The following is a 57,671-nucleotide window of genomic DNA, read 5'->3' on the forward strand; positions in this document are numbered from 1 at the left end:
CAGTTCGGTCCCGTCGTACGTCGTGAAGGTCGGCATGGCACCGATCGTGCGCGCCGGTGGATGATCTTCGCAAGCGATTTCGCCCACGGCGCGATACGGACCGAAGGCGCGATACGGTGGGATGACTCCCACCCGCGAAGGAACGACTTTCCCATGCCCGAGACCCTCCGAGGCGACTGCGCGAACTGCTTCGGGCTGTGCTGCGTCGCCCTCCCGTTCGCCAAGTCCGCGGACTTCGCGGTGAACAAGTCGTCCGGGGAGCCGTGCCGGAACCTCCAGGAGGACTTCCGCTGCGGCATCCACACCCGGCTGCGGCCGAGCGGGTACTCCGGCTGCACGGTGTACGACTGCTTCGGCGCGGGCCAAAAGGTCTCCCAGGTCACCTTCGGCGGGGTCTCCTGGCGCGAGGCGCCGGAGAGCGCGCGGCAGATGTACGAGGTGTTCCCGGTGATGCGCCAGCTCCACGAGCTGCTGCGCTACCTCACCGAGGCCCTCGCCCGGCCCGCCGCGCGCCCGGTCCACGCGGAGCTGCGGAACGCCCTCGCGCGCGTGGAGGGGCTGACCGAGGGGTCGGCGGACGCGCTGGAGAAGCTGGACGTCGGCGCCGTACGGGGCGAGGTCAACCCGCTGCTCCTGAAGACCAGCACCCTGGTGCGGGCGGCGGCCGGCGCGAAGACCAAGAGCCGGCGCGGGGCCGACCTGATCGGGGCCCGGCTGCGCGGGGCCAAGCTGCGGGGCGCGGACCTGCGCGGGGCCCTGCTGATCGCCGCCGACCTGAAGGGCGCGGACCTCTCCCTGACCGACCTGATCGGCGCCGACCTGCGCGACGCCGACCTGTCCGGCGCGGACCTCACGGACGCCCTCTTCCTCACCCAGCCGCAGCTGAACGCGGCGCGCGGCGACGCGACGACCCGCCTCCCGGCGGCCTTCGAGCGCCCCGCCCACTGGGCCTAGGGCCCTAGGCCTCCGCCGTCCTGGCGCACAGGTAGGGGCGGGCGAGGAGCAGGCCGACGGCGGTCAGGAGGATGCCGATGTACACGGGCGCGAGGTGGAGGAAGTCCGTGTAGTGGATCGCGCCGTGCACGACGACGGCGGGCAGGAAGCCGAAGGCCGCCGCCGTGGCCAGGGACCAGAACACCCAGGCCTCGCCCCGCCCCCAGCCCCACGCGCTGAGCAGCGTGATGGCCACGGCCGCGGCCATCAGGGCGCCGCCGAAGCCCGCGCGGTCGTGGGCGACGAACGGGACGAGCCGAGGGTTCACGGCTCCCAGGGCCTGCGTGTCGGCGCCCAGGAAGACCAGGTCGCTCGGCACGAAGACGCCGGTCAGGCCGACCACCGAGATCACCGTGCCGCCCGCGAACAGGCCCGCTCCCGTGACGATGAGCAGGAGTTGTCCCACCAGGGCCCGGCGCCGCTCGCGCTCCGGGCCCTCGGGCATCCGGCGCCAGCGCGGGGTGTGCGGGGCCCGGCGGACCGCGGCCACGAACATCGGGAAGAGCACGAGCGTGGTGGCCGTGTGGAGGGGCTCCACGAAGCCGGTCACCAAGAAGTAGAAGAGGGTCGGGAAGCCGATGGCGCCCGAGATCAGGTACGCCTCGCGGGCCCAGGCCCTGCCGCGTCTGATCCCGCCGACTGCGAGGCCGGTGTAGAGGGCGCCGATCGACACCATCGTGCCGGCCATGGTGATCCGGTCGTGCTGGAGGAAGTGGACAAGGTGGTGGTTGGCAGCGTGCAGCTCGTCGAGCGTCATGCCGAGGTAGTCGCGGTCGTACCAGAGCAGGACCGGCCCGAGGGTGATCGCCGCCGCCCCGAGTCCGGCGCCGATCATGCCGAGTCCGACGAGCAGTCCCCACACCCAGGCGGGCCAGCGGCGGGGATCGCGGCCCACGTCCCGTAGCCCCGGAGCGGGCGCGGTGGGGGTGGCGGCCTCGGTGACCCGTGCGAACCAGCCGGGTCCTGCCTCGACGAGCACACCCGGCCGGGCGAGGACGACGGCGTTCGGGTCGTCGAGCGTGGCGGCAGCGGCGGTGACCGACGGGTCCGACACCCGGACGACGTGGGGTTCGTCGTCGCGCGTGAAGCCGTCGACGTACGGGGCGAGGGCGGCCTCGGCCTCCGGGTCGGCGGTACGGACGACCAGCGGGATCGAGCGGCCGGCGGCGGCCGCGCGGACGGTCTCGACATCGGCCGCCGCGACCGGCGCCACCTCGACGACACCGGCCCCGAGCGGGGCCATGGCGCGGACGGTCTCGTGGGCGAGCGCGGGCGGCACGGATATCCCGAGTCGCACGGCCACGGGCACGCCGGCCAGCTCGCCGGCGAGCCGCTCCGGTGGATGGCGGTGTCCGAAGCCCCGGGCGATCAGCCGCGCGCCGACGGGGCGGGAGCCGACCGCGGCGAGCAGCCGCAGCGCGGTGCGCTGCGAGCGGCGCGTGCCGACGACGGCGGCGGCAGCGCCGCGCAGGGGGTGATAGGTCCAGTCCGGCATCGTTACGTCTCGTTCTCCGTCGCGGGCACGGTCGCGGTGGGACCGGGCGGGGTCCAGCCGAGCACCGGTGTCATGGAACGCAGGGTCGCCCGCTCCGGCGTGAGCCGGGCGGCGACGTCGCGCAGGAACACGGCCGGCGGCCACGCCAGCTGGCCGATCGCGCCGAGGCGGGCGGAGCGGCGCGCGACGGCCTGGGTACGGGGGCGGCGCAGCCGGTCGTACGAGCGGAGTGCGGCGGTCACGTCCGGGGTGCCGTCGAGGCAGGCGGCGAGGGTGACCGCGTCCTCCAGGGCCTGGCAGGCGCCCTGGCCCAGGTTGGGGGTCATGGCGTGCGCGGCGTCGCCGAGGAGGGCGACCCGGCCTCGTACGAAGGAGGGCAGCGGGGGCAGTTCGTACAGGTCGTGGCGGAGCACCGCGTCGGCGGGGACGGCGGCCAGGAGGGCCGGGATCGGGTCGGGCCAGGATCCGAACCGGCGCAGCAGTTCGGCGTGCTCGGTGGAGCCGGCGGCGGTTCCGGTACCTGGCGGGAGCGACGCGGTCGCGAAGCAGTACATCCGGCCGCCGGGCAGGGCCGTGTAGCCGAACCGCTCGCCGCGTCCCCAGGTCGCCGCGCCCTCGGCGGGCGGTTCGGCGAGGGGCTCGGTGACCATGCGCCAGGCGGTGTAGCCGGCGTACCGGGGCGCGGGCGCGTCGGGCCACAGCGCCTCGCGGACCGCGCTGCGCAGCCCGTCGGCGCCGATGACGAGGTCGGCCCGGGACTCGCCCCCACCGTGCTGGACGACGAGGCCGTCGCCGTCCTCGCGGACGGCGGTCACCTCGCTGCCGGGTCGAAGGCACTCCGGGGGCAGCGCCTCGGTGAGCGCCCGCAGCAGCTCGGCGCGGTGCAGGACCACGAGGGGATGGCCGAAGCGGCGTACGAGTTCGGCCGTGTCCGTACGGGAGAGCCAGCGGCCGCGGCGGTCGCGTACGCCGCCCGAGGCCTCGACGGCGCCGAGGGCCCGCACGGTGTCGGCGAGACCGAGCACGTCGAGCGCGCGGAGCGCGTTGGGCCAGAGGGAGATCCCGGCGCCGATCTCGGTGAACCGCGGGGCCCGTTCCAGGACTTCGACGCGCCAGCCGCTCCGGTGCAGGGCGATGGCGGCCGCGAGGCCGCCGATCCCGCCGCCGACGACGGTCGCGGCGCGCTGCGGCATGGGTTCCTCGCTCGGATTCTCGGGCTCCGCCGCAGGGGCACGGGCGGCGGGTGGGGACGGGACGCGGCGCAGGTGGGAGGGCTGAGCGGCGCCCCATAGCAACATGTCGCCCCACGCGTGTCAACGTGCGCCGGGCGGCTACGACACCGCGGGCTGCCGGCGCGCCTGGGCGACCTGGGGCGCCTGGGGGACGTACACGTACGGCGTGGTCGTTGTCAGCGCGGTGAAGCCGAGGCGCTGGAGGATCGGGCGGCTGGTGTCGGCCGCGTCGACCTGGACGTAACGGTGGCCGCGCTCGACGGCGATCCGGGTGCGGAAGGCGACCAGGGCGCGGTAGAGGCCCCTGCCCCGCCAGTCCTCGACCGTGCCCCCGCCCCACAGGCCCGCGAAGTCGGTGCCGGGGTACAGCTCCAGGCGCGCCGCGCTGACGGGTTCGTCGCCGGCCATGGCGAGTACGGCGGCGACGGTGTCGGGCGCCGCCGCGAGCCGGTCGAGGAGTTGGCGGCCGATGTGGGAGCTGTCGCCGCCGAAGGCCCGGTCGTGGACCCGGGTGACGAGTTCCACTCCGGCGGCGTCGGTGACGGGGACCAGCTCGACGCCCTCGGGGAGGTCCACGGAGGTGGGCAGCGTGGCGGCCTCCGCGACCATGAGGGTCTCCGCGTCCTCGGCGGTGAACCCGGCGGCGAGGAGCCGGTCCGCGAGGTCGGCCGGGCCGTCGTGTCCGTACACCTTCCACTCGAAGGGCAGCCCGAGCGCGGTGAAGTGACGAATCTGCTCGGCGACGGCCTCGTCGGCGTCGCGCTCCTCGAGCCCGGACCAGAGGACGCCGTTCCAGGCGTGGGCCGGGCCCGACTGCCGTACGACCGGCCCGGACCGCTCCACGCGGGTGCCGGGCCCGTCGGGGCGGGCGCCGAGGCGCAGCTGGCGGTCGTACTGGGCGAGCAGGGCGCGGATCGCTTCGTCGTTCATGGGCAGACTCCAGCACCAGCCACCGGGGCGCGGCAATCCGTTTTCGGCGCGCACGCACCCCGGCGGCCCGGCCGGGCAGTCGGCGGGCGCGCACCCCGGCGGCCCGGCCGGGCGCGCCCCGGTCTCAGCCGGGCGCGTGGCGGAGCGGCGTGAGCTGTTCGATGTCGTAGCGGCGGCGGAGCGCCTCGATCGCCGCGTGGTCGACCTCTCCCCCGGAGCCGAGGATCTCCATGAGCTCCTCGAAGTACCGCTCGTGGTCGGGCGGCGGGGAGGCCTGGAACAGCATCCGGGCGGGCTCCCCGGTCGGGTTGGCGAAGGCGTGCGGGCAGCCGGGCGGCACGAGGATCAGGGTGCCCGGGGTGGCCCGAACGACCCGCTCGCCCGAGGCGGACTCCCAGTCCCGCCACCGGTCGGGGGTGCGGACGAGGGGCTCGAAGGCGAGGACGTCCAGCTCCCCTTCGAGCAGGTAGAAGAGCTCCTCGCTGTGGCCGTGGGTGTGCGCGCCCACGTCGAACCCCGGCGGGACCTCGACCTCGAAGGTGGAGGCGGTCGGGGTGTGCGCGCCGGTGACCTTGAACGTCACCCGCTGCGCCGCGGTCGTCAGGGTCTTGCCGTGCCCGGGTGGCACGACGAGTCCGCCTTTTGCCGGGTGGATCGCTGTCATGGCGCTGTACGCCCTCTCACCGTACGTCCTCCCACCACGCGGCCTCTCACCAGGTGACCGGCAGGGTCTCGGGGCCGCGGATCAGCGCGCCCCGCTGCCACTCGATCTCCTCCTCGGGCACGGCGAGCCGCAGTCCGGGGAACCGCTTCCAGAGGGTGTCGAGGAGGATCTCCGACTCGATGCGGGCGAGTTGGGAGCCGGGGCAGTAGTGCGGTCCGTGGCCGAAGGCGACGTGCGGGTTGTAGCCGCGGTCGAAGTCGAGGCGCTCGGGGTCGGGGAAGACATCGGGGTCGCGGTTGGCCGTCAGGTACGAGACGTAGACGGGGGCGCCTGCCGGGATGAGGACGCCGCCGACCTCGACGTCCTCCAGGGCGATCCGGGAGAGGCCGACCGCGTTGCGGTGCGGGATGTAGCGGAGCAGCTCGTCGACGGCCTGGGGCAGCAGCTCCGGTTCGGCGCGGAGCCGGGCGAGGTGCTCCGGGTGGGTGAGCAGGGCGTAGACCATGTTGGCGCTGTTGTTGCGCACCGCATGCGCGCCCCCGATCTGGATGAGCACGGCGAGGCCGACGGCCTCGTGCTCCTCCAGGGTCCCGTCGTCGACGGCGTCGGCGAGGACGGCGGCGAGGGTCTCGCGGCCGGTGCCGTGGTTGCGCCCGATGAGGTCGGTGAAGTACTGGGCCATCTCGGCCTTGGCCTGCTCGCTGGCCTCGCGGCCCGCGCCGGCGGAGATGATCGTGTCGGACCAGTGCGCCATCAGCCCCTGGTCGCCCTCCGGTACGCCCATCAGCTCGCTGACCATGGCGAGCGGGAACGGCCGGTTGACCATGGCCATCAGATCGGCGGGGGCGCCCTGTTCCTCCAGGGCGTCGAGGAGCCGGTCCATGGTGGCCTGGGCGTGGTCGCGCAGGGCGGCGAGCGCGCGGGCGGAGAAGGCCCGGGCGACGACGCGGCGCATCCGGGTGTGGTCGGGCGGATCGGCGAAGCCGACGGCGCCGTCCATCGGGATGAAGTGCGGGGCGAGCCGGGTGATCTGGCGGCCGTGGACGGCCTGGCGGCTGAAGCGGGGGTCGACGGAGACGAACTTGACGTCCTCGTAGCGGGTCACCAGCCAGGCGTGGCCTTCGCCGTGCGGCAGCCGGACCCGGGAGACGGGGTCCTCGTGGAGCAGCTTCGCGAGAAGGGGGTCGAACTCGAGGCCGGTGAGGTCGGGCACGGCCCAGAAGTGGACACGTGGGCTGAGGGAGTTCTGGGCGGTGGTGGTCATGAGGCGACTTTCGCGGGAGCGGGGCTGCTGTTCGGCGACGCGAGCGGGCGGGAGGGAGCGGGGCGCGCGGCGAGGGCAGTGGGTACGGGGGTGGGGGGCACGGGGGCCGGAGAGACATCCGCGGAGGCGGGGGCCATCGGCGCCGGAGCGCGGCGGGGTTCGAGCACCGACACCGGCGGGGTCGTGGTCGTCGTGGTGCGAGCAGGCGGGTCCAGGTGGACGGACTCGCGGCGGATCTCGTCCCCCGGAAGGCCGCCGGTCCAGCTGCCGAGCGAGATCTCCGCCGTGATGCCGGGGCCGAAGCCCGCGATCAGGCCGGGCGATCCCGGCGGCGGGCCGCCCTCCTCGAAGAGCCGGCGCAGGGCGTCCAGGACGACGGCGCTCGCGATGTTGCCGTACTCCGTCAGCGTGGCGCGGCTGAAGCGGAAGGCCTCCGGAGCGACCTTGAGGTGGCGGCCGAGGTCGTCGAGGATGCGAGGTCCGCCGGCGTGAATGACGTAGAAGTCCTGGGCGCCCGCGTCCTGTCCGTGCCGGGCGGCGAGGTCGACGAGGGCGGGGGCGAGCTGCTCCATCGTGCCGGGGACGCGTTTGTCGAGCAGGAAGTGGAAGCCGGTCTCGCGCACCCTGTACGCGATCCAGTCCTCGCTGTCGGGCACCAGGTGCGAGCCGTTGCGTTCGAGCCGGACGCCGACGCCGCCCGTTCCGCGGATCACGGCGGCGGCGACCGCGTCGCCGAAGAGGCCGTTGGAGAGGAGGTTGCCGACCGTGAGGTCGGTCGGCTGGTAGCACAGCGAGCAGAACTCGCAGGCCACGACGAGGGCGTTGGCTCCGGGGTAGGCGGCGCAGAAGTCGTGGGCGCGGTTGATGGCGGCGCCGCCGGCCGCGCAGCCGAGCTGGGCGATCGGCATCTGGCGGGTGTCGCTGCGGAACCCCAGGTTGTTGATCATCCAGGCCGTCAGCGAGGGCATCATGAAGCCGGTGCAGGAGACGTAGACGATCAGGTCGATGTCGCGGGCGTCGAGGCCCGCGTGGGCGAGGGCCTCGTCGACGACGGCGGGCACGCGTGCCTTGGCCTGGGTTTCGTACACCGCGTTGCGTGCCTCGAAGCCGGGGTGGGCCAGCGTGTGCTCGATGGGCTGGACGAGGTGGCGCTTGGCGACTCCGGTGTTGCCGATGAGGCGGAGCACGAGCGGGAGTTGCGCGTGTCCGGCATGCAGCTTGCGGGCCAGGGCGAGGGTCTCGTCCTGGGTGATGGTGTGCTCGGGGACGGAGACGGCGGGACGGCACAGGACGGGCATGGGGGTCCTTTGCGACCTGAGGGGCGTACGAGGGTCCTTCCGGGCCGGGGACGAGCCGCCGGTCGGACCTCTGGCTCCCTCCGATATCCCCGGGCGCGGGCGGAATGATCAGAAAGAAGATCAAACACACTCAATTGTGTGATCTTGAGGTAACCGTGGTGGCGGAAGTTCAGATGAGTTGTCACCGTCGCGCCAGCCCCTCCCCGGCGGACGGCTCCCAGAACTGGGCCAGCGCGCCTTCCTTGTACGGCGCGGGGCTGACGCTCAGGTCGCCCGCGAAGGGCCGGTCGAGGACGACGACGAGCAGGAGGCTGAAGCCGATGAGCGCGGCGACCGCGCCGACGAAGAGGAGTTGCATGCGCCGGCTGCGCATCCCGTAGAGGAAGGTCAGCGGGATGATGACGAGGGCGCCGCCGACGGCAAGGAGCTGGAGGAGCAGGGGCAGTTGCTGGCCGGCCATGGTGATCCGGGCCCGGCGTTCGCCGGCCACGTCGTCGAGGGTCGCGGCGGCCTGGGCGTAGAAGGCCTTCTGCGACTCGGTGGTGGGCTCGTACGCCTGGAGCGCGTCGTACAGCCCGTCGAGCCGGGCGTTCGTGACGGAGTAGTCCGCGGCGCCCTCGCGCATGAGCGGCCACTGCACCTCGACGACGCCGTGGACGTAGCCGGAGGCGGCGGCGTCCACCCGGGCGCGCGCCTCGGGCGGGAAGGCGCGGGCGTCGCGCACGATGAGGGCGACGCCGGTGGCCTCGGCGGCGACCACGTTCTGGGTGTTCTCCATCTGCGTCCACAGGGTGACGATGACGAAGGCGAGGATGATCCCGTAGATCGCGCCGAACATCCCGAGGACGACACCCACCATGTCGTTGTGCTCCCCGTCGGCGAGCCCGGGGTGGCGGCGGCGCAGAAGAACACTCCCGGCGAGGGAGACGAGGACGGTCCCGCCGACGATCATGACGCCGAGGGCGAGGGTGCTGAGGTGGTTGAGGAGCCAGAGAGTCACGGCGACCGAGCGTAATCAGATGCTCACGGATCCAGAAATTCGGCGCCACCCTCTTGCCACGGACGGGGTCCGGGCCGATTTACTGACCTCGAAAGGATCTACCGAATGATCGGTAGTCCGATTGGTTACGAGTTCAGGGCGAATGAACGGGAGTGGGCGCGGCATGACGGATCTGCTGGACAGCGGCGAACGACTCGGACGCGAGGAGCTGGCGGCGCTCCAGCTGGAGCGGTTGCGGTCCACCCTGCGGCACGCGTACGAGAACGTGGGCTTCTACCGGCAGTCCTTCGACAAGGCCGGCCTGCACCCCGACGACTGCCGCTCGCTGGCCGACCTCGCCCGCTTCCCCTTCACGGTCAAGACCGATCTGCGCGACCAGTACCCCTTCGGGATGTTCGCCGTCGACCAGTCCGAGGTCCGGCGCATCCACGCCTCCAGCGGGACGACCGGCCGCCCGACGGTGGTCGGCTACACCGAGCGCGACCTGGACACGTGGGCCGACGTCGTGGCCCGCTCGATCCGCGCGGCCGGCGGCAGGCCGGGCCACAAGGTCCATGTGGCGTACGGATACGGCCTGTTCACCGGCGGGCTCGGGGCGCACTACGGCGCGGAGCGGCTCGGCTGTACGGTCATCCCGGCCTCGGGCGGCATGACGGCCCGCCAGGTCCAGCTGATCCAGGACTTCCGGCCCGAGATCATCATGGTGACGCCCTCGTACATGCTCACGCTGCTCGACGAGTTCGAGCGGCAGGGCGTGGATCCGCGGACGACCTCGCTGAAGGTGGGCATCTTCGGCGCGGAGCCGTGGACGGAGGCGATGCGACAGGAGATCGAGGAGCGGTTCGCCCTCGACGCGGTCGACATCTACGGGCTGTCCGAGGTGATGGGCCCGGGCGTCGCGCAGGAGTGCGTGGAGACCAAGGACGGCCTGCACATCTGGGAGGACCACTTCTACCCGGAGATCGTGGACCCGATCACGGGCGAGGTACTCCCGGACGGCGAGGAGGGTGAGCTGGTGTTCACCTCTCTCACCAAGGAGGCCATGCCCGTGATCCGGTACCGCACACGGGACCTGACGCGGCTGCTGCCGGGTACGGCACGGGTGTTCCGGCGCATGGAGAAGGTCACGGGCCGCAGCGACGACATGGTGATCCTGCGCGGGGTGAACCTCTTCCCCACCCAGGTCGAGGAGATCGTCCTCCGCACACCGGGCGTAGCCCCCCACTTCCAACTGAAACTCACCCGCGAGGGCCGCCTCGACGCCCTGACCATCCGCGCCGAAGCCCGCCCGGACGCCACCCCCGAAGAACGCACGGAGGCGGCCCGCTCGATCGCGACGTCCTGCAAGGACGGCATCGGCGTCTCCGTCGCGGTCGAGGTCGTCGACCCCGAGACGCTGGAGCGGTCCGTGGGCAAGATCAAGCGGATCGTGGACCTCAGGAACGACTAGCGACACCGGCCGGGCACGGGACTCATCGAGGCGAGGAGAGCTCCGCGTCGATCTCCTCCGCCGCACGCGTTCGCACGGCACGTTCGAACAGGTCCCGGACGTCCTGGTGCTGCCCGTACGGGTAGCGGATGTTCCAGTGCGTGGTCACGTACGCCAGCAGGTCGAAGCGGTCCGTGTGGGCGAGTGTCGAGGCGGCCAGCAGGCTCTGACGGACGTCGAGTTGAGATTCCGGCGAGTCGACGCGGTTGGGCTTGCGCACCGCCATCAAGGCCTGCATGGCCAGTACGGGCTCCGCAGAGGTGTAGAAGGAGGGGTTCCGGGTCCAGCCCGGCAGTTCCGAGCCGGAGTCGGGGGTCCAGTCGGCGAAGTCGGCGCGCAGCCCGGGGAGCACCGGCACGGGCCGCTCTCCCCCGCCGAAGGGCCGTCCCGCGAGCACAGCGCTCACGAGGGCGGCGTTCTCTCGGCTGTCCCAGGCGAACTCCTCCCGCACCAGCCGGGTGTTGAGCCACGGGTCGTCCTGGGCGAGCAGCGCCGGGATGAGGACCTCGCGGCGCAGGCGGCCGTACAGCGACGGGAACGGCGGGTCGGCGGGCACGTGCACCCGGGAGCGGTCGAGCAGTGTGTCCCACACGAGTCGGTCGCCGCTCCGGACCAGGGCGCGCACGGTGTCGGCGTGCCGGGCGGTCCGGACGAGGACGAGGCGGGTCGGCACGTCGAGACGGCTCACCACGACGTCGGCGAGACCGGCGGGGGCGAGCCCGAGGAGGGCGGCCGGCGCCCCGTGCAGGACGGGAGCGGGGCCCGGCTCGGCGGACGGCTCCGCCCGTGCGGCGTCGAGCAGTTCGGCCAGCGTTCCGTCGAAGCCGGAGGCGAGCAAGCGTACGGCGTGCGTCCAGGGGCCCGGTGTAACACCCAGCCGGCCGCGGACCAGGTCGGCGGCCTCCTCCCGCCCCGGGCCGACGAGGAGGTCGGCGGCGGGCACCACGTCGAGCGGCGTGCCGCCGTCGGCGAGCCGGGCGGCGGTACGCAGCAGTCGCGGCAGGGGGCCAGCGAAGTACGGCGTGAGGCGGCGCAGCGCGAGCCACAGCCGCGCCTCGGCCGACGGCGTGTCGATCCCCTCCCGCGCGAGGAACTCGGCGAGTGCGTGGGCGATCGTGTCCCCAGGGACGGACGCGACCAGGGCGTGAACGGGGTGCGCGTGGCGCAGGACGTCCGCTGGGGTCACCGCGGGCTCCCAGCCGGGCTGAGGGCGGGCGGCGCGCACGACTGTCCAGGCACAGTTCCAGGGAGACCCCGGCAACCCGATGTGTCCGCGGCTCAGCGCGGTGACGGCGGTGTCCCGGTCGGCGAACAGCCGCAACAGGTCGAGCCCCTTGAGTTCGGGGTGGGCGAGGGCGGCCACGACGTCCGGCGGGCAGTCGGCGTGGACCAGCAGGACCCCGTAACGTTCGCGTGCCCGCCGCCTGTGGTGCCGTACGTCGGGGTCGGCGAGGCGGCTGCGGACGAGGTCCCAGTCCACGCGGTACCAGCGGTCACCCGTGACGGCGCGGCTCACGGCGGCGAGCTCGGCCTGGGTGTAGCGGGCGAGTTCGGAGGAACCGACGGGCGCGGGCAGACGGAGGTTCCACACCCGGAGCGCCTCGTCCAGGTGATCGTCCGCGTCCTGCCGGAACGCCGACACGGCGTCGTACAGCGGCTGTACGGCATTGCCGGCGAGCGCCACGCGGAAGGCTTCGCGGACGCGTGCGTCGGTGACGCCGGGGGCGTCGGCGGCCCGTTCCAGGAGCGCGCGCAGCGTGTCGGAGCTGCCCGACCCCCACAGCCGTATCGCCGCGACCAGCTGCTGGTACGGGGTCAGCAACGGCTCGTCGCCGGCGCAGGAGGCGTGCAGAGCCGCGGCCGCGAGGCCGGGCTCGCGGGAGTCGTAGGAGATGCGCAGCAGTTCCGGCTCCAAGGGGGAGGACGGCGGGGCCGACGCGATCAGGGCGTGGACGGCCGGGGTGCGCGGCAGCGGGTCGGCCGCGTCGGCCCCGAACGGGCGACCTTCGAGGAGCGCCAGCCGGATGGCGGGGGCGAGCCGGTGGCCCCGATGCGGCAGCCCTCTGTCGACGCCGGTGAGCAGCCAAGCGTTGAGCTCGGGGTCGTCCCGCGTCAGGAGGAAGGGTTGGAGCTCCTCGTCCTTGTAGTCGCTGCGGTACTCCTTCCCGTAGGACGAGCCGAGCAGCCGCTGCCAGACCGTGTGATCGCCGGTGTCGACGAGGGCCTGCGCCATCGAGGACTCGGGCAAGCTGTCGAACACGAACGAGCGCAAGTGCGCTTCGGCCAGCCGGCGGAGCAGGCCCAGCCGCAGGCCGGCCGGCGCGATCCGGATCATCCAGTACACGGGTGTGCTCGGGTCGATGGGGCGATCCGCGGCGCGGCCGGTGGTCTCGTGACGCAAGGCGGCGTCGAGCAGGCTCGGCAGGTCGCCCTTGAAGCCGGTCGCGAGCAGTTCGAACGCGCTCTGCCAGGCCTGCTCGTCATCGCCCAGCCGGTCCTTGACCCGCCGCTGCACCTCGGGCAGCGGCTCAGCGTTCCAGGCGCCCTTCGCGAAGGCCCCTGCGCGCGGGGCGCCCCACTGCTCCTCGACTTCCTCGGCCGAGGCGTCGACGCTCTCGCCGTGTTCGGCCGCCCAGTCGCGCAGGCCCTGCGGGTACCAGCGCCGCCGCAGGATGCCCGCCCGCTGCTCAGGCGTGAGCGCCTCGGCCACCTGGGCCGCGGCGTCCGTTCCGGCGTGCGCGAAGAGGTGGAGGAACGTACTGTCGAGCTCTTCGGGTTCTGGCGTGCTCATATCACCGCACGCTACCCGTGGGGGTGCGGTGGGGATCAAGGAGGGCTGCACACGCCGGACTCGCTCGTCCCGGCCGTCCCCGCCGCGAAGCGGTCGCGGAGTTCGCGTTTCAGGATCTTGCCGCTGGCGTTGCGCGGGAGTTCGGGGACGAAGAGGATGCGTTTCGGGGCCTTGAAGGGGGCGAGTTTCTCGCGGGCGTGGGTGATCAGGGTGTGCTCGGTGACGTCTTCGCGGGGGACGACCACGGCGGTGATCGCCTCGATCCAGTGGTCGTCGGGGAGGCCGACGACGGCTACCTCGGCGACGGCCGGGTGGGTGTAGAGGGCGTCCTCGACCTGGCGGGAGGCGACCAGGACGCCGCCGGAGTTGATGACGTCCTTCACCCGGTCCACGATCGTGTAGTAGCCGTCGGTGTCGCGTACCGCGAGGTCGCCTGAGCGGAACCAGCCGCCGCGGAAGGCATCCTTGGTCTCCTCCGGCTTGTCCCAGTAGCCGTCGCACAGCTGCGGGGAGCGGTAGACGATCTCGCCCGGTGTGCCGTCGGGCACCTCCTCGCCGTGCTCGTCGACGACCTTCGCCTCGACGTGGCGGACGGGGCGCCCGCAGGAGTCCAGGCGGCCCTCGTGCTCGTCCGGGCCGAGGACCGTGGCGAGCGGGCCGATCTCGGACTGGCCGAAGCAGTTGTAGAAGCGGAGGTCGGGGAGGCGTGCGCGCAGTCGCTCCAGGACGGGGACCGGCATGATCGAGGCGCCGTAGTACGCCTTGCGGAGGCCGGAGAGGTCCCGGGTCGCGAACTCCGGGTGGTTCGAGAGGCCGATCCAGACCGTCGGCGGGGCGAAGAGGCTGTCCGCGCGGCCCGCCTCGATCAGGTCGAACAGGACCTTGGGGTCCGGGCCGTCCACGATGGTGTTCTCGGCGCCGATCGCGAGGTACGGCAGCAGGAAGACGTGCATCTGCGCGGAGTGGTAGAGCGGCAGCGAGTGGACCGGCCGGTCGTCGGCGCTCAGGTCGAGGGCCTCGATGGCGCTCGCGTACTCGTGGACCAGCGCCCGGTGCGTCATCCGCGCGCCCTTGGGCAGCGCCGTCGTCCCCGAGGTGTAGAGGAGCTGGACGTACGCGCGGGCGTCACGGTCGGTGTCGTACGTGGTGTCGGGTTCGGCGAGCGCAGTGAGGAAGGAGTCCCCCGTGTCTCGCAGGGCCCGTACCGGCAGGTCCGCGGGGACGCGGTCGGCGAGCGCGGGGTCGGCCAGGACGAGCGAACTCCCCGACTGGCGCAGGATGTAGTCGAGGTCCTCGCCGGTGAGGTGGTGGTTGACCGGGACGTGGATGAGGTCCGCGCGCGAGCAGGCCAGGAAGGCGATCAAGTACGCGTCGGAGTTGTGGCCGTACGTCGCGACCCCGGCGCGCTCCTCGAGTCCGTAGCGCTCCCGCAGGACGGCGGCCCCGGTGCTCACGGCCGCGTCCAGCTCGGCGTAGGTCCAGGAGCGGTCCGCGTACCGGACGGCGATCCGCTCGGGGGTGCGCTGGGCGGCCATGCGCAGGACGCCGTCGACGGTGCGGCTGAGGAGTCGTTCCATGGCGCGATCCTCGGCGGCCCGGGGAGGCGGGTCAAGTACGTGTGCCACCCCGGCGCTTCGGGGTCAGGGGCTGAACGAGAGGAAGACGAAGGCCGCGAAGATGGAGAGGTGGACGCCGCCCTGGAGGAGGGTGGCCCGGCCGGGCACCACGGTCAGGGCGCTGACGACGGCGGTGAGGACGAGCAGCACCATGTGGACCGCCCCGAGGCCGAGGACCAGCGGCCCCGAGAGCCAGATGGACGCGAGTGCGATCGAAGGGATCGTCAGACCGATGCTGGCGATGGCGGAGCCGTACGCCAGGTTGAGGCTGGTCTGCATCCGGTCCCGGCGCGCGGCCCGTACGGCGGCGAGAGTCTCGGGGAGCAGCACCATCAGGGCGATGACGACACCGACGACGGCCTTGGGCAGTCCGGCGGACTCGACGCCGTCCTCGATGGTGGGCGAGATGAGCTTGGCGAGGCCGACGACGGCGACGAGCGCGAGGACGAGGAGGCCGAGGCTCGCCCAGGTCTGCTGCTTGGTCGGCGGGTCGGCGTGGTCGTCCGCGGACTCCTGGCCCTCCCGCGGGACCGGCAGGAAGTAGTCGCGGTGCCGGACGGTCTGGACGGCGACGAAGACTCCGTACAGGCAGAGGGACGCCACGGCGGCGAAGGCCAGCTGCGCGCCGGAGAACTCGGGGCCCGCGTGGCTCGTCGTGAACGTCGGCAGGACCAGGGTCATGGTCGCGAGGGTGCAGACGGTGGCGAGGGCGCCGCCCGACCCTTCGGCGTTGAAGACGGCGATGCGGTTGCGCAGGGCGCCGACGAGCAGCGAGATGCCCACGATGCCGTTGCAGGTGATCATGACGGCGGCGAAGACGGTGTCCCGGGCGTACGTGGCGGTCTTCTCGCCGCCGCCCGCCATGAGGGTGACGATCAGTCCGACCTCGATGACGGTGACGGCCACGGCGAGGACGAGCGAGCCGTAGGGTTCGCCGACGCGATGGGCGACGACCTCCGCGTGGTGGACGGCGGCGAGCACGGCGGCCAGCAGACAGACGGCCGCGATCGCGACCCCGAAGCCGGCCAGATCACGTCCCCACGTGAGTGCGAGGTCGACGGCCGCCACGACCGGTCCCCATGTCGTCCACTGTCGTGCCAGGCCTGCCGTGCTCGAACTCATGATCTGCATCCTGCCACAAAGCGGCATTCGCCCGTTGTGCCCGGTCCGCCGTCAGGGTGCGTGAGGGCGGGTCAGAGAGGGCGGTCGTGGCCCTCCCAGTAGGGCTCCCTGAGCCTGCGCTTGTAGAGCTTGCCGTTGGGGTCGCGGGGCATCGTGGTGATGAAGTCCACGGACTTGGGGCGCTTGTAGCCGGCGAGGCGTTCCTCACAGTGCGCCAGGATCGCGGCGGCGAGCGCCTCCCCCGGCGCCTGCCCCTCGGCCGGTTCGACCACGGCCTTGACCTCCTCGCCCCAGTCGGCGTGCGGGATGCCGAAGGCGGCGGCGTCGGCGACGGCCGGGTGGGTGAGGAGCGCCGACTCGATCTCGGCGGGGTAGATGTTGACCCCGCCCGAGATGATCATGTCGATCTTGCGGTCGCGGAGGAAGAGGTAGCCGTCCTCGTCGAGCACGCCCAGGTCGCCGACGGTGAAGAAGTCGCCGATGCGGTTCTTCGCCGTCTTCTCCTTGTCCTTGTGGTACGCGAATCCGCCCGTGGACATCTTCATGTAGACGGTGCCGAGTTCACCGGCCGGGAGCCGGTTGCCGTCGTCGTCGAAGACCGCGAGCTCGCTGATCGGCCAGGCCTTGCCGACCGTGCCCGGCTTCTTCAGCCAGTCCTCCGCGGTGGCGAACGCGCCGCCGCCCTCGCTCGCCGCGTAGTACTCCTCCACGCAGCTCCCCCACCAGTCGATCATCGCCCGCTTGACGTGGTCCGGGCAGGGCGCGGCGCCGTGGATGGCGTGCCGCATCGACGAGACGTCGTAACGGCCGCGCACCTCCTCGGGGAGCGCGAGCAGCCGGTGGAACTGGGTCGGGACCATGTGGGTGTGGGTGCAGGCGTGCGCGTCGATGAGCCGCAGCATCTCCTCGGGCGTCCACTTGTCCATGAGGACGAGCGGATGTCCGATGTGCAGGGCGGCGCTCGCGAACTGCAGGACGGCCGTGTGGTAGAGCGGCGAGCAGACGAGGTGCACGTTGCCGTCGAAGGGGCGGATCCCGAAGATGCCGAGGAAGCCGCCGAGGTACGTCTCCTCCGGGAGCTTGCCGGGCAGCGGGCGGCGGATGCCGCGCGGCCGGCCCGTGGTGCCGGAGGTGTAATTCATGACCCAGCCGAGGGTGCGGTCCTCGGGCGCGGACTCCGGGAATCCGTCGAGGAGTTCGGCGTACGGGCGGAAGCCGGGGATCGCGCCGACGGCGTGGCGGTGCGTGGCGGGCAGACCGGCCTCGTCGGCGGCGGCCGTCGCGGCGGCGGCGAACCGCTCGTGGGCGAGGAGCACCTTGGCGCCGGAGTCGGCGACGATCCAGGCGATCTCGGGCCCGACCAGGTGGTGGTTGACGGGCACGAGGTAGAACCCGGCCTGGGTGGCGGCAAGATGGGCGACGAGGAACTCAACGCTGTTGGGCAGGACGACCGCGAAGGCGTCACCGCGCTCAAGTCCCGCCGCGCGCAGTCCGTGGACCAGCCGGTTGGCGTCGGCGTGCAGCCGACCCGCGGTCCACTCCTCGCCGTCGGGTGCGACGAGGACCGTACGGGAGGGGTCGGCGGCCGCCTGGGACCAGAAGCCGTTGGCCTGCTGCTCGCTCATGTCGCGCTCCTTCCGGCGATGCGGTTGATGCGGTCGACGGCCTTCTCGAAGCCGCGGGTGAGCTCGTCGAAGACCTGCTGGACGCTGCGTTCGGCGTTCATCCGGCCGACGATCTGGCCGACCGGGGTGCCGAGCAGCGGCTCGACCTCGTACTTCTGGATACGGGAGACGGCCTCGGCGACCAGCAGTCCCTGGAGGGGCATGGGGAGTGTGCCGGGGCCGTCCGGGTCGTCCCAGGCGTCGGTCCACTCGGTGCGCAACTGACGGGCGGGCTTGCCGGTCAGGGCGCGGGAGCGGACGGTGTCGCCGGAGCCGGCGGCGAGGAGTTTGGCGGTCAGCGCGCGGGAGTGGAGGTCGGCCTCGGTGGTGGTGAGCCAGAGGGAGCCGAGCCAGACGCCCTGGGCGCCGAGGGCGAGTCCGGCGGCGATCTGTTCGCCGCTGCCGATGCCGCCGGCGGCGAGGACGGGGAGCGGGGAGACGGCGTCGACGACCTCGGGCGTGAGGACCAGGGAGGCGATCTCGCCGGTGTGGCCGCCGGCCTCGTAGCCCTGGGCGACGACGATGTCGATGCCGGCCTCGGCGTGGTGGCGGGCGTGCCGGGCGCTGCCGGCGAGCGCGGCGACGAGGACGTCGTGGTCGTGGGCGCGCTGGACGACGTCGGCGGGCGGGGAGCCGAGGGCGTTGGCGAGGAGCTTGATGGGGTAGTCGAAGGCGACGTCGAGCTGGTTGCGGGCGACCTGCTCCATCCATCCGGTGATCCGCCAGCCGGAGGCCTCGCCCTCGGCGAGCTCGGGGACGCCGTGCTTGGCGAGGGTCGTGCGGACGAACTCGCGGTGCCCCTCCGGGATCATCGCCTCGACGTCGGCCTCGCTCACCCCCTCGACCTTCTTCGCGGGCATGACGACGTCGAGGCCGTAGGGCAGCCCGTCGGTGTGCTCCTGCATCCAGTCGAGGTCTCGGGCCAGGTCGTCGGGGGCGGTGTAGCGCACCGCGCCGAGCACGCCGAACCCGCCGGCTCTGGTGATGGCGGCGGCCACCGCGGGGAAGGGCGTGAAGCCGAAGATGGCGTGCTCGATCCCCAGTTTTTGGCTCAGCTCCGTCTTCATGGGCGGCAGGATGCCGCAGGGGCTCTGCCGAGGGAAGAGATTTTCTGATGCTGTGTCAGATTCTTTGTCCCGCCGCCCGCTTCCTTGACCCGCACCCACCCCGGTAAGAAAGTTTCAGGCGTTGCGCGTGTGGCCGAAGAATTCTTTCAGTGGCATGGGAGAGGGTAGGGATGACGGAGGAATCGGCAGGTGGGCCGGGACGGAACGCGGCGGGTCGGGGACTCAGCCGCCGGTCGTTCGGCGGCCGGCTGCTCGCCCTGGGAGGTGCGGTGATGGTCGGCTCGATCCCGGGGGCGGCCGCGGCCTCCGTGCCCGGAGGCGGGCGGACGACACTGCGGCACGGGTCCGCCGAGCGCGCCGGGCTGCTGCCCGCGCACCTCGACCGGCTGGTCGCCGACGCCGAGGCGTTCCTGGGGCCCTCCCCGAAGCACCCGTGGTACGCGGGTGCGGTCCTGCTGGCAGGCCGGGGAGGAACGGTCGCGTTGCACCGGCCGATCGGCGCGGCGGTGCGGTACGCGGGGTACGACGAGACGACGGACAGCGGGATCGAGCTGCCCGCGGAGCAGCAGATCGCGATGGAGCGGGACACGGTCTTCGACCTGGCGTCCGTGTCGAAGCTCTTCACCTCGATCCTGGCGGTGCAGCAGATCGAGCGCGGGGCGCTGGAGCTCGAGGCGAAGGTCACGGCGTATCTGCCGGAGTTCGGGGGCGGCGGGAAGCAGGACGTCACGGTCCGTCAGCTGCTCACGCATACCTCCGGGTTCCGGGCGTGGATCCCGCTGTTCAAGGAGCCGACGCGGGAGGGGAAGCTGCGGCTGCTGTGGAACGAGACGCTGCCGAGTCCGCCCGGCACCAAGTACCTCTACTCCGATCTGAATCTGATCTCCCTTCAACTGATCCTGGAGGAGATCACCGGTCGCACTCTTGACGTACTGCTCCGAACCGAGATCACTGATCCGCTCGGGATGCACCGCACGCGTTTCAACCCCCCGCTCTCCTGGAAGCCGAAGATCGCGGCGACGGAGGACTCCCGGCTCCCCTGGTCCGGCCTCGACCGGGGCATGGTCTGGGGAGAGGTCCACGACGAGAACGCGTACAGCCTCGGCGGGATCGCCGGCCACGCCGGGGTCTTCTCCTGCGCCTGGGACCTCGCCGTGCTCGCCCGGACGCTCCTCAACGGCGGGGCGTACGGCCACGCCCGGATCCTCTCCCCCGAGTCCGTGGAGCTGATGTTCACGGACTTCAACACGGCCTTCCCCGGCGACGAACACGGCCTCGGCTTCGAGCTCCACCAGCACTGGTACATGGGCGCGATGGCCACCCCCCGCACGGCGGGCCACACCGGCTTCACCGGAACGAGTCTGGTCCTGGACCCGACGACCGACGCGTTCCTCGTCGTCCTCGGCAACTCCGTCCACCCGGTCCGCACCTGGCGCTCCGGCTCCGCACCCCGCGTCGCCGCGGCGAACAACCTGGCCCGCGCCGTCCCGGTCCGTCCCGCGCGCGGCCGGACCTCCTGGTTCTCGGGGATGGCGAGCCCGACGACGGCCACGCTGACGCTGCCGCCGATCGGCGGCACGGGCCGCCTGGAGTGCGCGCTGTGGTGGGACACCGAACCGGGCGCGGACGCCGCCTTCCTGGAGGCGTCGACCGACGGCGGGGCGACCTGGGGTCCGGTGCCGTTCAGCACCGTACGGAAGGGGCAGGAGCCGCAGGAGCGTCCGGCGGGCTCGGTGAGCGGCTGGTCCGGGCGCGTCTGGCACGAGGCGGTCGCCGACCTGACGGCCTGGAACGCCGCCGCCGTACGCCTGCGCTGGCGGTACACGACGGACAGGCTCTACGTCGGACGCGGGGTGTACGTGGACGGCCTGCGGGTCCTGGACGCCTCCGGGCGCCCGGTGTTCGAGGAGGCGCGGCCGGCGGACGGGTCCCTGATCGAGGCGGTGGGGTGGACCAGGTCGTCGGACTGACCCGTCCACGGGGCCCTCACCCGCCCGTTGCCTCGGCCCGTCGCCCCTCCACCCGGGAGAGGAAGTCCTCCACCACCTGACGGTAGAGGTCCGGCTCCTCGGCGGAGGGCATGTGGGCGCTCTTCTCGAAGAGCGCCCACTCGGCGCCCTCGATGCCCTCCGCCACGGGACGGATCACGTCGGGGGTCACCATGTCGTAGCGGCCGGAGGTCACCAGGACGGGCAGGTCGATCTCGCCCAGGCGGTCGAGGACGCTCCAGTCCTTCAGGCTGCCCGTGATGTTCCACTCCGGGCCCCACAGCGCCGCGTTCACGTCCTCCCGCATGGTGAGGACGGAGCGGACGAGGTGTTCGGGCCAAGGGTCCAGGCGACAGAGCCAGCGTTGATAGAAGGACATGGTCGCGCCCAGATAGGCGTCGTCGTCGGTCGTCCCCTCCGCCTCGCACCGGTCGATGACCTCGCGCTCCGCAGCGGGCAGGGAGTCCTTCAGCCGTCGTGTCTCGGCGGCGTAGGAGGGCGCGTCGGCGATGATGCCCGCCAGGACGAGGCCGGCCACGCCGGACGGCTTGCCGAGCATGTACGCGAGCGCCACCTGGGCGCCCCAGGAGTGGCCGAGCAGATGGAGGCGGTCGAGCCCGAGCCCCTGCCGTACGGCGTCGATCTCCGCCACGAACGTCTCCAGCGTCCACAGGGCCGGATCCTCCGGCTGGTCGGACTTGCCGCAGCCGAGCTGGTCGTAGAAGACGACGGCGCGCCCGTCGTCCGCGGCGAGCGCCGCGAGGTCCTCCAAGTAGTCGTGCGGCAGGCCGGGACCGCCGTGCACGACGAGGAGCGGCAGCTTCCCGTCAGGACCGGGAAGCCTGCCGCACACCTGGTACCAGGTGTGGAAGCCGCGGAACGGCACGGTGCCTTCGGTGACTGCCATGGCGCCTCCTGGGAGATCCGGCATGCCCTCCCATCATGGGCAGGCCCCGGACGGCGGCGCCACGCGATGGTCCGCCGCCCGGTGCCGGCGGCAGACGTGGGCGAGCGCCCCTGGTGGCGGAGGTCAGCCTTCCGATACCGCGGCCGCGCGCAGGGCGTCGAGCACCGGGCTGATCAGGGGGTGTTCCTCGGCTCCCCGCCGTACCGCGGCGAAGACCCGGCGGGTGGGAGCCACGCCGTCGACCGGCCGGATCGCCGCGGCGTCGAGGGCCATGCCGCTGAGCGCCGAGCGCGGCACGAGCGCCACGCCCGCCCCCGCAGAGGCGAGGGCGACAACGGCGCGGAAGTCGTCGGAGGAGTGCTCGAGGCGGGGCGCGAATCCGGCGTACTCGCAGGCCAGGACGGTCACGTCATGGCAGGGGTTGCCCGCGGACTGGCCGATCCAGGCGTCCTTGGCGAGAGCGGCGAGGGCCACCCGGTCGCCGGCCGCGAGCGGGTGCCCGGGCGGCAGGACGGCGTCGAAGGGCTCCGCGTAGAGCGGTACGCGGGTGAGCCGGGCGTCGTCCTCGCCGGGGGCGCCCCGGTACTCGACGGCCACGGCCACGTCGACCTGGCGGTCCAGGACCATCAGCAGGCTCTCGTCGCCCTCGGCGTCCCGCACGCGCACCCGGATGCCGGGCGCGGTGCGGGCGAGGCCGGTGATGGCGGGGGCGACGACCAGGCCGATGCCGGTGGCGAAGGCCGCCACCGTGACCGTGCCGGCCTCGCCGGAGCCGTACGCGGCGAGCTCGGACTCGGCGCGCTCCAGCTGGGCGAGGACCGCGTTGGCGTGGCTGAGCAGGATCTCGCCGGCCGGGGTGAGCCGCGCGCCCCGGGCGTTGCGCTCGACCAGCCGGTGGCCGGTCTCCTGCTCCAGGGCGGCGAGCTGCTGCGAGACGGCGGAGGGGGTCAGATAGAGCGCGGCGGCAGCCGCCGTGACCGTACGGTGGTCGGCCACCGCTCGGAGGATGTGCAGCCGCCGCGCTTCGATCATTCCCCTAGTCTCGCAGGGCGGCGCGCGCGTCGACGAACGCGTCCACAGCCCGGTTCACATCATCGGACGAATGCGCGGCCGAGAGCTGGACGCGGATGCGGGCCTGGCCCTGCGGTACGACGGGGTACGAGAACCCGATCACGTACACACCGCGCTCCAGGAGCAGCTCCGCCATGCGCCCGGCCTCCGACGCGTCGCCGATCATGACGGGCGCGATGGCGTGGTCGCCGGGAAGGATGTCGAAGCCCTCGGCGGTCATCCGGGTACGGAAGAGCTCGGTGTTGGCGCGCAGCCGGTCGCGCAGGTCGCCGGCGGACTCCAGGAGGTCGAGGACCTTGAGCGAGGCGGCGGCGATGACCGGGGCGAGGGTGTTGGAGAAGAGGTACGGGCGGGAGCGCTGGCGCAGCAGGGCGACGATCTCGGCGCGGGCGGCGACGTAGCCGCCGGAGGCGCCGCCGAGCGCCTTGCCGAGGGTGCCGGTGATGATGTCGACGCGGTCCATGACGCCGTGCAGCTCGGGGGTGCCGCGCCCGCCGGGGCCGACGAAGCCGACGGCGTGCGAGTCGTCGACCATGACCATGGCGTCGTAGCGCTCGGCCAGGTCGCAGATCTCGCCGAGCGGGGCGACGTAGCCGTCCATGGAGAAGACGCCGTCGGTGACGATCAGCTTGCGGCGCGCGCCGCCCTCGGTGGCCTCCTTGAGCTGCTGCTCCAGGTCGGCCATGTCGCGGTTGGCGTAGCGGAAGCGGCGGGCCTTGGAGAGCCGGATGCCGTCGATGATCGAGGCGTGGTTGAGGGCGTCGGAGATGACGGCGTCCTCGGCGCCGAGCAGCGTCTCGAAGACACCGCCGTTGGCGTCGAAGCAGGAGGAGTAGAGGATCGTGTCCTCCTGGCCGAGGAAGGAGGACAGTCGCGCCTCCAGCTCCTTGTGCACCTCCTGCGTACCGCAGATGAAGCGCACGGACGCCATGCCGTAGCCCCAGCGGTCCAGCGCCTCGTGGGCGGCGGCGATCACCTCGGGGTGGTCGGCCAGGCCGAGGTAGTTGTTCGCACAGAAGTTCAGCACCTCGCCGGGCTGCCCGCCGGCGGTGACGGCCACCGTCGCGGACTGGGGGGTGCCGATGACGCGCTCGGGCTTGTGCAGTCCGGCGGCGCGGATCTCGTCGAGGGTGGTGCGGACGTCGTCGCGTACGGAGTCGAACATGTGGGTTCCTTAGAGAAGATCGGACGCGAGGAGAGGGGTGATCAGACGGTCCAGTCGAGGATGACCTTGCCGCCCTTGCCGGACGCGGCGTCGTCGAAGGCGGCCTCGAAGTCGGTGAAGGCGTAGCGGCCGGTGATCACCGGGGCGAGGTCGAGGCCAGCCTCCAGGAGGACGGACATCGCGTACCAGGTCTCGAACATCTCGCGGCCGTAGATGCCCTTGATGGTGATCATGGAGGTCACGATCTTCGCCCAGTCGACGGCGAAGTCCTCGGCGGGCAGGCCGAGCATGGCGATCTTGCCGCCGTTGGTCATGTTCGCGACCATGTCGCGCATCGCGCGGGGGTTGCCGGACATCTCCAGACCGACGTCGAAGCCCTCCTTGAGGCCCAGCGTGCGCTGGCCGTCGGCGATCGTCTGCTCGGCGACGTTCAGCGCGAGCGAGACGCCCGCCTTGCGCGCGAGGTCCAGGCGCTCCTCGCTGACGTCGGTGATGACGACGTGGCGCGCGCCGGCGTGCTTGGCGACCGCGGCGGCCATGATGCCGATCGGGCCCGCGCCGGTGACGAGGACGTCCTCGCCGACGAGCGGGAAGGAGAGCGCGGTGTGCACGGCGTTGCCGAACGGGTCGAAGATCGCGGCGACGTCGAGGTCGACCTCGACGCGGTGCACCCAGACGTTGGACGCGGGCAGGGCGACGTACTCGGCGAACGCGCCGTCGCGGCCGACGCCCAGGCCGACCGTGGCGCGGCAGAGGTGGCGGCGGCCGGCCAGACAGTTGCGGCACTTGCCGCAGACGAGGTGGCCCTCGCCGCTGACCAGGTCGCCGATCGCGATGTCCACGACGTCACGGCCGGTCTCGACGACCTCGCCGACGAACTCGTGGCCGAGGGTCAGCGGCGTGGCGATGGTCTTCTGGGCCCAGCCGTCCCAGGAGCGGATGTGGAGATCGGTCCCGCAGATACCGGTCCGCTTGACCTTGATCAGTACGTCTCCGGCGCCGATCTCCGGCTCCGGCACGTCCATGAGCCAGAGTCCGGGTTCTGCCTTGTGCTTGACCAGCGCCTTCAATGTCCTGGCTCCCGACGTGCGTGTCCTGTGACCTTCGGGGTCCGGGCACGGTTTTGTGCCCAAGATCCCTCAAGGGAAATCTTCCCTACGTCAGCCTCGCGGTCCATCGAGGTTTTCTTAAGCACCGCCACAGGTGAGCTTCACGCCTGGTCGGGGAAGGCCTGCCCGTTACCGTCCGAGCGCCGCCATCGCCGCGTTGTGGCCGGGGATGCCGCTGACCCCGCCGCCCCGGACGGCCCCCGCGCCGCAGAGCAGCACGTTGGTGTGGCCGGTCTCGACGCCCCAGCGGCCGGTGCCCTCTTCCCCGTAGGGGAAGGAGAGGTCGCGGTGGAAGATGTGGCCGCCGGGCAGCCGCAGGTCGCGTTCGAGGTCGAGCGGGGTCTTCGCCTCGATGCAGGGCCTGCCGTCGGCGTCGAGGGCGAGACAGTCGGCGAGCGGCTCGTCGAGGACGGCGTCGAGTTCGGCGAGGGTCGCCTTGAGGAGGGCGGCGCGGGCGCCGTCGTTGTCGGCGGCGAACAGCCGGGCGGGGGTGTGCAGCCCGAAGAGCGTGAGCGTCTGGTAGCCCTGGCCGGCGAGTTCCGGGCCGAGGATGCTCGGGTCGGTCAGCGAGTGGCAGTAGATCTCGGAGGGCGGCGCGGTGGGCAGCCGGCCCGCGGCCGCCTCGGCGTACGCGGTGGCCAACTGGCCGTACCCCTCGGCGATGTGGAAGGTCCCGGCGAACGCCTCGCGCGGGTCGACGGACCGGTCGCGGAGCCGCGGCAGCCGGGTCAGCAGCATGTTGACCTTGAGCTGGGCGCCTTCGGCGGGCGGCGGGGCAGTCTCACCGAGCAGCTCGGCGAGGGCCTGCGGCGAGGCGTTGACGAGGACCTGCCCGGCCGCGACCACGCCTTCCCCGTCCGCCGTGCGGTAGGTGACCTCGGCGCGGGCGCCGTCGGTCTCGATCCGGACAGCCTCGTGACCGGTACGGATCTCCGCGCCCGCCGTGCGGGCGGCGTCCGCGAGGGCGTCGGTGAGCGCGCCCATGCCACCCACGGGGACGTCCCAGTCGCCGGTGCCGCCGCCGATGACGTGGTAGAGGAAGCAGCGGTTCTGGAGCAGCGAGGGGTCGTGGGCGTCGGCGAAGGTGCCGATCAGGGCGTCGGTGAGGACGACGCCCCGGACCAGGTCGTCGGCGAAGTTCTCCTCGACGGCGGCGCCGATCGGCTGCTCGAAGAGCATCCGCCAGGAGGCCTCGTCGTCGACGCGGGAGCGGAGCTCCTCGCGGGTGGGCAGCGGCTCGGTGAGCGTGGGGAAGACCCGCTCGGCGACCTGGGCCGTACGGGCGTAGAAGCCCTGCCATGCCTCGTACTCGCGGTCGGAGCCGGTGACGGCCGCGAAGGAGGCGCGGGTGCGGTCCGCTCCCCCGCCGACGAGAAGCCCGCCGTCTCCCTTCGGGGTGTACGAGGAGATGGACCGTTTCCGCACCGCGAAGCTCAGCCCCAGCTCGCGCACGATCTTCGGCGGCAGGAGCGAGACGAGGTAGGAGTACCGGGAGAGCCGGGCGTCGACACCGGCGAAGGGCCGAGTGGACACGGCGGCGCCGCCGGTGGTCCCGAGGCGTTCCAGGACGAGGACGGTACGTCCGGCCCGGGCCAGGTAGGCGGCGGCGACGAGTCCGTTGTGGCCACCGCCGACGATGACGGCGTCGTACGAGCGCTGTGCGGTCATGTCTCTTGCTAACACGCGAAGATCGCCGGGGGAACCCCGCGGGAGCGCACGGCCCACTGAGGACTCTGGAGTACGTGCTCAGGCCCGGGGCGCGGGAGCGTCCGTGCCGCCGCGCAGGGCGGCCGCGCGGCGGTACAGCTCGGCGGCCTCGGTGTGGCGGCCGAGCCGTTCGAGGCAGTGGGCCTCGTCGTGGCGGGCCGCCAGCGTGTCGGGGTGCTCGGGTCCGAGAGTGCGGGCGCGGGCCTCGGCGACCTGGCGGTAGAAGGCGAGGGCGTCGGGCCAGCGCGCGAGCCAGCCCAGGCCGACGGCGATCTCGCGGCGGCTGACGAGCGTGTCCGGGTGGTCTGCGCCCAGGACGCGCTCCCGGATCGCGCACACCTCACGGGCCTCCGCGACGGCCTCCTCCCAGCGCGAGAGCCGCCCGAGGTTGACGCCCAGGCCGTGGCGGGCGCGCAGTGTCTCGGGGTCGTCGGGGCCGAGGACCCGGGTGCGGGCGGCCACGAGATCGCGGTAGAGGTCGAGGGCGTCGCCGCTCCGGCCCAGCCGGCCGAGGCAGATGCCGACCTCGTAGCGGGTGGCGAGCGTGTCGGGGTGGTCGGGGCCGAGGACGTCGGAGCGCGCGGCGGCGACCTCGCGGTAGGTGGCGAGGGCCTCCGACCAACGCTCCAACTGACCCAGGTCGTAAGCGACTTCGTACCGGGTCACCAGGGTGTCGGGGTGCTCCTGGCCCAGCAGCCTGCCGCGCGCCTCCGCCACCTCCGTGGCCATCCGGTACGCGTCCTCCCGGCGTCCGAGGCGCCCCAGGTTGAAGGCCAGGTTGTGGCGACAGCGCAGGGTGTCGGGATGGTCGGCGCCCATGGTGCGTTCGCGCGCGGCGAGCACGTTCACGTACACCTGGTGCGCCTCGACGTGCCGCCCGAGCCTGCCGAGGACGTACGCGGTCTCCTGGCGGGCGGCCAGCGTGTCGGGGTGGTCCGCGCCGATGACCCGCTCGCGCGCCTCGGCGACCAGGACGAACTCGTGCAGGGCGTCGGCGGGGCGGGCGAGCCTGCTGAGCGTGAAGCCGAGTTCGTACCGGCTGGCGAGGGTGTCGGGGTGGTCGGGGCCGAGAACGCGGCGGCGGTCCTCGACGACGGACCGGTGCACGTCCTCGGCCTCCTCCCAGCGGCCGAGCCGGCCGAGGCCGAGCCCTGCCCGGTGGCGTCCGGCGAGCACGGCGAGGAGCTCCGGCGGCGCGGTGGCCCGCTCCTGGCCGTCCGGGGAGCGCGGCGGAACCACGCGGGACGCGGTCGTCCACTCCCCCGTGAGCTCGGTGGCCGGGTCGTACGCCGCCGGGCGTGTCGCGGTGGGATCGCCGACCACGCGGTGCCCGGCGGTCATCTCGCGTGCCCAGGCGGGCAGTCGGAGGGACACCCGGTCGGCGGGCACACGCGCGGGAGGGAACCCGGCGGAGCCGGGCCCTTCTCCGGCGCGGGCCGAGATGATCCTGCGCCGCAGGACGCCCGCGTCGTCGGGCCGGCCGTCGGGGGTCTTGGCGAGGAGGTCGAGCACGATCCGGTCGAGGTAGTCCGGCAGTTCGGCCCGGTGGGTCCGCAGCGGCTCGGGCGGTGTGTCGCGGTGGCCGACGAGGACGGCCCAGGCGTCCTCCAGGTCGAAGGGCGGGGCTCCGGTGGCGATCTCGTACAGCACGCAGCCCAGCGAGTACAGGTCGCTGCGGTGGTCGACCTGGCCGCCGCTGATCTGCTCGGGCGACATGTAGTGCGGGGTGCCCATGGCGATGCCGGTGCCGGTGAGCTGCGAGGTGTAGCCGATGTTGTCGCCGAGGCGCGCGATCCCGAAGTCGCAGATCTTCACGGCGCCGTCGCCGAGCCGCATGATGTTGGCGGGCTTGAGGTCGCGGTGGACGATGCCCTGGCGGTGCGTGTAGGCGAGGGCGTCGGCGACCTGCTCGGCGATGTCCACGACGTCGTGCACGGGGAGCGGGTGCTGCTTGTTCTCCTCCATGAGCTGGCTGAGGTTCTGCCCCTCCAGCAGCTCCATGACGAGGAAGAGCACCCCGTCGTACTCGCCGAAGTCGTGGACGACGGTGACTCCGCGGTGCTGGAGGGAGGCGGCGACCCGGGCCTCGCGCCGGAACCGTTCCCTCAGCACCGTCACGAAGTGCGCGTCCCGCTGGGGCCCGAGCGGTTTGAGGCACTTGACCGCGACCCGGCGGCCGAGCGACTCGTCGGTGGCCCGCCACACCTCGCCCATACCGCCGCGCCCGATCACGTCGTGCAGCCGGTACCGGCCCTGGATCAGCCTGGTTTCCGCCATCGCGTGCTGTCGCCCCCGTATGTTCTTCGCGCCCTCCCCGGCCCGTCCAGTATGGCCGCCTGATTGCGGAGTTTGTACGGGGCGGGACGCGCGTCGGGGCCGAGGCGGGACATCGCGTTCAGAATGTGACCTGGCGGCAGCCGCCAGCGGAGCCCGGCCGGTATCGAACGCAGCAGATTGGCCGTCGCGGTGAGCTGGTACGTGACGGTCTCGGGCGGCGGCGCGGGCCTGCCGTACAGCTCGTGGGCGTAGTGGGGCAGGCAGTTGTACGCGAGTGACACCACGCGCCGCCAGATGATCTCGCGCGCCGGTACCAGGGCGGGGTTGATGGGCGGGCGCCTCAGGAACGTGTCGACGGTGTGGGCGTCGGCTCCGGCGGCGAGTCGCGGCCGTACGCCGTCGAAGTAGGCGGCGAGCTCGTCGGCGGTGGCGGGCACGGAGCCCGGGTCGAGCCCGACGAGCCGGGCGGAGACACGGTGTTCGTCGATGTAGCGGTCCGCCTGGGCATCGGTGAGGGTGATGCCGGAACGGCGGACGACGGAGAGGTACGAGTCGACCTCGGCGCAGTGCACCCAGAGGAGGAGCTCGGGGTCGTCGACTCCGAGGAGCCGGTGGATCTTCCGGACGCGGGCGCCGGCCACCTCGGCGGCCTCGGTGGTGCCGTAGCTGATCGTGCCGACGAAGTCGGCCGTCCGCAGCAGCCGGCCCCAGGCGTCACGGCGGAAGTCACTGTTGATCATCACGCCGCGCACGGCGACGGGGTGGAGCGCCTGCAGGTACAGCGCGCAGACCCCGGCGATCCACATCACCGGGTCGCCATGCAACTGCCAGGTCACGGAGTCGGGCCCGAAGAGCCCGGGATCGGGGTCCTGCCTCATACGGCTCAGGCTAGGCGCGCGGCGGACGCTTGGCCCGGGGTAACGCGAAGTTCGTCCGTCGCCAGGAACGTATGTCGCGCCCACAAACGCGTCCCGACGCGTCCTCAACGGCCAGGTCGAGCCTGCTCGCGCACCCACTCGGGTGCGGGATTGGTGTGCGGCCGGCCCGCCACGACGACCGTCGGCACGGTCTCGTTGCCGTCGTTCGCCGCCCTCACCGCCTCGGCGCCGGCCGGGTCGCGCCAGATGTCGACCCAGTACAACTGGCGTGCCTTCGTGCCCAGTCGGAGGCGCAGGCGCAGGCAGTACGTACAGCCCGGCCGCCAGTAGACGATCGGTCGGCCGTCGGCCGCGCTGCGGCGTTGCGCCTCGAGCGCACTGATCGACCTCGGGAAGACCAGGGGCGAGTTCACTCCCGCGAGCAGCACGAACACCAGCAGGACTGCTGCGGCTGAGCCGGGGCCTGAAGAGCAGCCCGGTCGCGGCGGCCGAGCCGCCGAGCACGAACAGCAGGGGCAGGATCCACACGCGCGTCATGACGAGCAGGCTAGCCGCGAGCCGACATGCCCCTCCCATCGGCCCACGTCGGGCTCACATCGGCCCACATCCGCTCACCTCAGCGGCGGACGCGGGGCATCCCGAGGCCGATCCAGGAGATGATCTCCCGCTGGATCTCGTTGTTGCCGCCGCCGAAGGTGAAGATGACCGCCGAGCGGTAGCCGCGTTCGAGTTCGCCGTGCAGGACGGTGCCCGCCGAGCCCTCCTTCAGTGCGCCCGCGGAGCCGACGACCTCCATGAGCCAGGCGTAGGCGTCGCGGCGGGCTTCGGAGCCGTAGACCTTGACCGCGGAGGCGTCCTGTGGGGTGAGGGTGCCGTGGTGGACGGCGTTCACCATCTGCCAGTTGAGGAGTTTCATCGCGTCGAGCCTGGCGTGCGTACGGGCGAGGCTGCGGCGGACCCAGCCGAGGTCGATGACCCTGCGGCCGTCGGCGAGCTTGGTGTCGGCGGCCCAGCGCTGGACGTCGTGGAGGGCCCGGATGGCCATCGTGCCGTGGGCGGCGAGGGTCACGCGCTCGTGGTTGAGCTGGTTGGTGATGAGCCGCCAGCCCTTGTTCTCGTCGCCGACGCGGCGGGAGACCGGGACGCGGACGTTCTCGTAGTAGCTGGCGGTGGTGTCGTGCGAGGCGAGGGTGTTGATGAGGGTGCAGGAGTAGCCCGGGTCGCTCGTCGGGACGAGGAGCATGGTGATGCCCTTGTGGGCGGGGGCGTCCGGGTCGGTGCGGACCGCGAGCCAGACCCAGTCGGCGGTGTCGCCGTTGGTCGTCCAGATCTTCTGGCCGTTCACGACGTACTCGTCGCCGTCCCTGACCGCCCGCGTCTTGAGCGCGGCGAGGTCCGTGCCGGCGTCGGGCTCGCTGTAGCCGATGGCGAAGTCGATCTCGCCCGAGAGGATCTTGGGCAGGAAGTACGCCTTCTGCTCGTCGGTGCCGAACTGCATGATCGTCGGGCCGACGGTGTTCAGGGCCATCAGGGGCAGCGGAACGCCCGCCTGCGCGGCCTCGTCGAAGAAGATGAACTGCTCCATGGGGCTGAGCCCCCGGCCCCCGTACTCGACCGGCCAGCCGACCCCGAGCCAGCCGTCGGTGCCGAGCCTGCGCACGGTCTCGCGGTAGAAGCGCTTCTGCGCGGCGGGGTCGGCGTAGCGGGCGTGGACGTCGTCCGGGACGAGTTCGGCGAAGTACGCACGCAGCTCCTCGCGCAGGCGGTGCTGGGCGGGCGTGTACTCGAGGTGCATGGGGCCTCCCGTGGCGGCGTCCTGGGTACCGTGCGCGCGACGGCGGCCACGGTAGAACGTGTTCCACAAATGGGGAAGCCCCACGACAGCCCCGGCTCGGCGGGGGAAGTCCCGGGCCAAGGCTGTCGGGTGGGCTGATCTCGTCCGGTCGTCTGGTGGTCTTGGTCTGCTCGGCTGTCGGTGGGGTCAGGGCAGGAGCTCGTCCAGGGAGGCGCGCCCCTTCTCCGCCATGCGGCGCTCCGCCCACGCGATGCTCTTCGGATTCACGTCACGTCCGGAGGCCAGGATCAGGTCCTCCGCCGTGTATTCGCCCTCCGACCCGGCATGCAAGAGGCGGTCGGGCGTCGGGCTCTCCCCCGGAGATGTCTTGTCGGACTCAGCGTTCATGCCGCCTCCTCGTTCTTCCGGTACCGGCCATTCTCGTGTCCGGTGGCGTGGACCGCATCCGGGCCACCGGACCGGCGACGCCGTGTCGGCTCCGTGTCGATCTGGTGTCGGTGGGCGCGGGGAGGGTGAGAACCCGTCGGCCCCGAATCCGACCACCGAATCTCGACCACCCACCACCGATCGCCAGGAGTCCCCATGCCCACCCTGCCCGTCCGCCGTATCCGGGTCGTCGCCGTCCGCCCGGTCACCCCTCGCTCGGTCAGGGTCACCTTCGGTGGCGACTCCCTCGCCGACCTCGCCCTCGACGGGCCGGACCAGCAGGTGAAGCTGTACTTTCCGCGCCCCGGCCAGTCCGAGCCCGTGCTGCCCGCCCCGGACCCGTCCGGTGACGTGATGCGCTGGTACGCGGCGTACGCCGCGATCCCGGAGGCCGAGCGGCCCTGGATGCGCAGCTATACGATCCGGGCCCACGATCCCGTCGCGGCGACCGTCGACATCGACTTCTACCTGCACGGCGACGACGACCGTACGGAGGAAGGTCCCGCGACACGCTGGGCGCGGGCCGCGCGGCCCGGCGACACGCTCGGCATGTTCGGGCCCTCGGCGTACTTCGCCACGCCGGTGACCGTCGGCGCGGCGGACTGGACGCTGCTCGCCGCCGACGGCTGCTCGCTCCCCGCCCTTGCGACCGTCGCCGAGGCGCTCCCGCCCGGCTACCGGGCCCTCGCCTTCGTACAGGTCACCGATGCGGCCGAGGAGCAGGCGCTCGACACGGCCGGCGATCTGACCGTGCACTGGCTGCGCGGGGACGTCTCGCCGGCCGACGCGGTGCGCGGGGCGGCGCTGCCGCCCGGGACGCCCTACGCCTGGCTGGCCGGGGAAGCCGGGGCCGTACGAGCGCTGCGGCGACACCTGGTCGAGGACCGCGGGTACGACCGGCGCGCCGTGCACTTCACCGGGTATTGGCGCCGCCACCTCACCCAGGACGACGCGCCCACGCCGGAAGACCTCGCGGAGGCGCGGGAGCGGTTGGCGGCCGCCGAGGGCTGACGGGCGCGTCCGGCCACTTCAGACGAGGGCCGCCGCCTCCCGTACGGAGAGGGTGGCGCCCTCCTCGTACCGTCGGGTGTACGTCGGCGCGTCGAGGGCCGCGCGCAGCGCCCGCTCCGCCTGGGCCCGTACCGCCGATTCGGTCTGCTCGGTGAAGGGGCGGAATCCGGCACCGCCGGCGTCCCCTCGGTGGACGTCGTACGCGCCGAGCAGGCGGGCGCCGTCCTCGGCGTCGTGCGGGCCGCCGCGTCCGGCCCGGGCCCAGGCCGCCGTCGGGAAGAGGCCGACGACGAGGTACGGGGCGACCAGGTAGGCGAGGCCTTCCACGTCCCGTACGGCACGGGTCAGCCGGTCGGCGGCGTCAGCGTACGCGCCGTCGAGGCAGTCGAGCCAGCCGCGCAGGCCCCCGGTCACGCCGAGGAAGAGGTCGGGTGCGTCGCCGCGGAACTCCGCCTCCATGCGATCGACCTGCTCCCGGGCGAGGGTGGTGCGCCCGGTGTGTCCGTAGTGCTGGGCGAGGAGCAGCCGGGCCGTGCTCACGGGCTCCCCGCTCGACTCGGCGGAGGCGTCGGCGGCGGCCTCGACGAGGAGCCGTTCGGCCGCAGCACGTTCCTCCGGGACCGCTTCCGCATCCGTGTCCGTCGCCGTCGCCGTCTCCGTCTCCGCATCCGTATCCACCCCCGTCTCCGTCGACAGGAGTCGCAGTCGTACGGCGGCGAGTCTGGCCGTGAACACGGTGGACTGGGAGCGGGCGCCGAGCCCGGCAGCGGCCTGCGCCGCCTGCTCGTAGTCGGCGGCGGCCTCGGCGAGGCGGCCCGATCGTTCGTATGCCTCGCCGCGCGCGGAGCGGGACTCGGCGATGCCCCAAGCGTCCCGCACCCGCTCGAAGTGGGCGAGCGCGGCTTCGGCGTCGGCGGGGCGGTCGCCGAGGAGCTTGGCCCGCAGCAGGTGGGTGAAGGCGAGGTCCCAGTCGAGGCCTTCGGCGCGACAGGCGGAGAGGAGTGCGTCGAGGGTCTCGGCGAGGCTGTGGAACTCGCCGGTCATCAGGCGCGCGAAGAACCACATGGTGCCCGGCTGGCGGCAGTTCTGCGGCATGCCGGGGCGGTAGGCAGAGACGATGGCGTCGAGGCGGGCGCGGGTCTCGGGCCGTTCGAGGGCGGTGGCGCCCTCACCGCCCTCGGACGCGAGGACGAGCAGCCGGCACCCGCGGCGCGCCTCCCACAGCTGCTCCTCGGACCACGGCGGCGGTGTGTCGGTGCAGCGGTCGGCGAGGGGCACGGCGTGTCGGACGGGCGCGGCGAACGGGTCGGGGCCGAGGGCGGCCGCCGCCTGCGACCAGACGCGGGCGTCGGCCTGCCGGGCACGGAGCTGCCAGAACCAGCTCATGGACAGGACGAGGCAGAGCGCCTCCTGCTCCGCGCCGAGGTCCACGGCGGTCCGCAGGGCGGCGGTCACGTTGCCGTGCTCGGTTTCGAGGCGCCTGAGCCAGACCGGCTGGCCGTCGCCGCGGAGCGCGGGGTCGGCGTGCCGGGCGAGCTCGCGGTAGTGGACCAGATGCCGGCGCTCGGCCTCCGCCCGGTCCCCGGCCTCGTCGAGCCGCTCCCCCGCGTACTCCGCGACCGTCTCCAGCAGCCGGTACCGCATGCCCCCGTCGTCACCGGGCGCCGCGACCACGAGCGACTTGTCGACAAGGGAACCCAGGACGTCGAGGGTGTCCGCCCCGGACCCCGGCACGCACACCGCCTCCGCCGCCTCCAGGTCACACCCGCCCGAGAACACCGAGAGCCGCCGCAACACGGCCCGTTCGGGCTCGGACAGCAGGTCCCAGGACCAGTCGACCACCGCCCGCAACGTCTGCTGACGCGGCAGAACCGTCCGCGCCCCCGAAGTCAGCAACCGGAACCGGTCGTCGAGCCGGTCCGCCACCTGCCGCGGCGACAACACCCGCAACCGCGCCGCCGCCAACTCGATCGCCAACGGCAGACCGTCCAGACGCCGACAGATCTCCGCACACGCCTCCGGATCGTCCGCCGGATCGAAACCCGGCCGGGCAGCCGTCCCCCGGTCGGCGAGCAGCCGCAGCGCCGTCCGCTCCGGCAACGGCTCCACCGGCCGTACGAACTCCCCCGGTACGCCCAGCGGTTCACGGCTCGTCGCGAGGACCGTCACCCCGGGACAGCGGACCAGGAGCACGGCCACCAACTCCGCCGCCGCCCCGATCACATGCTCACAGTTGTCCAGAAGCAGCAGCAGACGACGCGACGCGCAGTGCTCCACGAGACGGGTCAGCGCGTCCCTGGGCATGGCTCCCCACGACTGGGTCTCACGGCCGCCGAGCGCGGTGAGGGCAGCGGCCGACACCTCGGATTCGACGCGTACGGAGGCGAGTTCGGCCGACCCCACCCCGTCAGGCCACCGCTCCGCCTCCGCGTCGGCGGCCTCCAGCGCCAGCCTGGTCTTCCCCACCCCACCCGGTCCGATCAGGGTGACCAGCCGCCGCTTCCCCAACTCGGCCACCAGGCCGTCGAGTTCCCCTTCTCTCCCGACGAACGAGGTCGGCCGGGCGGGCAGTCGGAGCGACGTCCCCGCCACGGGCGGAGGCCCGTCGCCCGCCAGCAACTCCGCATGCAACTCACGCAGTTCGACCCCCGGGTCCGACCCCAGGCGGTCCGCGAGCACGGTGCGGACCTCGTCGTACACGCGCAGCGCCTCGGCCCCGCGTCCGGCGGCCCGCAGGGCGCGGATGCGGAGTGCCTGGACGGTCTCGTCCAGGGGTCGCTCCGCCGCGAGGGCCTCCAGCGGCGCCACGGCGGTCGTGGCCCGCCCGAGGGCCAGCTCGGCGGCGAGGCGGTCCTTGCGGGCGTGGGCGTGGCGCTGTTCCAGCCGTACGACGACGGGGTTGCCGGCCCGGCCCGGCAGATCGGCGAGCGCCGGCCCCCGCCACAGCCCGAGCGCCTCGTCGAGCAGGCTCGCCGCCCGCACCGCCTCCCCGGCCGCCAGCGCCTCCGCGCCCTCGGCGGCCAACCGCTCGAACACGTACAGGTCGACGTCCTCGGCCCCCGCCGCGAGCCGGTACCCGCCGGCGACGGAGTCCACCGCCTCCCGCCCCAGCGCCCGGCGGAGCCGCCCGATCAGCGCCTGGAGCGCCTCTGTGCCGTTCCCGGGCGGGTCGCCCTCCCAGATCAGCTCGATCAGCTCGTCCGCCCGTACGGCGCGCCCGGCCGCGCCCGCCAGCGCGGACAGCAGGGCCCGGAGGCGGGCACCGCTGAGCGCGGCCTCCCCGCCGTCGGCCCGAAGGGCCTGGCAGGGGCCGAGGACGCGGTACCGGATGATCACCGGCCCATTCTCCCCCGACCCGACCCGACCCCGACCCCGACCGGCCCGGCCGACCCCTCCGTCCCCTGCGGCCCCCCTGCGGCCCCCCTGCGCCCCCTGCGCCTCCCTGCGACCCCCGCACTCCCCGCACGGCCCTCGGCGCGCCCCCCTCGGTCACAACTCGGGCACTCGGTGTGTCGCCGCCATGGCGTCGGAGGGGTGCGGGTTCGACAATGGTGAGGATGACCGATGACGACCGGCGCACGCGCAGTGGCGAGATCGGGCCCACCGAGCGGCTCGCCATGAATCGGACCGGCAGCTTCGACTGGGACCTCGACACGGGCACCATCGACGTCGACGAGGCCGGGCTGCTGGTCTTCGGGCTGGACGCGAGCGAGTTCGACGGACGCCCCGCCACGCTCGTCCAGCGCCTCGACCCCGAGGAGCGCGGCCGGGTCGACGGGGTCGTGCGGGCGGCGATCACCAGCGGCGAGACCTCGTACACCGCGCAGTTCCGGATCGAGGGCGCCGACGGAGCACCCCAGTGGACGCACGTCCAGGCCCGAATTCTGCGGACGCCGGACGAGCGGGCCCACCGGATCGTCGGCATCGTCCGCGACACCACCGCCGAGGTCACCCACTCCGCCTTCGTCCTCGAGCTGGAGAAGCGGCGCGAGGTCCAGACGAGCATCGTCCAGCGGACCACGCACGCGCTGTCGCGGGCGGTGACCGTCGACGATGTGACGGCGGCCATGACCGGCCCCGGCGGGCTCGCTCGGCTCGGTGCGGACGGGCTCGCGCTGGGACTGGTCGAGAACGGCTCGCTGAACATCATCGCGCTGAGCGGGGAGTCCCTGGAGGCCCTGAACGACTTCCGGTCGCACCGGCTCGACCGGGGGCTGCCGCTGGCGGAGGCGGTGCTGAGCGGCCGGCCGCGGTTCGTGCCGGCGTTCGGCACCCTCGGGCGGGACTACCCGGAACTGGCTCCCTACGTCGAGCGGCTGAAGTTCACGTCCGCCTGCTACCTGCCGCTCGTCGCCCAGGCCCGCTCCCTGGGCGGGATGGCGCTGTTCTACCGGCGCCGCTCCGCGTTCAACGCCGACGAGCGCAACCTGCTGCTCGGCCTCGCCGCGATCGTCGCGCAGTCCCTCCAGCGCGCCATCCTCTTCGACGAGGAGCGGGAGCTGGCCACCGGGCTGCAGGAGACCATGCTGCCGCGCCGCATCCCGGCGATCTCGGGCGGAGAGATCGCCGTCCGCTACCACGCGGCCTGGAGCGGGCGGCAGGTCGGCGGCGACTGGTACGACGTGATCTCGCTGCCCCGGGGCAGGGTCGGGGTCGTCGTCGGGGACGTCCAGGGGCACGACACGCACGCGGCCGCGATCATGGGGCAGTTGCGGATCGCGCTGCGGGCGTACGCGGGTGAGGGCCACGCGCCCTCGACCGTCCTGGCCCGGGCCTCCCGTTTTCTCGCCGAGCTGGACACCAACCGCTTCGCGACCTGCACGTACGCCCAGGTCGACCTGGGCAGCGGGACCGTGCGCGCCGTGCGCGCCGGGCACCTGGGGCCGCTGATCCGGCACACCGACGGCCGCGTCGGGCAGCCCAAGCTGCGCGGCGGGCTGCCGCTGGGTCTTGCGACCGTGTTCGGGGACGAGGAGTTCCCGGAGACCCGGCTCGACCTCGTCCCCGGCGAGACGCTGGTGCTGTGCACCGACGGGCTGGTCGAGCAGCCGGGCTCGGACATCCAGGCCGGCCTCGACGCGCTGTCGGTGGCGATGAGCGCCGGTCCGCCGCAGGCGGAGGCGCTCGCGGACCACCTGTCGGAGCAGCTGTGGGAGCGCTGGGGTGCAGGGGACGACGTGGCGCTGCTGGTGTTGCGGCGCAGCCCGGACCCGGGGACGCCGCGTGCGCCGCGCATCCACCAGTACATCCACCAGGCCGATCCGCAGGGCCTCTCGGACGCGCGGGCCGCGGTGGGCCAGGCGTTGCGGGACTGGGGCATGTCCGAACTGGCCGACGACGCGGAGCTGTTGACCGGTGAGCTGCTCGTGAACGTCTTGCTGCACACGGAGGGCGGTGCGGTGCTCACCCTGGAGGTGCTGCCCGAGCCGGTACGTCGGGTACGGCTGTCGGTGCAGGACCGTTCGAGCGCCTGGCCCCGGCGTCGTACGCCCGGCGAGGCGGCGACCTCGGGGCGCGGGCTGCTGCTGCTCGACGCGCTGGCGTCGCGGTGGGGCGTGGAGCCGCGCGGCGAGGGCAAGGCGGTGTGGTGCGAGATCGGCCCGGTGCACGCCGCCACCACCGGGCGAGGGTGAGAGGCAAGGAGAGAGCCGGTATGGACCCCGTGGCGGCGCTGGACCGGATCGCCTTCCTGCTGGAGCGTTCGCAGGCGCCCACGTACCGCGTACGGGCGTTCCGTACCGCCTCCGCCGCCGTCGCGGCCATGGCGGACGGTGAGGCCGAGCGGCGCGCGACGGCCGGGACCCTGGAGACGGTGAAGGGCATCGGGCCGAAGACGGCCGCCGTGATCCGGGAGGCTCTGGAGGGGCGGGTGCCGGAGTATCTGGCGCGCCTGGAGGCCGAGATCCCCGTGCCCGAGGTCACCGGCGGCGAGACGCTGCGGGCGGCGCTGCGGGGCGACTGCCATCTCCACTCCGAGTGGTCCGACGGCGGCTCGACGATCGAGGACATGGGCCGCACGGCCGCGCGGATCGGCCACGAGTGGGCGGTCCTCACCGATCACTCCCCCAGCCTGAAGGTGGCGCGCGGCCTGTCGCCCGAGCGGCTGCGCGAGCAACTGGACGTGGTGGAGCGGCTGAACGAGGAGTGGGCGCCGTTCCGGCTGCTGACCGGGATCGAGTGCGACATCCTGGAGGACGGTTCGCTGGACCAGGAGCCGGAGCTCCTTGACCGCCTTGACCTGGTGGTCGGCTCCGTGCACTCGAAGCTGCGGATGGACGCGCCGGCGATGACCCGGCGGATGGAGAAGGCGGTACGCAATCCGCTGATGGACGTCCTCGGTCACTGCACGGGGCGGCTGGTCAGCGGGGGCCGGTTGCGGCCGGAGTCGGTCTTCGACGCGGAGCGCGTCTTCGCCGCCTGCGCGGAGTCGGGGACGGCGGTGGAGATCAACAGCCGCCCGGAGCGCCTCGACCCGCCGCGTCGGCTGCTGCGCCAGGCCGTGGAGGCGGGGGTGTGGTTCGCGGTGGACACGGACGCGCACGCCCCCGGTCAGCTGGAGTGGCAGATCTTCGGGTGCGCGCGGGCCGAGGAGTGCGAGGTGCCGACGGAGCGGGTGGTCAACACCTGGTCGGCGGACGAGCTGTTGGCGTGGACGCGCGGCGAGTAGGGCCTGTGGGAGCGGGAAGGGTGGTCAGCTCCGCTGCCAGACGGTCGTCGCGTTGCAGAACTCGCGGATGCCGTGGCCGGAGAGCTCACGACCGTAGCCGGAGCGTTTCACGCCACCGAACGGGAGCGCGGGGTGCGAGGCCGTCATCCCGTTGACGAAGACGCCGCCCGCCTCCAAGTCCCGTACGAAGAAGGCGATGTCCGCGTCGTCGCGCGTCCACACGTTCGAACTCAGCCCGAACGGTGAGTCGTTGGCGACGGCCACGGCCTCCTCGATGTCGCTGACCTGATAGAGGGTGGCGACCGGGCCGAACGTCTCCTCCTGGTGGATGCGCATCTCGGGAGTGATGTCGGCCAGCACGGTCGGAAGGTAGAACCAGCCGCGCGACCGGTCCGAGGGGCGGGATCCGCCGCAGAGGACCGTGGCACCCTTGCGTACGGCGTCGTCGACGAGTTCCTCCAGGTCGGCCCGGCCCTGCTCGGTGGCGAGCGGGCCGACGTCGGTGGCCTCGTCGAGGGGGTCGCCGACCGTGAGCGCGGACATGGCGGCCGTGAAGCGTTCGGCGAAGTGGTCGTAGACGTCGCCGTGGACGATGAACCGCTTGGCCGCGATGCAGGACTGGCCGTTGTTCTGCACGCGCGCGGTGACGGCGGTCTTCACGGCACGGGTGACGTCGGCGGACGGCATCACGATGTACGGGTCGCTGCCGCCGAGCTCCAGGACTGTCTTCTTGACCTCGTCGCCCGCGATGGCGGCGACCGAGCGGCCGGCCGGCTCGCTGCCGGTGAGGGTGGCGGCGACGACCCGCCGGTCGCGCAGGACCGCCTCGACGGCGCCGGAGCCGATGAGGAGGGTCTGGAAGCAGCCCTCGGGGAATCCGGCCCGGCGGAAGAGATCACCCAGGTAGAGGGCGGTCCGCGGGACGTTGGAGGCGTGCTTGAGCAGTCCGGTGTTCCCGGCCATGAGCGCGGGCGCGGCGAACCGGATGACCTGCCAGAGCGGGAAGTTCCACGGCATGACGGCGAGGATCGGGCCGAGGGGCCGGTAGTGGACGCGTGCAGCGTCCGCGCCGGAGTCCCGCACGTCGGCCGGGGCCGGGTGCTCGTCGGCGAGCAGCGCCTCGGCGTGGTCGGCGTACCAGCGCATCGACTTGGCGCACTTGGCGGCCTCGGCACGGGCGGCCTTGATCGGCTTGCCCATCTCGGTGGTCATCGTGCGGGCGACGTCCTCGGCGTCCTCGTCGAGGAGGTCGGCGGCCCGGCGCATGAGACGGGCGCGCTCGGCGAACGAGGTCGCGCGGTACTGGCGGAACGTCTCGTGAGAGGCGGCGACCCGCCGCTCCACCTCGTCGTGACCGTGCGCGTCATACGTACGCAGCGTCTCCCCCGTGGCGGGGTTTACGGTGGCGATCGCCATCTCAGCTCCTCCTGACCGTCCGCCCCACAGGCACCCTCCCGCGCCCAGGACCGGACCGCAATCGGGGAGGGGGCGCGGGGGTGAGGGCCCCGGCCTCCCTGGGCCCCCGGACGCCCCCTAGAGGTCCCGGCCCGGAGTCGCGCGCGGAGCCCCCGCGGGCGGCGACACCCAGTGCAGCGCCCCCGCCAGATGGCCCCCGAACGTCTCGTCCTCGTACGCCTCCGACGCGTGGCCGAGCGCCGTGAAGAAAACCCGGCCCTCGCCCACCTCACGGCACCAGACCAGGGGGTGGTCCGCGCCCAGCGTTCCGCCCCGGTACGTCGACTCGTCCGCGCGGGCCAGGACCCGTACGCCGGCGCTCCGCGGGTTCGACGTGAAGTTGTACCACTCGTCCGTCCAGGACCAGCGGCCCGGCAGCGCGGCCGTCGCCGGGTGGTCCGGCGCGTCCACGCACACCACGCCCGGCTGGATCTCCGGGTGGCCGTCGAAGCGGGTGCCGAGCAGCTCGCCGTAGAAGGGCCAGTCGGGCTCCGCGTTGGCCGCCGCGTGGATCGCGAGGAAGCCTCCGCCGCCGAGGACGTACGCCTCGAAGGCCGTACGGGCCGACTCGGTCAGGACCGTGCCGGTCGTGGAGAGGAAGACCACCGCCGCGCACCGCCCGAGCCGCTCCGCCGTGAAGGCGCCCGGGTCCTCGGTCGCCTCGGCCTCGTACCCCGCCGCCTCCGCCAGCGCCACCAGCGCCTTCGCGCCCGCCGGGATCGAGTCGTGGCGGTAGCCGGCGGTACGGGTGTAGATCAGGACGTTGATCGGAACGTCGGTGCTCGGCACGAGGTCAGCTCCCCCAGGCGGTAAGCGCTTTCTCCATTCGGCGCTCGGCCGACCGTAGTCACCCGCGCCCCCGCACCGCAACCACGACCACGACCACGACCACGACCGAACCATTGGCGAATCGGATACATCTCTGTATCTTCTGGCGGGCATCGCGCCCCGCAAGCCGGATCGCGTCCCGCCCGTCGTGAGGAGCCCCCGTGAGCACTCTCCCGCCCGCCCTGGCCGCCGCCGTGGGCCCGCTGCCCGAGGGGGTCACCCTCCCGTTGCCGCCCACCTTCGACTCCGTCGAGGAGGAGCGCCGCTACCGCAAGGAACAACTCGCGGCGGGATTCCGGCTCTTCGGGCGGTTCGGGTTCTCCGAGGGGGTCGCCGGGCACATCACCGTCCGCGACCCGGAGAACCCGGACGCCTTCTGGGTCAACCCGTTCGGGATGAGCTTCAGCCAGATCAAGGCCTCCGATCTGATCGTCGTCGACCACGAGGGCACCGTGCTCTCCGGCAACCGGCCCGTGAACCGTGCCGCGTTCGTCATCCACTCGCAGGTGCACGCGGCCCGGCCCGACGCGGTCGCCGCCGCGCACTCGCACTCGCTGCACGGCAAGGCGTTCTCCAGCCTCGGCATCCCGCTCGCGCCGATCACCCAGGACGCCTGCGCCTTCTTCGAGGACCACGGGATCTACGACGACTACCGGGGCGTCGTCAACGAGCTGGACGAGGGCAAGCGCGTCGCGAAGGCCCTCGCGGGACACAAGGCGGTCATCCTCAAGAACCACGGGCTGCTCACCGTCGGGCAGTCGGTCGCCGAGGCCGTCTGGTGGTTCGTCACCATGGAACGCTCCTGCCAGGCCCAGCTGTTGGCCATGGCCGCCGGTACGCCGCAGCTGATCGACCGCGAGACGGCGCTCGTCACCCGGGGCCAGGTCGGCACGCACCTGGCCGGCTGGTTCCAGGCCCGGCCGCTGTGGGACCAGATCACCGCCTCCGACCCCGACCTCTTCGACTGACCGCTCCGCTAGCGGCCGGTATCGATCTCCCGGGTCGAGGCCGCCAACAGCGGGGCGAGGAAGTCCCGTTCCAGGCTGCCCGGCGGCAACTCCTCCGGCTCGACATAGCTCTGCGCGAGTCCGCCCTCGCGCAGGGCGATCAGCATCCGGGCGAACCTGTCCGCGTCCACGGTCAGTTCGCGTCCCGCCCTGCGCAGTACGGCCGTCAGGCCTCGGGCGATCTCGGCCCGCAGCCGGGCGTCGTGCCGGGCGAGCACCCAGGCCGCCTGCCGGTCCCGGATGGCGTGCAGGGTGAACTCGGTGGTGACGAGGTACCAGTCGCGCTCGTCCGGTTCGATCCGGGCGGCGAGTTCGGCGAGCCGCTCCAGCGTGTAGTCCTCGGCGGCGAGGGTGTCGACGGCCTCCGCGAGCCGCCGTACGGTCCGCTCGCTGTGCTCGTCGAAGAGGGCGAGGAAGAGCTCTTCCTTGCTGGCGAAGTTCGAGTAGTACGCGCCCCGGGTGTAGCCGGCGCGCTCACAGATCTGCTCGATGGAGGTGGCGTGGAAGCCGTGCTCGGCGAAGGTCTCCAGAGCGGCCTTGAGCAGGGCTGCTCTGGTGCGGGGCCGACGCTTGGTGACACCTTTCGGCACGGGTGGGCCCTCCTTCGGCGGTGCTGGAGGCGCCCACGATACCGGCGGCTCTCGCAGGCACGGATCGGCCCCGGAAGATAAAATTCACGCATGGGACAGCGGCCCGTCGCGCCCGCCGCACCCGAGCTCGTCCTCGAGATCCACGGGGACGCAACCGTGATGAGTCCGAGCCGGGTCTACCGCATCGGGCGCGACCCCACCAGCGACATCGTCCTCGACGACGACCGCACCTCCTGGCACCACGCGGTCCTGCGGGCCGTCGGTGACCACTGGACCCTCGAGGACGAGGGCAGCACCAACGGAACGTACGCGGACAGCCACCGCGTCGCCGTGCGCGAGGTCGGCCCGGGGACGGTCATCCGATTCGGGCACCCCGGAGACGGCCCCCTCGCGGTGCTGTCGGGCACGGCGACGGCCCCGGCTGTCCCGGCGCCCGAGGCCCCGGCGCCGGAAGCGCCGTCGCCCGGAGTCCCGGAAGCCCCCCAAACCCCCGAACCTCCCTTCGTACGGGAGCCGGGCCCCGGAGCCCCCGTACCCCCGCCGCCGCCCGTGCCGGGTCCCGAACCGTCGCCGGTGCCGCCTCCCGTACCGGTTCCCGAGCCGCCGGCTCCCGCGCCGCCGCGCACCCCGCCGCGGCCGTCCTCGGTCTCGCATCCGGCCCTGACCGGCACCTTCCGCCGGCCCACGTCCGTGCGGCCGCTGCCGACGCGCACCGTCCGCATCGGCCGGGCGCCCGAGAACGACCTGGTCGTCGACGATCTCGTCGTCTCACGGCGCCACGCCGAACTGCGCGCCCACCCGGACGGCACGTACTGGATTCAGGACCTCGGCAGCCACAACGGCACCTTCCTCAACGGCGCCCCCGTCGTCGAGGCCCGCGTCACCCCGGACGACATCGTCGGCATCGGGCACTCCGCCTTCTGCCTCATCGGGGGACAGCTCGTCGAGTTCACCGACACCGGTGAGGTCTCCCTCGACGTGCAGGACCTCGCCGTCACGGTCGATCACGGCCGGAAGACGCTCCTGGAGGAGGTGTCCTTCCCGGTCGGGCAGAAGTGCCTGCTCGCGGTGGTCGGGCCGTCCGGCGCGGGCAAGTCGACGCTGCTCGGCGCGCTCACGGGTCAGCGTCCCGCCGACCACGGCACGGTCCTCTACGACGGCCGGGACCTCTACCGCGACTACGCGGAGCTGCGCCAGCGCATCGGCCTCGTCCCGCAGGACGACATCCTCCATCTGCAGCTCACCGTGCGCCGTGCCCTCGCCTACGCCGCCGAGTTGCGCTTCCCCGAGGACACGGCCGCCGCCGAACGCAAGGCGCGGGTGGACGAGGTGATCGGCGAACTCGGCCTCGTCGAGCGGGCACAGCAGCCCATCCACAGTCTCTCCGGCGGCCAGCGCAAGCGGGTGAGCGTGGCCCTCGAGCTGCTCACCAAGCCGTCGTTGCTCTTCCTCGACGAGCCGACGTCCGGTCTCGACCCGGGCATGGACCGGTCCGTGATGCACATGCTGCGCGGGCTCGCCGACGACGGCCGTACGGTCATCGTCGTCACGCACAGCGTCCTGAGCCTGGACGTCTGCGACCGGCTGCTCGTCCTCGCGCCCGGTGGGCGTGTCGCCTACTTCGGGCCGCCGGACGACACCCTGGGCTTCTTCGGTTTCGACCAGTGGCCCGAGGCGTTCGAGGCCTTCGAGACCGAGCGCGGGCGGGACTGGGCGGGGCAGTACCGCTCGTCGCGCTTCCACCGGCAGTACATCTCCGACGCGATGCAACGGGCCGGGCTGCCCGCCGGCGGGGCCGTTCCCGAGCCCCCGCCGCCGCGCAAGGCGCAGAGCTGGGGTTCCCAGCTCCGTACGCTCGTACGCCGGTACGCGGCGGCGCTCTCCGCCGACCGCACGTTCCTGGCCATCATGATCGCCCTGCCGTTCATCATGGGGGCGATGGCCCGGGCACTCTCGGAGGGCAGCCTCAACGCCGAGTCGACGCTGAACGTGCTGCTGATCCTGTGTGTCGGCGGCGTACTGACGGGTGCGGCCAACGCCGTGCGGGAGCTCGTGAAGGAACGCACGATCTACCGCCGCGAGAGAGCCGTCGGCCTCTCCCGCTCCGCGTACCTCATGTCGAAGGTGGTGGTGCTCGGGCTTATCACCGTCGTCCAGGCGGTGGTCCTCACGCTCGTCGCGCTGATCGGGGTCCCGCTGAACGTACCGGGCGGCAAGGGCGTGCTGATGCCGCCGCTCATCGAGCTGACGCTCGCGGTCGCGCTGCTGTCCTTCACGGCGATGATGCTCGGTCTGTTCGTCTCCGCCCTTGTGCGCAAGGAGGAGGTGACGATGCCGCTGCTCGTCCTCCTGGCCATCGTGCAGGTGGTGTTCTGCGGAGCTCTGCTCACCGTCACCGGGACGCCTGTCCTGGAGCAGTTGGCGTGGCTGGTGCCGTCGCGGTGGGCGTTCGCGGCGATGGGAGCGACGATCGACATCGGGACGACCGCGCCGAGCGACAAGACGGCCGATCCCCTGATGGACCACACCGTGGGCGCGTGGCTGTTCGACATGGGGATGCTGGTGGTGCTGTGTGTCGTGCTCGGCTTCCTGGTGGCGAGGCTGTTGCGGCGGCACGAGCCGGTGGTCATGCGGAAGTAGCCGATTTCGGATCCAATATCCATGATCCGATATCCGATATCCGAAATCCCCGATCCCAAGTCCGGAACAGTGAAGGCAGGCGGCCCATGGGCATCCCGGTCACTCCCCCGGTACCCGACGGCGTACCGGACTTCCGGCCGACTCACATCGTGCCGCGCGACGGTCTGCCCGCCTGGGAGGGTCCCGACCCGGCCCTCCCGACCGTGCCCCTCGACGCGTTCCTGCCCGTGCAGCTGACGCAGCGGGTCGGCGACTGGGGCGAGGTCCTGTGCTCCAACGGCTGGTCCGCTTGGGTGGACGCCCGGCTGCTCGTCTCCGTACCGGTGGATCCGCCGGAGGCCCGTCAGCCGCTCGCCAGGACCGCCGACCCCCGCCCCCTGATCGCCCGGGCGGAGGAGTCGCTCGGCAGGTACCGGCGGGCCGCGGAGGAGCTGGCGGCCTCGCGGGTCGACCGGGACACGTTCCAGCGGCGGACGCACGGGCTGCGGGTGGGGATGGTGGTCGACGGCGAGGCCCTCTGGCTGTACGACGCGGAGCACGAGCGCTGGGTGTACTGCGACGGTACGGCCCTGAGTACCTACGCGGCCTCGTCCGGGCCATCGGTCGCCGCCGTCGTGCACGAGCCGACGCGGGTGGTGCCCCGCCTGGAGGAGGACGATCAGCGGCAGGCGCCCGCCGGCCCGCCCCCCACCCAGGTCGTGGACCAGGCGCAGCTGCCGGGTGAGGGCTGATGGGCGGCCCGGCCCGGGACACGGACCTGCCCGCAGGCCGGGAGTCGGGGCTGGTCGGCAAGCAGATCGCGGACTACCGCGTCGAGGCGGAGATCGGCCGCGGCGGGATGGCGGTCGTGTATCGGGCGCGTGACCTGCGCCTCGACCGGACGGTGGCGTTGAAGCTGCTCGCGCCCGAACTGGCCCGCAACGACACGTTCCGCAAGCGGTTCGCACACGAGTCGCGGGTGGCGGCCGCGATCGACCATCCGCACATCGTGCCGGTCTTCGAGGCGGGTGAGACGGAGGGCGTCCTGTACATCGCGATGCGCTTCGTCGCCGGCCAGGACCTGCGGGCGCTCCTCGACCGCGAGGGCCCACTCCCGACGGTGAAGGCGGGTCGGATCGCCGTGCAGGTGGCGTCGGCGCTGGACGCGGCGCACGCGCACGACCTGGTGCACCGGGACGTGAAGCCGGGCAACATCCTGGTCGCCGAGGGCACCGACCGCGACCATCCCGAGCATGTGTACCTCACGGACTTCGGGCTCACGAAGAAGTCCCTGTCGCTGACCGGTCTGACGACGGTCGGGCAGTTCGTGGGCACGCTCGACTATGTGGCGCCCGAGCAGATCTCGGGGAAGCCGGTGGACGGCCGCTGCGACGTGTACAGCCTGGCGTGCGTGGTCTACGAGACGCTCACGGGCGCGCCGCCGTTCCGCCGCGACGACGACATGGCACTGCTCTGGGCCCACCAGTACGACCCCCCGCCCCCGGCGTCGTCCGAACGGCCCGAACTGACCGAGGCGGCGGACCAGGTGCTCTCGAAGGCGCTGGCGAAGGTGCCGGAGGAGCGGTACGGAACGTGTCTGGAGTTCGTCGCGGCGCTGCGGGCGGCCCTGGAGCGGGGCGGCCCCGGTCCTGGCCCGGGCCGCGACGACGGCGAAGGGCCGAAACCACCGCCCCCGCCGCCCCAACCGCCCGCCTGGGCCCGCCCGGTCTTCCGGGAGCCGCCCGCCGCTTGGTACTAGGCGCCTGGCACGTGGCACCCGGTACTAGACCTTCCCGCGGGTGTCCGTCTCGTCGCGGCGGCGCACGCTGGAGGCGAGGAGGCCGCCGAGGAATCCGGCGACGAGCCCCCAGAGCAGGGCGAAGCCGACGATCTTCCAGACGTCGGGGCGCAGGATGACCTGGCCGCCGAGGGATTCGAGTTCGCCGATGCCGAGGATGGAGAGCCCGAAGCGCGCCTCGACGAGGGTGACGGGGGCGATGACCAGCATGGTCAGGGCGAACGCGAGGCCCAGGTGGAGGGCGTGCTGCCAGAGCCGCGTCCGGGCGGGCGAGCGGAGGGCTGCCACGAAGGCCACGGCGAGCACGAGGACGGCCGCCACCGGGAGCATCCACCAGGCCCTGGAGTCGTACGAGGCGAGGGAGGACAGGTCCACCGTGGAGAGGCCCTCGGTGTCGGTGCGGAGCACCGCGTCGAGGATGGGCGGCATCGGCAGCCCGAACGGCCCTTCGACCGTGCCCTGCCAGGAACCGCCGATCCCGACCCCGAGGGCGAGCCAGCTGACATTGGGCAGCCCCAGCAGGATGACCGCGAACGTCTCGGCCGCGTGGCCCCGCATGGCGGCCACGACGATGCCGATGACCAGGCCGATGACGACGTACGCGAGGACCAGGAGCAGCATCGCGGAGGCGACCGGCCGGACGGCTTCGTGGTAGCGGACCAGGCGCGGCGGGAGCGGTGTCGCGCGCGAGACCAGGAGGGCGATCAGGAGCACGCCGAGGATCCACAGGAGCCCGTAGAGCAGCGTGGGGCCGATCTCGGTGCGGAAGCCGACGGTGGGGTTCACCGCGTCGAGGAGTTCGCCGAACAGGTCGGACATCGGGTCCTCGCTCTGTCCGCCGGGGAGCGTGACGGGGAAGTCGCGGCGGGCGAGGGCGGAGAGCCCGGCGAGCGCGGCCAGCCAGAGCACGACGGTGCGCGCGACACGGGCGAGGAGGTCACCCGTCCGGGCGACGGCGTGGTGGCGGAGCGGCAGGAGGAAGCAGAATCCGGTGACCAGTGCGCCCACCAGGGTGACGGTGAGGGGCATGGCGGTCAGTTCGGCGTTCGTACCGGCGAGTGCGCTCGCGTCGCCGGAGAGGCTGATCTGGCCGCCGACGGCCATGACGACGACCGCGGCGACGACGTTGACGAAGCCGCCGGGCAGGTCGGCGGCGCCCGCGGCCCAGAGGCCGAGTGCGGCGACGACGGCCATCGCGAGGAACCCGGCGAGGACGGCTACCAGGGCCTCGCCCCAGTGGCGGGCGAAGTGGCCGGTGTCGTGCGCCGGGCGGGACGTGGTGGGGAGCCGACTGCTCACGCTCACCACGCTAGTACCGGAGGTTCCTGCTCGCAGGGCCTGTGGACAACGTCCGCTTGCGGGCAGGGCCCGTTCCGCGCACACAATGGGCGCGGAACGGAAGAAAGGGAAAAAATGTGACTTCCCACCCGCCGTCCGGCCGCCCCTCGGTTCCTCCCTCAGGTCCGCCTTCGGGTCCCCTCTCGGGCCCGAGCACCAGCCCGGGGCAGGCCGGTCCCCCACCACCCCCCGGACCCCCGCACGACGGCACGGGGGGTGGCTCGGGCGGTTCCGGCGGATCCGGGGGCGGCGGCGGTACGGGGGGCGGCCAGGGCGAAGGCGGTGGCGGCGGCCCCTGGTGGCGCTCCGTCCCCAAGGTCGCCTCGGTCACGGCGGTGCTGGTCGCGGCCGTGGCCCTGGTGGTCGTCCTCACCCGTCCGGACGGCAACGGCGGTGACGCCGGGGGCTCCGGCGGCGGCGAGGTGTTCCTGCAGAACGCCTCGGCGACCGGCCCCGACCCGTTCACCAAGTCGACGGCCCGTGCCTCCAATGCCGCGCAGTCGCCCACCCCGCTGCCCAGCCCGACCGCCACCGGGGACGTCACCGCCACGCGCAGCGTGTCCGGTTCGGCGGCGGGCCTGTACGGCGGTACGCAGAACACGGCGAGCTGCGACGTGGAGCAGCAGGTCCGCTACCTGTCCGCCGAGCCGGCCAAGAACGCGGGCTTCGCCCAGGTCCTGGGGATCTCCACCGGCGAAGTGCCGGGGTATCTGCGCTCCCTGACCCCGCTTCAGCTCCGGGTCGACACCCGGGTGACCAATCATGGCTTCCGGGACGGTGCCCCGACCTCGTACCAGGCGGTGCTCCAGGCCGGTACGGCCGTGCTCGTCGACGACCGGGGCGTGCCCCGGGTGCGCTGTGCCTGCGGAAACCCCCTGAAGCCTCCGGTCGCCCAGAAGGATCCGAAGACGACGGGGACCAAGTGGGCGGGCTATCAACCCTCCCAGGTGGTCGTCGTGACGCCCTCGGTGACCGTGGTGAACGTCTTCGTCGTGTACGACCCCGAGGACGACGGCTGGTTCGCCCGCGAGCCGGGCGACACGGGGAAGCAGGACAAGCCGACGAAGCCGCCGACGGCGCCCCCGTCGCCCTCCGTCTCGGGCTCGGTCACCGACTCCCCCAGTTCGCCGTCGACGTCCCCGTCCTCGCCGGTGCCCTGTGTGACGGTGACGGGTGGGGAGCCGCCCACGCCCAGTGGTGGCGTCACCCCTCCGGCCTGCCCGTCGGCGCCGTCGTCGTCCTCGCCGGCTCCCGAGTCGCCCGCGTCGCCCGAGTCGCCCGCCTCACCGGATTCGCCGAATCCGCAGTCGGAACCGGCGACCGACGACACGACGGCGACGAACGGAACACCCTCGGACGACACCACCGGCACCACGGAGCAGTCGGCGTCGGTGAGCCCACAGTCGGCGGAGATCTCGGAGTCGACTTCCGGGCCGGCCCCGCAGCCCGGGCCGAACGCCGCCGGGCACGTCCTCGCGAACGCTCAACCGGTCTCCTGAAGGCGTGCGCAGGACGCGGCGGCGGACTCGGCTCCGTCGCCGCCCCTGCGGCGTCGGCCCGCCACCGACACGGCCGCGCCGAACTTTCGGATCCAATATCCGATTGGCAGAGGCTCCGCGAGACGTTCCTCCGCCCGCTTCTGCCACAGCCTCTCGTCACGGTCGGTGAGGCGTGCACCCATCACTGTTCCCCTCTCCGCGGCCGCCGGGCCACTGAGACGGAGTCTGTAGCCTTATTGGCCTGGACAGCAGAGCCAATGAGGAGTGATTGGCATGGTAGAGGGTCGAGTGGTCCGCAGTGTGGTCCGTACAGTGGTCCACACTGCGGACCGCACCCTGACCGGCCGCCAGCTGGCGGCGCTTCTGACGCGGCCGCCGGAGGGCAGGTTCGGCTACCGGGAACTGGCGCGGGCCGTCCGGGAGACCCTGCTCGACGGCCGGGTCGCACTGCGCATGCGGCTGCCCGCCGAGCGGGAGCTCGCCCAGGCGCTCGCCGTGAGCCGTACGACCGTGACCGGCGCGTACGACCTGCTGCGGGAGAGCGGGTACGCGCACAGCCGCCGCGGCGCGGGCACCTGGACGGCGCTGCCCGACGGCCAGACCCCGGTCAGCCTGGCCGCCTTCCACGGCGCCCCCGACGCCGCCATCGATCTCGCGCTCGCCGCGCCCGAGGCCCCCGCCGACGAACTGGCCCGGGCGCTCACCGCCGCCTCCGCCGAACTGCCGCGCTACGCGCGCTCCCAGGGGTACCACCCCTTCGGCCTCCCGGAGCTGCGCTCCGCGATCGCCGACCGCTACACCCGCCGCGGGCTCCCCACGCTCCCCGAGCAGATCCTCGTCACCACGGGAGCCCAGCAGGCCCTTGCCCTGGCCGTGGCGCTGCTCGGCGGCCCCGGCGACCGGGCGCTCGCGGAGAACCCCTCGTACACCAACGCCCTGGACGCGATGCGCGGCCGGCGGCTGCGCCTGACGCCCGTACCGGTCACCGAGTCTGGCTGGGACAGCGGGCTGATCGACGCGGCGCTGCGGCAGACGGCGCCCCGACTCGCCTACCTGATCCCGGACTTCCACAATCCGACCGGGCAGCTGATGCCGGACGCGCAGCGCCGGGAGGTGACGCGCTCGGCGCGCGCCACCGGCACCTGGCTGGTGGTCGACGAGACGCTCACCGACATGGCCCTGGACGTGCCCGCCCCGCGACCGTTCGCGGCGGCCCCGGCGACCGGCGAGAGCGAGCAGATCATCAGCGTCGGCTCGCTCAGCAAGAGCTGCTGGGGCGGTCTGCGGGTGGGCTGGGCCCGGGCGGCCTCACGGGTGATCACCGAGCTGGCGCGGGTCCGCATCACCGCCGATCTGTCGGGTTCGGTCCTCGACCAGCTGCTGGCCGTCGAGCTGCTCGGCCGGCTCGACACGATCCTGCCGCGCCGCACCGAGGAGCTGCGGGTGCGCCGCGAGGCCCTGGCGACGGCGCTCGCCCGCCATGTCCCGGAGTGGCGTTGGACGCTCCCGCCCGGCGGTCTGTGCCTCTGGGTCGACCTGGGCCGCCCCATCGCCTCCGCGCTGGCGGCGCGGGCCCTGCGGCACGGCGTACGGGTGGAGGGCGGCACCCGGTTCGGCGTGGACGTGGGCACGCACGAGCACCGGCTGCGGATTCCCTTCGCGCTGCCGCCCGAGGTCTACGACACGGCCGCCGAGCGGCTCGCGGCGGCCCTCGCCGGGGCTCCGGCGCGGTTCTCGGACCCGGATCTGCCGGACTGGGTGGCCTGAGGCGGCGGCCGGCCCGGGGGAAATCCGGATGCCCGGGCGGCGCGATGTGTGTACGGTCCACCGAGTGGAACCTCTTACCGACCAACAGATCCGCTCGTCGTTCGTGAACTGCACGAAGGGCGAGGCGAGCAGACTCAAGCTTCCGCTGGACTTCGCCGAGCTGCCTTGGGAGGACCTCGACTTCCTCGGCTGGGTCGACCCGGGCGCGCCGCTGCGCGCCCACCTCGTCGTGCCGCGCGAGGACGGCCCGCTCGGCATCACCCTGCGGGTGCCGGCCACGAGCCGCACGAGCGCGGTCAAGTCCAGCCTGTGCCAGGTCTGTCTGACGGCGCACGCCTCGTCGGGCGTGACCCTGCTTGCGGCGCCGCTGGCCGGCGCGCGCGGACGCGAGGGGAACACGGTCGGCATCTACGTCTGTGCCGACCTGGCCTGCTCCCTGTACGTCCGCGGCAAGCGCCAGCCCAAGCTGCGGGCCGGCCGCCAGGAGGAGTCGCTGACGGTCGAGGGCCGCGTCGAGCGGATGACGACCAACCTGGACGCGTTCCTCGCGAAGGTGACGGCCGGCTAGGCGGACGCCGTGCCGGTCAGCGGAAGGCCTGTTCGCCCGTGAGCGCCTTGCCGATGACGAGGGAGTGGACCTCGCTTGTGCCTTCGTAGGTGAGGACCGACTCCAGGTTGTTGGCGTGGCGCAGCACCGGGTATTCGAGGGTGATGCCGTTCGCGCCGAGGATGGTGCGGCACTCACGGGCGATGGCGATGGCCTCGCGTACGTTGTTCAGCTTGCCCACGCTGACCTGCTCGGGCGTGAGGCCGCCCGCGTCCTTGAGGCGCCCCAGGTGGAGGGCGAGCAGCATGCCCTTGCCGAGTTCCAGGGACATGTCGGCGAGCTTCTGCTGCGTCAGCTGGTAGGAGGCCAGGGACCGTTCGAAGACGATGCGGTCGCCCGCGTACGCGATCGCCGACTCCAGGCAGTCGCGGGCGGCGCCGAGCGCACCGAACACGATGCCGAAGCGCGCCTCGTTGAGGCAGCCGAGCGGGCCGGAGAGGCCGCGCGCCTCGGGCAGCATCGCGTCGGCCGGCAGGCGGACGCCCTCCAGGACCAGTTCGCTGGTGACGCTGGCGCGCAGGGACAGCTTCCGCTTGATCTCGGGCGCGCTGAAGCCGGGGGTGCCGGCGGGTACGAGGAAGCCCCGGACGCCTTCGTCGGTACGGGCCCAGACGACGGCGACGTCGGCGACCGAACCGTTGGTGATCCACATCTTGGTGCCGTCGAGCACCCAGTCGTCGCCGTCGCGTCGGGCGCGGGTGCGCATGGCTCCAGGATCCGATCCGGCGTCCGGCTCGGTGAGTCCGAAGCAGCCGATGTACTCGCCGGCGGCCATCCCGGGCAGCCACTGCTGCTTCTGCTCCTCGGAGCCGTACTTCCAGATCGCGTACATCGCGAGGGAGCCCTGCACGGAGACGAGGCTGCGCAGCCCGGAGTCGACGGCCTCCAGTTCCAGGCAGGCCAGTCCGTACGCGACGGCGTTGGTGCCCGCGCAGCCGTAGCCCTCCAGGTGCATGCCGAGGACGCCGATGCCGCCGAGCTGCCGGGCGAGTTCGCGGGCGGGGATGGCGCCCTCCTCGAACCAGTCGGCCACGTGGGGGCGGAGTTCCTTGTCCGCCATGGTGCGCACCGTCCGGCGGATCTCCCGCTCCTCGTCGGTCAGCAGGCCGTCGATCGCCAGCAGATCGAAGGGGTGGACGGGGGACGACTTCGACGCGGGCGACGGCTGCGACGACTTCACGGACGGCCTCCAGGCTGGTGCGACGATGCGGCGTGCCGAGCGTAGCGGGAGATTGGATTTTGGATCCAGTATTGAATATCTCTTCTCCGATCCCTACGTTCACAGGGGATCCCATCACCGGCGGAGGGCTGCGAGATGCACGCGGATCAGCGGGAATCGTCCGTCCCCGGCGCCCTGTCCGGCATCGTCGTGGCCGATTTCGGGCGCGTCCTCGCCGGGCCGTACATGACCATGCTGCTCGCCGACCTCGGCGCCGATGTGATCAAGATCGAGCGGCCCGGCTCCGGTGACGACACGCGCGCGTGGGGTCCCCCGTTCGCCGACGGCGAGGCCACGTACTTCCTCGGGGTGAACCGGAACAAGCGCTCTATCGCCCTCGACCTCACCGACCCGGCGGACCGCGACACCGCCCGGGCGATCGTCGACCGGGCCGACGTCCTCGTGGAGAACTTCCGGCCCGGCACCATGGAGAAGCTCGGCCTCGGCTACGAGGACGTCCGCGCGTCCAACCCCGGGCTCGTCTACTGCTCGGTGACCGGCTTCGGCGCGGCCGAGGGCGCCCGTCTGCCCGGCTACGACCTCCTCGTCCAGGCGATGGGCGGGCTGATGAGCGTGACCGGCGAGCCCGGCGGTCAGGGGACGAAGACGGGCGTCGCGCTTGTCGACGTCATCACCGGTCTCCACGCGGGCCTCGGGGTCCTGGCCGCGCTGCGGCACCGGGATCGTACGGGCGAGGGCCAGCGGGTCGAGGTCTCACTCCTCACCTCCCTCCTCTCCGCGCTCACCAACCAGTCGGCCGCCCACCTCGGCGCCGGGGTCGTCCCGCGCGCCATGGGCAACCGGCATCCGAGCATCGCCCCGTACGAGGTCTTCGAGGCGCGGGACCGGCCGCTGGTCCTCGCCGTGGGCAACGACCGCCAGTTCCGCGCCCTCTGCGCGCGCCTCGGGCTGCCCGCACTCGCCGACGACGCCCGCTTCGCCACCAACGCGGCCCGCGTCGCCCACCGCGAGGAGCTGATCGCGGCCCTGTCGGCGCCGCTCGCCGAGCGGACCGCAGACAGCTGGTTCGACGAGCTCACCGCCGCCGGCGTGCCCTGTGGCCCCATCAACGACCTCGCCGCGGCCTTCGAGTTGGCCGACCGTCTTGGCCTCGCGCCCCGCGTACCGGCCGACGCGGCGGGACCGGGCCAGGTCGTCAACCCGGTGACGCTCGGCGCCACCCCGCCCTCGTACCGCACCGCACCCCCGCGTCTCGGCGAGCACACCGCCGCCCTGCTCGACGAGCTGGGACGGGCGCCCGGCGCCCCGTAGGAAGATGTCCGGACACCGGATCGGCGCCCGGCACGGGCGGCCGGCCGGGCAGGAATCAAGGAACGACGAATCCAGGAACGACGGGAAGGGTCACAGGCGATGAGCAGCGCGGTGCAGAAGGAGCGGCCGCCGACCGCCCAGCAGTTCGTCCTCAAGGAGCTGCGGCGCGCGATCTCCGCAGGCGAACTGCGGCCCGGCGGACAGATCCGCCAGGACGCGCTCGCCGCCCGGCTTGACGTCAGCCGTGTGCCCCTGCGAGAGGCCCTGAAGATCCTGGAGGGCGAGGGTCTCGTCGTCCACCACATCCACCGGGGCTATTTCGTCGCCGAGTTGTCCCTCGCTGACCTCGAAGAGGTGTACCGGATCCGGCAGTTGCTGGAGACGGAGGCGGTCCGGCTCGGCGTCCGGCGCGCGAACGACGGGCTGCTCGCCTCGCTCGAGAAGATCCAGAGGGAGGTGGAACGGGCCGCCGAGGCCGGGGACGTGACGGCGATGGGCGCGGCCAACCGCCGCTTCCACTTCGCCCTCATCGAGGCGTCCGGGATGCCGCGCCTGGTCCGCCTCGTCACCACCCTGTGGGACGCCACCGACGCCTACCGCTCGCTGTACTACACCGAGGTGCCGAACCGGGAGCTGGCCGTGCGCGAGCACCGGGCGGTCATCTCGGCCGTCCGCAACGGCGACGAGGAGGCCGTGGTGCGCGAACTCGACGCGCACCGGGCGCACGCGGTCGCGGCCCTGCGCGAGACCCTCGACCCGGAGTGAGCCCCGCGCGCGACCTGGAGTGAGCCCGGCGCAGGGCCCCGTCCGACGCGGCCGGGCCCCGCGCCACCGGCCCGGACCGGCCGCGCAACCCGACCCTCGCGCCCTCGCCAGCACGCCGATGTCCCGACATCCCGACATCCCCGAACGTCCGAAGCATTGACAGGGTCATCACATCCTCACCATTCTGAGAGCGCTCTCAGAGCGCTCTCAGTCCTCGTTCCCCCACCCCGAGGAGCCCCCACGTGCCTTCCCACCGCCGCCGCGGGCAGCTCACGCTGCTCGCGTCAGTCACCGCCGCCGCCCTGATCGGCACCGTCGTGACCCTGGCCGGCCCCTCCTCCACGGTCCAGGCCGCGCCGGCCGGGACCGCCGCCGTCCCGGCCACCATTCCGCTCACGTTCAAGAACAACTCCGGCCGCTCGGACCGGATCTACGTCTACAACCTCGGCACCGAGCTCTCCACCGGCCGCCAGGGCTGGGCGGACGCGAACGGCACCTTCCACCCCTGGCCGGCCGGAAGCCCCGTTCCCGTCCCCGCGCCCGACGCCTCGATCGCGGGCCCCGCGCAGGGGCAGTCCATGACGATCCGGCTGCCGAAGTTCTCCGGCCGGATCTACTTCAGCTACGGCCAGAAGCTCGACTTCAGGCTGGCGACCGGCGGCCTCGTCCAGCCCGCCGTCCAGAACCCGAGCGACCCCAACCGGAACATCCTCTTCAACTGGTCCGAGTACACGCTCAACGACGCGGGCCTCTGGCTCAACAGCACCCAGGTCGACATGGTCTCCGCCCCGTACGCGGTCGGCGTCAAGCGACCCGACGGCAGCGTCGCCACCACCGGCCGGCTCAAGCCCGGCGGCTACCGCGGCTTCCTCGACGGGCTGCGCGCCCGGCCGGGCGGCTGGGCGAACCTGATCCAGACCCGCACCGACGGCACCGTCCTGCGCGCCCTCGCCCCGGGCCACGGCATCGAGGCCGGCGCCCTCCCCGCGAACGTGATGGACGACTACATCAACCGTGTCTGGACGAAGTACACGAACTCGACGCTCACGGTGACGCCCTTCGCCAACCAGCCGTCCGTGAAGTACTTCGGCCGCGTCTCGGGCAACGTCATGAACTTCACCAACAGCGCGGGCGCGGTCGTCACGTCGTTCCAGAAGCCCGACTCCGACAGCGTCTTCGGCTGCTACAAGCGCCTCGACGCGCCCAACGACCAGGTGCGGGGCCCCATCTCCCGTACGCTCTGCGCCGGTTACAACCGCTCCACCCTCCTCACCAACCCCA

Annotated in this window: 43 protein-coding genes and 2 pseudogenes (2 of these 45 running past the window's edge); 16 read left to right on the forward strand and 29 right to left on the reverse strand. The window is 72.8% G+C overall.

What is annotated here, in order from left to right; translation table 11 throughout:
* Positions 1-36: the start of an alpha/beta fold hydrolase gene (locus tag ACWCO8_RS23570; RefSeq protein WP_451033890.1), read on the reverse strand. Its footprint begins 1,485 nt before the window's first position; 36 of the gene's 1,521 nt are visible here — the first part of the coding sequence; its start codon is at positions 34-36; its stop codon lies beyond the left edge, outside the window.
* Positions 37-153: 117 nt separating this feature from the next.
* Between ACWCO8_RS23570 and ACWCO8_RS23575 the strand changes: the two genes are divergently transcribed.
* Positions 154-954 carry a pentapeptide repeat-containing protein gene (locus ACWCO8_RS23575; RefSeq protein ID WP_451033891.1) on the forward strand — a complete coding sequence of 267 codons (801 nt, stop codon included), beginning with the start codon at positions 154-156 and terminating at the stop codon, positions 952-954.
* 4 nt (positions 955-958) lie between these two features.
* Here the strand turns inward: ACWCO8_RS23575 and ACWCO8_RS23580 are convergent, their stop codons facing one another.
* The 7 genes and pseudogenes from ACWCO8_RS23580 to ACWCO8_RS23610 form a co-directional block, all read right to left on the reverse strand.
* Complete coding sequence (locus tag ACWCO8_RS23580; protein WP_451033892.1) at positions 959-2,488, reverse strand: hypothetical protein; 1,530 nt, start codon at positions 2,486-2,488, stop codon at positions 959-961.
* 2 nt (positions 2,489-2,490) lie between these two features.
* The gene (locus ACWCO8_RS23585) at positions 2,491-3,681 is read right to left on the reverse strand and encodes an FAD-dependent monooxygenase (protein WP_451033893.1); all 1,191 of its coding nucleotides are present in this window, start codon (positions 3,679-3,681) and stop codon (positions 2,491-2,493) included.
* Positions 3,682-3,819: 138 nt separating this feature from the next.
* Positions 3,820-4,650 carry a GNAT family N-acetyltransferase gene (locus tag ACWCO8_RS23590; RefSeq protein ID WP_451033894.1) on the reverse strand — a complete coding sequence of 277 codons (831 nt, stop codon included), beginning with the start codon at positions 4,648-4,650 and terminating at the stop codon, positions 3,820-3,822.
* A 124-nt stretch (positions 4,651-4,774) separates the two neighbouring features.
* On the reverse strand, positions 4,775-5,314 hold the full coding sequence (locus tag ACWCO8_RS23595; RefSeq protein ID WP_451033895.1) for a cupin domain-containing protein: 540 nt from the start codon (positions 5,312-5,314) through the stop codon (positions 4,775-4,777).
* A gap of 46 nt (positions 5,315-5,360) precedes the next feature.
* Complete coding sequence (locus ACWCO8_RS23600; RefSeq protein ID WP_451033896.1) at positions 5,361-6,578, reverse strand: cytochrome P450; 1,218 nt, start codon at positions 6,576-6,578, stop codon at positions 5,361-5,363.
* Positions 6,579-6,835: 257 nt separating this feature from the next.
* Positions 6,836-7,876: pseudogene (locus ACWCO8_RS23605) on the reverse strand (type III polyketide synthase); the annotation flags it as partial.
* Between the two features lie 181 nt (positions 7,877-8,057).
* Positions 8,058-8,876, reverse strand: coding sequence for a bestrophin-like domain (locus ACWCO8_RS23610; RefSeq protein ID WP_362014196.1), 819 nt, complete (start codon positions 8,874-8,876; stop codon positions 8,058-8,060).
* 163 nt (positions 8,877-9,039) lie between these two features.
* Between ACWCO8_RS23610 and paaK the strand changes: the two genes are divergently transcribed.
* Positions 9,040-10,326, forward strand: coding sequence for a phenylacetate--CoA ligase PaaK (gene paaK, locus ACWCO8_RS23615; RefSeq protein ID WP_451033897.1), 1,287 nt, complete (start codon positions 9,040-9,042; stop codon positions 10,324-10,326).
* A 22-nt stretch (positions 10,327-10,348) separates the two neighbouring features.
* Here paaK and ACWCO8_RS23620 read toward each other — a convergent pair whose 3' ends face one another.
* The 5 genes from ACWCO8_RS23620 to ACWCO8_RS23640 form a co-directional block, all read right to left on the reverse strand.
* Positions 10,349-13,156, reverse strand: a complete 2,808-nt coding sequence (locus tag ACWCO8_RS23620; RefSeq protein ID WP_451033898.1) for a hypothetical protein — start codon at positions 13,154-13,156, stop codon at positions 10,349-10,351.
* A gap of 35 nt (positions 13,157-13,191) precedes the next feature.
* On the reverse strand, positions 13,192-14,733 hold the full coding sequence (locus tag ACWCO8_RS23625; protein WP_451033899.1) for a fatty acyl-CoA synthetase: 1,542 nt from the start codon (positions 14,731-14,733) through the stop codon (positions 13,192-13,194).
* A gap of 63 nt (positions 14,734-14,796) precedes the next feature.
* Entirely contained in the window at positions 14,797-15,894 is a 1,098-nt protein-coding gene (locus tag ACWCO8_RS23630) for a calcium:proton antiporter (RefSeq protein ID WP_451033900.1), read from the reverse strand.
* 71 nt (positions 15,895-15,965) lie between these two features.
* A complete protein-coding gene (locus tag ACWCO8_RS23635; protein ID WP_451033901.1) occupies positions 15,966-17,519 on the reverse strand; it encodes an acyl-CoA synthetase in 1,554 nt (517 codons plus the stop codon).
* Entirely contained in the window at positions 17,516-18,625 is a 1,110-nt protein-coding gene (locus ACWCO8_RS23640) for an NAD(P)H-dependent flavin oxidoreductase (protein WP_451033902.1), read from the reverse strand. The genes ACWCO8_RS23635 and ACWCO8_RS23640 overlap by 4 nt, the downstream gene beginning before the upstream one ends.
* 170 nt (positions 18,626-18,795) lie before the next feature.
* Between ACWCO8_RS23640 and ACWCO8_RS23645 the strand changes: the two genes are divergently transcribed.
* Positions 18,796-20,595, forward strand: a complete 1,800-nt coding sequence (locus ACWCO8_RS23645; RefSeq protein WP_451033903.1) for a serine hydrolase — start codon at positions 18,796-18,798, stop codon at positions 20,593-20,595.
* Between the two features lie 16 nt (positions 20,596-20,611).
* Here ACWCO8_RS23645 and ACWCO8_RS23650 read toward each other — a convergent pair whose 3' ends face one another.
* The 10 genes and pseudogenes from ACWCO8_RS23650 to ACWCO8_RS23695 form a co-directional block, all read right to left on the reverse strand.
* Positions 20,612-21,520, reverse strand: coding sequence for a proline iminopeptidase-family hydrolase (locus ACWCO8_RS23650; protein WP_451033904.1), 909 nt, complete (start codon positions 21,518-21,520; stop codon positions 20,612-20,614).
* Positions 21,521-21,643: 123 nt separating this feature from the next.
* Positions 21,644-22,552 (reverse strand): LysR family transcriptional regulator, encoded by a 909-nt coding sequence (locus ACWCO8_RS23655; protein WP_451033905.1) that lies wholly within the window; start codon positions 22,550-22,552, stop codon positions 21,644-21,646.
* 4 nt (positions 22,553-22,556) lie between these two features.
* Positions 22,557-23,756: a glycine C-acetyltransferase gene (locus tag ACWCO8_RS23660; RefSeq protein WP_451033906.1), complete on the reverse strand. Its 1,200-nt coding sequence runs from the start codon at positions 23,754-23,756 to the stop codon at positions 22,557-22,559.
* Between the two features lie 41 nt (positions 23,757-23,797).
* Positions 23,798-24,826, reverse strand: a complete 1,029-nt coding sequence (gene tdh / locus ACWCO8_RS23665; protein WP_451033907.1) for an L-threonine 3-dehydrogenase — start codon at positions 24,824-24,826, stop codon at positions 23,798-23,800.
* 168 nt (positions 24,827-24,994) lie between these two features.
* Positions 24,995-26,533, reverse strand: a complete 1,539-nt coding sequence (locus ACWCO8_RS23670) for a phytoene desaturase family protein (protein WP_451033908.1) — start codon at positions 26,531-26,533, stop codon at positions 24,995-24,997.
* 78 nt (positions 26,534-26,611) lie between these two features.
* Positions 26,612-28,849 (reverse strand): tetratricopeptide repeat protein, encoded by a 2,238-nt coding sequence (locus ACWCO8_RS23675; RefSeq protein WP_451033909.1) that lies wholly within the window; start codon positions 28,847-28,849, stop codon positions 26,612-26,614.
* Positions 28,831-29,727, reverse strand: coding sequence for an oxygenase MpaB family protein (locus tag ACWCO8_RS23680; RefSeq protein ID WP_451033910.1), 897 nt, complete (start codon positions 29,725-29,727; stop codon positions 28,831-28,833). The genes ACWCO8_RS23675 and ACWCO8_RS23680 overlap by 19 nt, the downstream gene beginning before the upstream one ends.
* A gap of 104 nt (positions 29,728-29,831) precedes the next feature.
* Positions 29,832-30,264 (reverse strand): annotated as a pseudogene (locus ACWCO8_RS23685) (glutaredoxin domain-containing protein).
* Between the two features lie 79 nt (positions 30,265-30,343).
* Positions 30,344-31,522 (reverse strand): acyl-CoA dehydrogenase family protein, encoded by a 1,179-nt coding sequence (locus ACWCO8_RS23690; protein ID WP_451033911.1) that lies wholly within the window; start codon positions 31,520-31,522, stop codon positions 30,344-30,346.
* Positions 31,523-31,708: 186 nt separating this feature from the next.
* On the reverse strand, positions 31,709-31,909 hold the full coding sequence (locus ACWCO8_RS23695) for a hypothetical protein (protein WP_384517305.1): 201 nt from the start codon (positions 31,907-31,909) through the stop codon (positions 31,709-31,711).
* 195 nt (positions 31,910-32,104) lie between these two features.
* On the opposite strand from ACWCO8_RS23695, the gene ACWCO8_RS23700 reads away from it, so the two are divergent.
* On the forward strand, positions 32,105-32,959 hold the full coding sequence (locus ACWCO8_RS23700; RefSeq protein ID WP_451033912.1) for a siderophore-interacting protein: 855 nt from the start codon (positions 32,105-32,107) through the stop codon (positions 32,957-32,959).
* Between the two features lie 18 nt (positions 32,960-32,977).
* On the opposite strand, the gene ACWCO8_RS23705 is transcribed toward ACWCO8_RS23700, so the two are convergent.
* Positions 32,978-36,289: a BTAD domain-containing putative transcriptional regulator gene (locus ACWCO8_RS23705; RefSeq protein ID WP_451033980.1), complete on the reverse strand. Its 3,312-nt coding sequence runs from the start codon at positions 36,287-36,289 to the stop codon at positions 32,978-32,980.
* Between the two features lie 227 nt (positions 36,290-36,516).
* Here ACWCO8_RS23705 and ACWCO8_RS23710 point away from each other — a divergent pair, with 227 nt between their 5' ends.
* Both ACWCO8_RS23710 and ACWCO8_RS23715 read left to right on the forward strand, forming a co-directional pair.
* A complete protein-coding gene (locus ACWCO8_RS23710) occupies positions 36,517-38,592 on the forward strand; it encodes a SpoIIE family protein phosphatase (protein ID WP_451033913.1) in 2,076 nt (691 codons plus the stop codon).
* Positions 38,593-38,612: 20 nt separating this feature from the next.
* On the forward strand, positions 38,613-39,626 hold the full coding sequence (locus ACWCO8_RS23715; RefSeq protein WP_362016757.1) for a PHP domain-containing protein: 1,014 nt from the start codon (positions 38,613-38,615) through the stop codon (positions 39,624-39,626).
* A gap of 24 nt (positions 39,627-39,650) precedes the next feature.
* On the opposite strand, the gene ACWCO8_RS23720 is transcribed toward ACWCO8_RS23715, so the two are convergent.
* Both ACWCO8_RS23720 and ACWCO8_RS23725 read right to left on the reverse strand, forming a co-directional pair.
* Positions 39,651-41,042 (reverse strand): NADP-dependent succinic semialdehyde dehydrogenase, encoded by a 1,392-nt coding sequence (locus ACWCO8_RS23720; RefSeq protein WP_451033914.1) that lies wholly within the window; start codon positions 41,040-41,042, stop codon positions 39,651-39,653.
* Positions 41,043-41,159: 117 nt separating this feature from the next.
* The gene (locus ACWCO8_RS23725; RefSeq protein ID WP_451033915.1) at positions 41,160-41,870 is read right to left on the reverse strand and encodes a ThuA domain-containing protein; all 711 of its coding nucleotides are present in this window, start codon (positions 41,868-41,870) and stop codon (positions 41,160-41,162) included.
* A gap of 200 nt (positions 41,871-42,070) precedes the next feature.
* Here ACWCO8_RS23725 and ACWCO8_RS23730 point away from each other — a divergent pair, with 200 nt between their 5' ends.
* A complete protein-coding gene (locus ACWCO8_RS23730) occupies positions 42,071-42,877 on the forward strand; it encodes a class II aldolase/adducin family protein (protein WP_451033916.1) in 807 nt (268 codons plus the stop codon).
* An 8-nt stretch (positions 42,878-42,885) separates the two neighbouring features.
* Here the strand turns inward: ACWCO8_RS23730 and ACWCO8_RS23735 are convergent, their stop codons facing one another.
* Entirely contained in the window at positions 42,886-43,506 is a 621-nt protein-coding gene (locus ACWCO8_RS23735) for a TetR/AcrR family transcriptional regulator (RefSeq protein ID WP_362016749.1), read from the reverse strand.
* A 90-nt stretch (positions 43,507-43,596) separates the two neighbouring features.
* On the opposite strand from ACWCO8_RS23735, the gene ACWCO8_RS23740 reads away from it, so the two are divergent.
* The 3 genes from ACWCO8_RS23740 to ACWCO8_RS23750 all read left to right on the forward strand — a co-directional run bounded on the left by ACWCO8_RS23740 (position 43,597) and on the right by ACWCO8_RS23750 (position 47,884).
* Positions 43,597-46,146: an FHA domain-containing protein gene (locus ACWCO8_RS23740; RefSeq protein ID WP_451033917.1), complete on the forward strand. Its 2,550-nt coding sequence runs from the start codon at positions 43,597-43,599 to the stop codon at positions 46,144-46,146.
* Positions 46,147-46,232: 86 nt separating this feature from the next.
* Positions 46,233-46,877, forward strand: a complete 645-nt coding sequence (locus tag ACWCO8_RS23745; protein WP_362016745.1) for a hypothetical protein — start codon at positions 46,233-46,235, stop codon at positions 46,875-46,877.
* The gene (locus ACWCO8_RS23750) at positions 46,877-47,884 is read left to right on the forward strand and encodes a serine/threonine-protein kinase (protein ID WP_362016743.1); all 1,008 of its coding nucleotides are present in this window, start codon (positions 46,877-46,879) and stop codon (positions 47,882-47,884) included. Before ACWCO8_RS23745 ends, ACWCO8_RS23750 begins: the two co-directional genes overlap by 1 nt.
* Positions 47,885-47,908: 24 nt before the next feature.
* On the opposite strand, the gene ACWCO8_RS23755 is transcribed toward ACWCO8_RS23750, so the two are convergent.
* Positions 47,909-49,222 carry a streptophobe family protein gene (locus tag ACWCO8_RS23755; protein ID WP_362016741.1) on the reverse strand — a complete coding sequence of 438 codons (1,314 nt, stop codon included), beginning with the start codon at positions 49,220-49,222 and terminating at the stop codon, positions 47,909-47,911.
* Between the two features lie 116 nt (positions 49,223-49,338).
* On the opposite strand from ACWCO8_RS23755, the gene ACWCO8_RS23760 reads away from it, so the two are divergent.
* The 3 genes from ACWCO8_RS23760 (at position 49,339) to ACWCO8_RS23770 (ending at position 53,095) form a co-directional block, all read left to right on the forward strand.
* Complete coding sequence (locus ACWCO8_RS23760) at positions 49,339-50,760, forward strand: DUF6777 domain-containing protein (RefSeq protein WP_451033918.1); 1,422 nt, start codon at positions 49,339-49,341, stop codon at positions 50,758-50,760.
* A gap of 273 nt (positions 50,761-51,033) precedes the next feature.
* A complete protein-coding gene (gene yczR / locus ACWCO8_RS23765; RefSeq protein WP_451033919.1) occupies positions 51,034-52,527 on the forward strand; it encodes a MocR-like transcription factor YczR in 1,494 nt (497 codons plus the stop codon).
* A 28-nt stretch (positions 52,528-52,555) separates the two neighbouring features.
* Positions 52,556-53,095, forward strand: a complete 540-nt coding sequence (locus tag ACWCO8_RS23770) for an FBP domain-containing protein (RefSeq protein WP_451033920.1) — start codon at positions 52,556-52,558, stop codon at positions 53,093-53,095.
* Between the two features lie 16 nt (positions 53,096-53,111).
* On the opposite strand, the gene ACWCO8_RS23775 is transcribed toward ACWCO8_RS23770, so the two are convergent.
* Positions 53,112-54,314: an acyl-CoA dehydrogenase family protein gene (locus ACWCO8_RS23775; RefSeq protein WP_451033921.1), complete on the reverse strand. Its 1,203-nt coding sequence runs from the start codon at positions 54,312-54,314 to the stop codon at positions 53,112-53,114.
* Between the two features lie 135 nt (positions 54,315-54,449).
* On the opposite strand from ACWCO8_RS23775, the gene ACWCO8_RS23780 reads away from it, so the two are divergent.
* The 3 genes from ACWCO8_RS23780 to ACWCO8_RS23790 all read left to right on the forward strand — a co-directional run.
* Positions 54,450-55,625 (forward strand): CaiB/BaiF CoA transferase family protein, encoded by a 1,176-nt coding sequence (locus ACWCO8_RS23780; RefSeq protein ID WP_451033922.1) that lies wholly within the window; start codon positions 54,450-54,452, stop codon positions 55,623-55,625.
* Positions 55,626-55,724: 99 nt separating this feature from the next.
* Complete coding sequence (locus ACWCO8_RS23785; RefSeq protein ID WP_451033923.1) at positions 55,725-56,390, forward strand: GntR family transcriptional regulator; 666 nt, start codon at positions 55,725-55,727, stop codon at positions 56,388-56,390.
* A gap of 242 nt (positions 56,391-56,632) precedes the next feature.
* A protein-coding gene (locus ACWCO8_RS23790; RefSeq protein ID WP_451033924.1) for a glycoside hydrolase family 64 protein crosses the window boundary here: on the forward strand, positions 56,633-57,671 show its 5' portion. 191 nt of this gene lie beyond the right edge of the window; 1,039 of the gene's 1,230 nt are visible here — the first part of the coding sequence; the start codon lies at positions 56,633-56,635; its stop codon lies beyond the right edge, outside the window.

Source organism: Streptomyces sp. NPDC001927 (assembly GCF_053594455.1).

Excerpts from the sequence above, each read along its gene's own strand:
- ACWCO8_RS23575 (WP_451033891.1), top strand. The coding sequence starts at position 154 with ATGCCCGAGACCCTCCGAGGCGACTGCGCGAACTGCTTCGGGCTGTGC.
- ACWCO8_RS23580 (WP_451033892.1), bottom strand. The coding sequence starts at position 2,488 with ATGCCGGACTGGACCTATCACCCCCTGCGCGGCGCTGCCGCCGCCGTC.
- ACWCO8_RS23585 (WP_451033893.1), bottom strand. The coding sequence starts at position 3,681 with ATGCCGCAGCGCGCCGCGACCGTCGTCGGCGGCGGGATCGGCGGCCTC.
- ACWCO8_RS23590 (WP_451033894.1), bottom strand. The coding sequence starts at position 4,650 with ATGAACGACGAAGCGATCCGCGCCCTGCTCGCCCAGTACGACCGCCAG.
- ACWCO8_RS23595 (WP_451033895.1), bottom strand. The coding sequence starts at position 5,314 with ATGACAGCGATCCACCCGGCAAAAGGCGGACTCGTCGTGCCACCCGGG.
- ACWCO8_RS23600 (WP_451033896.1), bottom strand. The coding sequence starts at position 6,578 with ATGACCACCACCGCCCAGAACTCCCTCAGCCCACGTGTCCACTTCTGG.
- paaK (WP_451033897.1), top strand. The coding sequence starts at position 9,040 with ATGACGGATCTGCTGGACAGCGGCGAACGACTCGGACGCGAGGAGCTG.
- ACWCO8_RS23620 (WP_451033898.1), bottom strand. The coding sequence starts at position 13,156 with ATGAGCACGCCAGAACCCGAAGAGCTCGACAGTACGTTCCTCCACCTC.
- ACWCO8_RS23625 (WP_451033899.1), bottom strand. The coding sequence starts at position 14,733 with ATGGAACGACTCCTCAGCCGCACCGTCGACGGCGTCCTGCGCATGGCC.
- ACWCO8_RS23630 (WP_451033900.1), bottom strand. The coding sequence starts at position 15,894 with ATGAGTTCGAGCACGGCAGGCCTGGCACGACAGTGGACGACATGGGGA.
- ACWCO8_RS23635 (WP_451033901.1), bottom strand. The coding sequence starts at position 17,519 with ATGAGCGAGCAGCAGGCCAACGGCTTCTGGTCCCAGGCGGCCGCCGAC.
- ACWCO8_RS23640 (WP_451033902.1), bottom strand. The coding sequence starts at position 18,625 with ATGAAGACGGAGCTGAGCCAAAAACTGGGGATCGAGCACGCCATCTTC.
- ACWCO8_RS23645 (WP_451033903.1), top strand. The coding sequence starts at position 18,796 with ATGACGGAGGAATCGGCAGGTGGGCCGGGACGGAACGCGGCGGGTCGG.
- ACWCO8_RS23650 (WP_451033904.1), bottom strand. The coding sequence starts at position 21,520 with ATGGCAGTCACCGAAGGCACCGTGCCGTTCCGCGGCTTCCACACCTGG.
- ACWCO8_RS23655 (WP_451033905.1), bottom strand. The coding sequence starts at position 22,552 with ATGATCGAAGCGCGGCGGCTGCACATCCTCCGAGCGGTGGCCGACCAC.
- ACWCO8_RS23660 (WP_451033906.1), bottom strand. The coding sequence starts at position 23,756 with ATGTTCGACTCCGTACGCGACGACGTCCGCACCACCCTCGACGAGATC.
- ACWCO8_RS23670 (WP_451033908.1), bottom strand. The coding sequence starts at position 26,533 with ATGACCGCACAGCGCTCGTACGACGCCGTCATCGTCGGCGGTGGCCAC.
- ACWCO8_RS23675 (WP_451033909.1), bottom strand. The coding sequence starts at position 28,849 with ATGGCGGAAACCAGGCTGATCCAGGGCCGGTACCGGCTGCACGACGTG.
- ACWCO8_RS23680 (WP_451033910.1), bottom strand. The coding sequence starts at position 29,727 with ATGAGGCAGGACCCCGATCCCGGGCTCTTCGGGCCCGACTCCGTGACC.
- ACWCO8_RS23690 (WP_451033911.1), bottom strand. The coding sequence starts at position 31,522 with ATGCACCTCGAGTACACGCCCGCCCAGCACCGCCTGCGCGAGGAGCTG.
- ACWCO8_RS23695 (WP_384517305.1), bottom strand. The coding sequence starts at position 31,909 with ATGAACGCTGAGTCCGACAAGACATCTCCGGGGGAGAGCCCGACGCCC.
- ACWCO8_RS23700 (WP_451033912.1), top strand. The coding sequence starts at position 32,105 with ATGCCCACCCTGCCCGTCCGCCGTATCCGGGTCGTCGCCGTCCGCCCG.
- ACWCO8_RS23710 (WP_451033913.1), top strand. The coding sequence starts at position 36,517 with ATGACCGATGACGACCGGCGCACGCGCAGTGGCGAGATCGGGCCCACC.
- ACWCO8_RS23715 (WP_362016757.1), top strand. The coding sequence starts at position 38,613 with ATGGACCCCGTGGCGGCGCTGGACCGGATCGCCTTCCTGCTGGAGCGT.
- ACWCO8_RS23720 (WP_451033914.1), bottom strand. The coding sequence starts at position 41,042 with ATGGCGATCGCCACCGTAAACCCCGCCACGGGGGAGACGCTGCGTACG.
- ACWCO8_RS23740 (WP_451033917.1), top strand. The coding sequence starts at position 43,597 with ATGGGACAGCGGCCCGTCGCGCCCGCCGCACCCGAGCTCGTCCTCGAG.
- ACWCO8_RS23745 (WP_362016745.1), top strand. The coding sequence starts at position 46,233 with ATGGGCATCCCGGTCACTCCCCCGGTACCCGACGGCGTACCGGACTTC.
- ACWCO8_RS23750 (WP_362016743.1), top strand. The coding sequence starts at position 46,877 with ATGGGCGGCCCGGCCCGGGACACGGACCTGCCCGCAGGCCGGGAGTCG.
- yczR (WP_451033919.1), top strand. The coding sequence starts at position 51,034 with ATGGTAGAGGGTCGAGTGGTCCGCAGTGTGGTCCGTACAGTGGTCCAC.
- ACWCO8_RS23770 (WP_451033920.1), top strand. The coding sequence starts at position 52,556 with ATGCCCGGGCGGCGCGATGTGTGTACGGTCCACCGAGTGGAACCTCTT.
- ACWCO8_RS23780 (WP_451033922.1), top strand. The coding sequence starts at position 54,450 with ATGCACGCGGATCAGCGGGAATCGTCCGTCCCCGGCGCCCTGTCCGGC.
- ACWCO8_RS23785 (WP_451033923.1), top strand. The coding sequence starts at position 55,725 with ATGAGCAGCGCGGTGCAGAAGGAGCGGCCGCCGACCGCCCAGCAGTTC.